The organism is Tepidibacter aestuarii (assembly GCF_934924865.1).
Taxonomy (GTDB): domain Bacteria; phylum Bacillota; class Clostridia; order Peptostreptococcales; family Peptostreptococcaceae; genus Tepidibacter_A; species Tepidibacter_A aestuarii.
In genome coordinates this window covers 2,652,886-2,710,556 of the sequence record NZ_OW235315.1, presented here as the reverse complement: position 1 = coordinate 2,710,556, position 57,671 = coordinate 2,652,886, and the positions used below count along the sequence as shown (strand labels likewise).

Here is a 57,671-nt window from a genome sequence, read left to right as displayed (position 1 = left end):
AAGCATTAGAGAAGCTTTGTTCGATGATTATCTAAAGATGGCTAATCTATTTCATATGGAAAAATCATTTAAAGTAAATGGTGGTATTATTGTTCAACCATCGGATATAGATCCAGAAATAAGTATACCAGCAATGATATATGCTGCAATAAAACGTTCTTCAAAAGTACTCTTTGGTATTCAAGGTGCTAAAAAGGGCCAGATAGATATATTTAATATGCTTGAAATTGTATTTGGAGGTAAAGAAGAATTAAGGAAAAAACCTAGATACATAGTATTATCAACACCTACTAGTCCTCTTAGAGTAGATTTAAGTGCAATAGATACATTACTACTTGGTTGCGAGTATAATCAACCTATTGCTGTTTGTTCAGCTTGTATGCCTGGTGCAACAGCTCCTGTTACACTCGCTGGTGCAATTGCAATGTGCAATGCTGAAATGTTAAGCTCGATAGTATTAACTCAACTTGTAAATCCAGGAAATCCTGTAATGTATGAGTTTGCATGTTACGGCTCAAATGTTCAATCAGGGAATGCATCTATAGGATCACCAGAGTTGATTAAAGCAGGTAGATATGGATCATTACTTGCTAAGAAGTATGGATTAGCTTGTAGAACTGGTGGTGGTTTATCGGATGCAAAAGGAGTTACTGCTCAAGCTGGAATTGAAACAGCTATGAGTCTATTCCATACAAATTTATATAAATCAAATCTTGCCATGCATTCAGCAGGAATATTAGATTCTTTTGCAACAATGAGCTATGAAAAATTAATGCTAGATTTTGAAGTAATAGATAGATGTGCTAATTATTTTGATGATATCGAAGTAAATGAAAATACTCTAGCTTTTGATACTATAAAAAAAGTGGCAGAAAAGGGTGGCATTTTCCTAGATCAAAAACATACAGTTAAAAACTGCAGAAAAACGTATATTCCACAAGTGAGTTTAAGATCTAAGTTGCCACAAGGAAAGGATCCAAATGAAGCACTTTACGAATCTATGAATAAAAGAATAGAGAAACAGTTAGCAGCATATGTTAAACCTGAATTAGATCCTACAATAGAAAAACAACTAGATGAATATATGTTAAGTATTGGGATGAAACCAGAAGATATTAAAAAAGTTTAATCTGCATTATAAAGCTGACTGTTGTAAAATTGAATTTGCTCAGTCAGCTTTTTATTACTATTTATTAATATAAAGGGGAGGAATAGTATGAAAGAAAATAAAGGCACAACTAATATTGTAAATAAACAAGTGTTTTGGCCACCTGCAATATTACTAGTTGCTGTTGTATTATTTGGAGTAATATCTCCAAAGTCTTTAGGTGCGGCTGCTAGTTATGCATTCAATTTTTGTATAACATATTTCAGTTGGTTTTATGCTTTAGGTATGAGTATATTATTTGTATTTGTAATATGGGCAGGGTTTAGTAAGTATGGAAATATTATATTAGGTGGGCCTGAAGCAAAGCCTGATATGTCGTTTTTTACATGGTTTGCAATTGCTCTTACATCCGGAATCGCTATTGGAATAGTATTTTATGGAGTTGCAGAACCGCTTGGAAACTATACTAATCCAGCACCTTTTATGGGGTTAATACCTAGATCAGCAGAAGCAGCTGAGGGTGCACTTAGAACCGTATATTTACATTGGGCCCTACATCCATATGCTACGTATACGTCATTTGGTTTGTGTATTGCATTTTTACATTATAATGGTAAAAAAAGCTTTAAGATTAGTACTGGTTTATATCCCCTTTTAGGCAATAAGGTAAATGGTCTTGCAGGTAATTTAATAGATGCTCTTTGCATTTTTAGTATAGTAGCGGGTATAGGAACTTCTTTAGGAGTAGGCGCTATGCAATTAGCTGGAGGACTAGGATATACTACTGGTATTGCATTTGAATCTATGGTATTGGTTTGGTTTGCGATAATTGCAGCTATGGCTGTATTTTATACAGTGGCAGCTTGTACTGGACTGCATAAAGGTATTACTGTAATTAGTAATTTAAATGTATATATCTATTTTGCTTTACTAATTTGGGTATTTATTTTTGGACCTACTTTATATATTTTAAACAATACAACTTCGGCATTGGGAGATTATTTAAGCACAATGCTTGCACAATCTCTATATTTAGAACCTGCACTCCAAACTGGATGGGTTGGAGGTTGGACAATTTTCTATTGGTCATGGTGGTTAGCATTTGCGCCAATGGTAGGATTGTTTTTAGTAAAATTAGCAAAGGGAAGAACAATTAAAGAATTTGTATTAGTAAATTTCTTCGCTCCAGCGGTATTTGCAGTTGTATGGTTTGGTGTATTTGGGAGTGCAAGTATTTTCATGGAACATTTTCAAGGAATATCTATATCCGGTGAAATTTCGAAATTAGGTGTGGAAGTTGCAATGTTTGCTTTTTTAAAGAACTTACCTTTGCCGGGATTGTTAACTGTCTTAGGATTTTTAGCTATTATATTCTCTTTTGTTACATTAGCTGAATCTATGACACTAACACTTGCTAATATGACTTCAGCTAGTTATGAAAGCAATAAAAATGAACAGGATGCTCCAAACATCTTGAAAATATTCTGGGGTGCATTAATGGGTGGTATCGCATTTATATTACTAATGAGTGGAGGACTTAAGGCGTTACAGACAGCTGTTGTAGTATGCGGATTGCCAATATTATTACTGGAGTTAATAATGTGCGTAGGATATATACAGTGTATGAAAAATGCTGAGAATTATGATGTAGTAGGAACTTTCGATATTAATGAAAGTGAAGATATAGAAAATTAGAAGATCAATAGAGAACCTAGTGAGCAAGAAACCGTGACACAAATACACTGTTTCATATATAAATATTTTATATATAATTATGGGGGGAGAAATAATGGATAAAGATTTAAGACAAATTCATGAAGCGTCAATGAAAATTTTAGAGGAAACAGGCATGAAAATACATCACCCGAAAGCTATAGAGATACTTAAAAAAAATGGTATTAAAGTTTGTGGAGATACAGCTTTTTTTACTGAAGATCAGCTGATGAAATGGGTTAATAAAGCGCCAAGTAGTTTTAATATATATGCTAGAAATCCTAAATACGATATGACTATTGGGGGAGATAATGTTGAATGTGCTCCTGGTTATGGAGCTCCTCTTATTTTAGAGGCTGATGGGAAAAAACGTCCGGCTCTTATAAAAGATTTTAAAACTTTTGTTAAACTTTTTCATCAAAGTGACTATTTTAAAATAAATGGTGGAATAGTAGTTCAACCAAAAGATCTTCCTTCAGAATCTACCCTTGCTATGATGCTATATTCGACTCTTAATTATACTGATAAATGTATTATGACTGGTTCTGGTAATGCTAAAGAAGTCGAAGAATTAATGGATATGTTAGGCATTGTTTTTGATGGTAAAGAAAAGCTTGCTGAAAAACCAAGAGCGATTACTATTGTAAATACAAATAGTCCACTTTATTTAGATAATAACGCAGCAGAAACGTTAATGGTTTATGCTAAATATGGTCAGCCAATGGTTGTTGCATCATGTACGATGGCAGGAACAACAGGACCGGTAACTTTAGCTGGTACTATTGCATTAACGAATGCAGAAGTATTATGTGGTATTGCACTTTCTCAGATGGTTAGAGAAGGTACTCCTGTACTATACGGTTCTCAAACAACTACCTCAGATATGAAAAGTGGAAGTATAGCAATTGGTTCTCCTGAAGGATCTCTATGCTATGAATATGCAGCAAGACTTGCTAAAGCATATGGAATTCCTTGTCGTGGTGGTGGAACAATCAGTGATGCTAAAACAGTATCTGCACAAAGTGGATATGAAAGTATGATGACTTGTTTAGTTTGTCACCAAAATAAAATGAACTATATTATTCATAGTGCAGGAATAATGGATTCTTTTGGTTGTATGTCATATGAAAAATTCATTGTAGATTTAGAAATTATAGGAATGGTTAAACGCTACCTTGATAAAGTAGTTATTAACGAAGATACGCTAGCGTTAGATCTTATTAATGATATAGGTCCAGCAGGTCAATTTATAACAGCACCACATACGTTAAAACATTGTAGAAAAGAACCGTTTTTACCAAATGTTAGTATAAGGGGCTCGGTAAGTGGAGATCCTGATGAGAAACTATTAAAGAATATCAATAAAAAGAAAAAATCTATGCTAGATAAATATCAAAAACCTGAACTTCCAGATGATATCCAAAAACAGCTTAAGCAATATTTAGTTGAAAAAGGAGTAGATATTCAATTAATTGAAAGTATATAAATAGATATGGTTCAGGTGCAAAAATATTATATCGAAGGAAAAAGAACAAAAATGACTTTATATGACCAAACTATTAAAAATCATGTACTTTTATACTACTTAAATACAATGATAAAATAGAACCTTGTAGTGTGGTTGAATAAAAGACTGATGGTCAATAATTCCAATTCAAATTTATAAAACTCCTTTCAAGTTTATTGAAAGGAGTTTTATTATACATATAAAAGAAATACAATACTATTCTTCAATAAGATTAAAAGACCAAGTTATATTTGATTTATATGTATTTGCTACACCACTTTCTACTAAAAAAGCAGTTTCAAGTGTTTCTTTAATCATATCTGGATTCATTTTTTTACCTTTAATATTGTAAATAAGATGCATTTTTTCAATTGGCTTTGGAGCAATAGAGCCTCTTTCTCCAGTAACACTTACTTCGTATTCGGAAATTTCAGCACCTTTACTCTTTAGCATTGCAATAGTATCTACACTTGTACATGCTGCAACAGCATGAAGAAGTACCTCAATTGGTTTAGGGCCTAATACCTTTCCGTCATTCATTTCTGATGGGCCAGCCATCACCAATTTTGATCCTTCTGGAGTAGTACCTTCAAATACAATTCCTTCTCCCATCCATTTTACTAAGGCGTTTAGTGTCATAATAAATTCCTCCTAATTTATAATTTTGTATGCGTTTAACTAAATAATAACTCATAGTATAAAAAAAGAAAAATTGATATAATAAATCATAATCATATAAAAAATCTATGGATGTAGAAAGGAGAAGTATATGGAATTTCGTCAATTAAAAACATTCATTACAGTAGCTGATCTCAATGGTTTTACTAGAGCAGCAGATGTATTAGGATATACTCAACCTACAATTACATCACAGATACAGTTGTTAGAGAGCCAACTTGGAGTTCGCTTGTTTGAGAGGATTAGAAAGAATATTTCTCTTACCCATGAGGGGGAGAAATTCCTTGTTTATGCAAGACAGATTATTAATCTTTGTGAAGAGGCAAAAGATATAGTTACAGATAAATCCATGACAAAAGGGGTTGTGACGATTGGTGCACTGGAGTCACTATGCACAACACGCCTACACAGCCTTCTAAAAGTGTTTCACTATAAGTTTCCTGATATTGAAATAGTATTGAGAACTGTAAAATCTAATGAACATAAACAACTTTTACTAGATAACCACATTGATGTAGCTTTTTGCCTAGATAATAGGGTTACAAGTTCTGAATTTATTGTTGAATTAGCTGTACCTGAGCCGTTAGTATTGCTAGCAGAGCCAAACCACTATCTTGTAAAATATTCTGATGTATATCCACAAAATATTGTTAATTATCCTCTTATTTTAGCAGAGGAAGATTGTAGTTATAGGAGAACTATGATTTCTATATTAGGTGATTATGGATTGACTCCCAAAATTATGGAAATAGGGAATATTCAAGCTATGAAACAGCTTGCAATGAGTGGATTGGGTATAATACTTTTACCGAAGATTACAGTTGAAGAAGAGTTATCAAAAGGGAAGCTTGTTGAACTAAACTGGTGTGGTCCTTCTTTTGAATTTTTGACACAGGTAATTTACCATGAGGATAAATGGATGTCACCTGCTTTACAGACTTTTCTGAATGTAACTAAGGAAATCTTTCCGATACAGTATTGTAAGAGTGGGAAAATATAAATTTACAAGAAGTTAAAGAGCAAAAGAAAGAGGTCAAATATGAAGAATAGAGAATTAGCTATCGTAACATTAAAAAATGAAGCTGCAAAAATTTATTCTAGACAAATAAAAGATTTTTTAGGTGATAATATAAAAATAAAAATATATGCGTTTGAAAATGGAGAAATTGAAGTTATTAAAGAAAAATTAGTTTTGTTATCAACATATTTAAAGTATGATGAAGTAAAAAAGCATACATATGATGATGCACAAATAATAATACCTAGAATTACTTTGACAAAATCAAGCATTGACAAGATTAGGAAAATAGAAAAAGGGAAAGATGTATTATTATTTAATTTAAGTTTAGATATGTCTTTAGAAACTATTTCACTAATATATCAATTAGGCATTGATCATATAAATCTAATTCCTTATTATCCTGAAATGAAAAAACTACCTGACGTTAATATTGCTATAACTCCAGGAGAGAAAGGGTTAATTAAAGATAAAGTTAAAGAAGTTATAGATATAGGACATAGAGTACTTGAGTTGAGTACTATAGTTGATGTTGCTGTAAAATTAAATTTAGATTATTTGATTGGTGATGAAAAAACACAAAGGTATTTTAAAAATACAATAACTAATAGCTGTGGACTAGAAAAATTATTAGGAGAAACAAATAAACTTGGAAATCAATTTGATATATTGATGAAAGTTTTAGATGATGGAATTATTTGTACTAATGTAAAAGGTATAGTGTATTTTTATAGTCATATAGCTAGAAAAATTATAAATATAGATGAGAATGAAATGGTTGGTAGACATATAGGAGAGTATATAAATGAAATAAATTTTGATGAGATAATTAATGGAAAACAGTCTTTGGGTGAAAAACTTATTAAAATAAATGGACGTGATGTTTCTTTTGAGATAAAGTATGTTAAATTTAATAGTTTCGATGGATTTATAATTAAATTGAAGACATTTAGTTATTTAGAAAAAAAACAGACAAAATTAAGAGCTCAACTTCTTAAGAAAGGGCATGTGAGTAAATATACTTTCGATGATATTATAGGTATTAGTGAAGAGATAAATAATACTAAGGAAATAGCTAAAAGAATGGCGAAATCTAATTCATCAATTTTAATAATAGGTGAAACTGGAACTGGAAAAGAATTATTCGCTCAAGCTGTACATAATGAATCTTATAGAAAAGAAGGTCCTTTTGTAGCTATAAATTGTGGAGCTTTTCAAGAGAGTTTGTTACAAAGTGAATTATTTGGATATGAAGAAGGGTCGTTTACGGGAGCTAAAAAAGGAGGAAAATTAGGCTTATTTGAAATTGCACATAATGGAACTTTGTTTTTAGATGAAATAGGAGAAATGGATTTGAATTTGCAAGCTAAGTTATTGAGAGTAATACAAGAAAAACAAGTTAGAAGACTAGGGTCTGATAGATTGATAGATATAGATGTTAGGATTATTGCTGCTACTAATAGAGAATTAAAGGAACTGGTAAAGGAAAAAAAGTTTAGAAAAGATTTATATTTTAGATTAAATGTATTACCATTAGACATTAAACCTTTAAGACAAAGGAAAGAAGATATTATTCTTATACTTGAAAATATAAAGAAAAGTTTAAAGTCAAAGTTTTCTTTAAGTAATGAAGTTGAAAAGATATTTTTAAATTATAATTGGGAGGGAAATGTAAGGGAACTTAAAAATATAATAGAATACTTAGCTAATTTAGATGAAAAGATAATACAATTTCATCATCTTCCTAAATATATGGTCGAAGATATTGATAGTCTTCAAAGGATGCATGTTAAAGAAAGTGAATTTAAGCGAAATGAAAGTGATTATATATTTGTTTTAAATGAACTTAAAAAAGCTTATGAAAGAAAAGAAAGAATTGGAAGGAAAAAAATATATAATATTGCTGTTAAAAAAGGTGTATTTTTATCTGAACAAGAAATAAGATCTATTTTATTAGAATTGAATGAACTGGAATTAATTCAAGTATTAAAAGGTAGAGGTGGAAGTGTAATAAATGAATGTGGTTTGAAATTTTTAGAAGATAATAAAATGGGTTAAATGGCGAATTAGGTTTTGCTGTTTAACCCATTTGTTATTTAAAATAATTTAAATTAGTGTAGGGTTAAGACAATTCAAAAAATTGATATTAACAAACATTGAAAAATAGATAAGTTTCATGAAATAAAAAAATATTTGTTTTTGGCATGATATTTGCTAATTATATTTATGTGATAAATATTTAATTTTTATTAGGAGGACTTTTTATTATGAAGTATGATTTTGATTGTATAATCGACAGAAGTGATAACTTTTCAGCGAAGTGGTCTGAAATGGAGAAAAAATATGGAAGTAATGATTTACTTCCTATGTGGGTAGCTGATATGGACTTTAAGGCAGCTCCTTGTATAGTAGATGCTATTAGAGACAGGCTTGATCAGGAGATTTACGGTTACACAACTAGACCGGATTCTTATAATGAGTCTATAGTGAACTGGGTTAAAAGAAGACATAATTGGGATATTAAAAGTGATTGGCTTATTTATAGCCCTGGGGTTATACCTTCAATAAGTCTTTTGATACAACAACTTACTAATGAAGGAGATAAAATAATAATTCAACAGCCTGTATATAGTCCGTTCGCTAATGTTGTTAAGGATAATAATAGAGAATTGATTGTAAATTCTTTGAAGAAGGATGAAAACGGAAGATATGTAATGGATTATGAAGATTTAGAAAGTAAAATAGATAAAAATGTTAAATTATTTATTCTTTGTAATCCTCATAATCCGGTTGGTAGAGTATGGGAAAGAGAAGAACTTATAAGATTAGGGGAAATTTGTTTAAAGAATAATATAAAGGTTATTTCTGATGAAATACATAGTGATATTATTTTTAAAGGTTATAAGCATACACCATTTGCGTCTATTAGTGAAGAATTTTCCCAAAATAGTATAACTTGTATTGCACCAACTAAAACATTTAATATAGCAGGACTTCAAACTTCGGTAGTAGTTTTACCAAATGAAGATGATTATAAGATGTTAGATAAAGCTTTTACTACAATAGATATAAAGAGAAATAATTGTTTTAGTCTTGTAGCCACTGAAGCCGCTTATAATAATGGAGAAGAGTGGTTAGAAGAATTATTGCAATATTTAGAAGGAAACGTAGATTTTTTAATTGATTATGTTAAAACAAATATTCCACAGATAAATGTAGTAAAACCAGAAGGAAGCTATTTAGTGTGGTTAGATTTTAGTGAGTTAGGATTAGATGATGATGATTTGTCGAATTTAATTAAGGAAAAAGCAAAGGTAGCACTTAATACAGGTTTATCTTTTGGCCCTGAAGGAAAAGGTTATCAAAGAATCAATTTAGCCTGTCCAAGATCTATGGTTAAAGAATCTTTAGAGAGACTTAAAAAAGCTGTTGATTCACTTGAAAACAGTGTTTCTTTATAAAGTATTATTCTGATATTTTGATTAAAGAACAAATAAAGTTTAAGGAGGATGTTGAAATGGCAGAAAATATAAAACAAAAACCAACCTTTGGGTATTCACTGACTCTTATAGTTTCAATTGTAGTTTTAGTGATGGTTGGTATGATTGGATTTGGAGCATCTATTATTACTATGTTTTTATTGTCTTGGTTGATTGTTATCCCAGCTTCTATGAGATTAGGTTACAAAAACTCAGAATTAGAGGAATTTGCATATGATGTAGGAAAGGATGCATTTCAATCAAATATTATAATATTATCTGTAGGGGTACTGATTGGTGCTTGGATTGCATGTGGAACTATTCCTTCTATAGTTTATGGTGGATTAAAAATTATTACTCCTAAATATTTTTTACTTACAACTTTACTTTTATGTTCTCTTACATCTCTTGCGACTGGGACTTCTTGGGGAACACTTGGAACAGCTGGTTTAGCTATGATTAGTATTGGCTCGAGTCTTGGAGTACCAGCAGGATTAACAGCAGGTGCAATTATTTCTGGAGCTTTCTTTGGAGATAAGATGTCTCCATTGTCTGATTCTACAAATCTTGCTCCAGCAGTTTGTGGAGGAGAGTTAATTAGCCATATCAAGCATATGATATATACAACCGGGCCAGCTTATATTATTTCAGCAGTTTTATATACAGTAATTGGATTTAAATATGCAGATAAAACTATTGATTATAATCAAATTAATCAGGTACTAGGTATTTTAGATTCAAATTTCAAAATAGGATTTGTTGAATTTATACCTATTATATTTTTATTTATTCTTTTACTTATGCAAAAGCCAGCAATTGTATCTATTCTTAGTTCAGCTGTTGTTGGTTGTGTTCTTGCAGTATTTAGACAAGGAGAAGCTGTGTCTGATATTTTAAACTATCTTTTATCAGGATATTCGATTGATACAGGTATGGTTTATGCAAATAAACTACTAAATCGTGGTGGAATTATGAGTATGGCTGAAACTGTATTGCTTGTATTTATAGTATTTTTAATAGCTGGAATATTACAAAAGGTTGGATTTTTAGAAGCTCTTTTAACTCCAATGATTGAAAGAATAGGGAACTCAAGAACAAAACTCGTTGGCTGTACTTTTATTGTAAGTTACTTTACAAATGCTTTTAGTTCTTCTATGATGTTTACATCTGTACTTGTGGGTACCTTGATGACACCACTGTATAAGGAATTTAGACTTAAACCAGAAAATTTATCCAGAATTATTGAAGATACAGCCACTCTTGGAGCACCTTTAATTCCTTGGAATTCAAATGCTATATTTGCAAGTCAAACACTTGGAGTAAGTCCATACGAGTTTATTCCATATTGTTTTTTAAACTGGATTACACCTATTATTTCACTTTTCTATGGAGCAACAGGAATTACAATGACTACATTTGATGAAGAATTGGAAGTCCAAAATACAAGTGCATGTTGCTTAGAAAATAATGAATAGATATGGAATTTCATTATTACTATATAATTCAGGATATTATTGGAGTGCTTCTTGCTTTTATAAATCTAAGATTAGCTTATTTATGTTTTAGGATGATTAAAGTAAAGGGGATTTTAAAAAACTTATTAGTGCATTTAATTTATTATATTACTTGTTTTATAGCTGGATTTAATCTGTTAATTTCACCCTTTGGCTTAAGAGCATGGACTATGAGTTTAGGGATATTCTTTTTAGGATTAATTTTAAAGATTATAACTAATTATAAAATTCAAAAGTATTGAAATAAGTAAAAAATTTTATAAGGAAGTTATATTTGATAATGCTTATTTATTCAAATATGACTTCCTTTTATTATTTAAAATGTCTTTTTCCTCTAAAGATAAATATTTCTACTTAACATTAAAATAACATCAAATCAATATACAATTAACAAAATTTATATATACTTGTCCATGGAATTAATAAAATTTACATAACGGAGGAATAATGAAATGCTTAGTAAAAAAAATTTAAAATCTAAGATTTTCGCAGGAGCATTGGCTTTTACGTTATTAGTAGGTAATTTTGGAAATAAACCTTTGGATAATGTATCAGCTAGTGGAAAAAGTGATATTAATGGTAAAGCTCCTAAATATGTATTTTATTTTATAGGAGATGGTTTAGGAGCTGCTCAAAGACAAGCAGCAGAATATTATGTGCAAGAAACGACAAAAAATAAAGATTTTAAACTAAACATAAACAATTTACCATCTGTTGGTATTAATACTACTCATTCTTTAAATTCTTTAGTAACTGATTCAGCAGCAGCAGGAACAGCTTTAGCGACAGGAAATAAAACTAATAATGGAGTAATTGCAAAAACGCCAGATGGAAAAGATGTAACAACTTTAATTGAAGAAGCTGAAAGAAATGGAAAAGCAACAGGTATAGTAACAACTACTAGACTAACTCATGCTACTCCTGCATCATTTGCATCTCATAATATTAGCAGAAATAATGAAAATGAAATAGCATTAGACTACTTAGATAGTGGAGTTGATTTCTTTGCAGGTGGTGGAGCAAGACACTTCCTTCCACAAGGCTGGGTTGATGCTATGCCGAGTATTGGCAAGTCAAAGAGAACAGATGATAGAAACTTATTATCTGAATTTGATGACCAAGGCTATAAAGTATTTTATGGAGCAGAGCAATCAGATAGTTTTAGAAATTATAAGCCATCTGAACAAGAAAAGGTGTTTGCTGCATTTACGGGATCACATATGCCATATGAAATTGATAGAATGCAAAACAATAATGTTCCAAGTTTAGCTGAAATAACTGATAAAGCTATAGAAACTTTATCAAAAGATGAAGATGGGTTTTTCTTAATGGTTGAAGGTGGAAGAATAGACCATGCAGGACATGCAAATGATTTAACAGGAGTTATTCATGATGTAGTAGCTTTTGATAAAGCTGTAAAAGAAGCTATAGATTTTTATCAGGAACATAAAGATGAAACTTTAATAGTTGTAGTAGGAGACCATGAAACAGGTGGAATGGGACTTGGATTTGGCAAAAATTATTTCCTAAAATTAGATCAACTAAAAGATGTAAAAGTTTCAGTTGAGGATACGTTACAAAATGTATATAACGGAAATAGAGAAGAGTACATAAAATATATACAAGATAATTTTGGATTGAAAGATTTAACGCAAGAAGAATTAAAAGAATTAAATAAGGCTATGGATATAGTTGATAAGGGACAAAAAGATGAAAAAACATATGGATCTTATAATCCTGTTGCTATAGCAACTACTCATATATTATCAAAAAGAGCAAATGCTTACTGGACAACTTTTGCTCACTCTGCAACTCAAATACCTATGTCAGCAATAGGGGTAAATGCACAAGCTTTTGAAGGATTTAAAGATAATACTGAAATAGCAAAAACTATGGCTGAGATAATGGATTTTAAATTAACTGAAATTAAGAAAGCTAAATAATTTAATTAGTTTAAGAGTCAAGTTTATACTTGGCTCTTATTATATAATTATTAAATGATAAGAGGTGCTGATATATGAAAAGGCAATACAAGATTTTTATATTTTTGTTTATTTTATTTTTAGTATTTTCTGTAGTCCATGGTTATAGTGATTACAAATCACAAGAGAGCAATGATTATATAGAAGCTAAAGCTAAAGTATTAAAAGCTGATAATAGTAATGTTAATCAAGCTGGTATATCTAGAATTGGAGACCAACAATTAGAAATTAAAATACTTAATTCTAAATTTAAAAATAAACAAATAAATTCAGTAAACCATTTAGTTGGGAGTTTAGAAATTGATGAATTTTGTAAAGAAGGTGATACAATATTAGTTTCGTTAATGGTTGAAAATGATATGATTACTGGAGCAAAAGTAGTTTCTTTATATAGACAAGGTTGGCAATTAATATTATTTGCTGTATTTGTTTTATGCTTATTGGTTTATGCAAAGTTAATAGGATTAAAAGCACTTTTTTCTTTTATTGCAAGTCTATTTGTTATATGGCAATTTTTAATCACTAATTTATTAGAAGGAAAAAATCCATTAATAACTACGACTTTGACATTAGCATTATTATCAGCAATAATCATATTTTCTGTTGCAGGCTTTAATAAAAAAGGAATATCAGCATTTGTAGGGACTATATTTGGACTTATTTCAACTATAATAATAACTGTATTTTTTGGAAATCAAATGGAGTTATATGGAATGACAGCTCCTTTTGCTCAAACACTAATATTTAGTGGATATATGAATCTGAATATGCAACATATTTTTTATTCATCTATAATAATAGGAGCTTCTGGAGCCTCTATGGATATAGCTATGGATATAGCTGCTTCTATGGAAGAAATAAGAATAAACAAGCCTGATATATCCCGAAAAGATTTAATTAAATCTGGGTTTAATGTAGGAAGATCGGTAATAGGAACGATGACTACAACTTTATTATTGGCTTATTCAGGAGGGTATTTAACATTACTTATGTTATTTACGACTAGGCAAACAAGTTTAACTCAAATATTAAATTTAAAAATGGTATCAGCAGAAATAATGAGAACTGTAGTTGGTAGTATAGGGCTTATTCTAGTAGCACCTATAACTGCAGTTTTTGCAGGATGGATTTATTCATATGATTTTAAGTTTCAAAATGATTCAAATAAAAACAAAAATTTATATACTAGTAAAAAAATATCTGTAAAATAAATTTTGTAGATTCTATTACATGATGCGTATTGCTTTAAATAATTATTTAATAAAAAAAGATATGGTTTTATGAAAATACTAGAAATAAATATGATTTTATGGGGAAGATATAGGAGATTAATACTTTAAGAAAGGATGTTAGTATGTTAGACATAATATTAAGAACTATAATTTCTTTTATGGTGTTATTACTTCTAACTCGTATATTAGGAAAGAAACAACTGAGCCAATTAACTTTTTTTAATTATATAACAGGAATTACCCTTGGTTCTATTGCAGCTAATTTTTCAGCTCAATCAAATATTTCTTTAATAAATGGAATAGTAAGTTTGATTTGCTGGACTTTTCTAACTATCTTTATTGATTATATTTCTTTAAAATTTCCTAAAGCAAGAGTTGTATTAGATGGAGAGCCTACTATTGTAATAAAAAAAGGGAAAATACTTAATGAAAGATTAGCAGAAATGAGAATAAATATGGATGATTTGAGTATGATGCTTAGAAATGATGGTATTTTTTCAATTAGTGAAGTAGAGTATGCTATTTTAGAACCAGATGGTAAATTAAGTGTGTTGAAAAAAGTGGATTATCAAGAAGTTACAAAAAAAGATATGACTATAAAAGTAACTAAGCCTATGTATATACCTAGTGAAATTATTGTAGACGGGAAATTAATTAATAAAAATTTAAAAGAATTAAATATAAATCATGAATGGTTATATCAACAATTAAAAGAAGCTGGAATAAATAGAATTGACGAAGTATTTTATGCCGAAATAAAAAGTGATGGAACTATATATATAGATAAAAAATAAATTCTACTATATAAGGTTTTATATGCATTCACACTCATTATTATAATATAGTTAATATAATTTATATTATTAAGATAATGGGAATTTTATATATATGTATATAGTCTAAAAAATTAGAATAAATATTGTTTTAGTTTTGTATTTTGCGAAAAAACAACTTTCATTTTTGTTAAATGAGGGTTGTTTTTTTATTATAAATAAGTATAAATACGTTGGATTATTGTTGTTAAATTTGTTTTTGTATTGTAATTTAACAAGAAATAAACAAAAAAAACAAAAAACCAACATGGATTTAATATTCAGTTAACATGTATTCTTTAAAATGTAGTTAACAGATAAGTTTTGAAAGGAGCAAAACAATGAGGTTTATTACTGATCATCATGTACATACAGAATTCTCAGGAGATTGTAACACACCAATGGAAGATGTTATAAATAGAGCAATAGAATTGGGGTTAAAAGAAGTAATGTTTACAGACCATGTGGATTTTGATTTTCCAAATAATAAAATTTCATTTGAAATAGACTATGAAGAGTATATGAGAAGTATTAATAAATTTAGAAAGAAATATAAAGAAATTGATATTTTGATGGGAGTTGAAATCGGGTATCAGCCTAATTTAAATAACAAAATAGATAAATTACTAAGTTCATATGATTTTGATTTTGTAATTGGATCAATACATGCTTGGGAAGGAATAGAGCTTGATACAGGAAATTTGTTTAAAGGAAAAAGTCAACAAGAAGGATATATAAAATATTTTGAAATGTTAAAGCATACTATTGAGAATTTTGATAATTGTGATGTTTATGGACATTTAGATTTTATAGTTAGATATGGGAATTTTAAGAATAAGGTATTAAAGTATGAAGATTATAAAGCTATTATAGATGAAATATTGTATATGATTATAAAAAATGGAAAAGGAATTGAAGTTAACACATCAGGATTAAGGTATAAATTGGATAATTTTCATCCTAGTAAAGATATATTGACAAGATATTTTGAAATGGGAGGTGAAATAATAACTTTAGGATCTGATGCACATAGATGCAAGGACTTGTGTGCAGACTTTGATATAGCAATAGATCAACTTAAAAAAATTGGATTTAAACAAATTACGCAATTTAAAAACAGAAAACCAAGTTTCATAAAAATTTAAAACCAAATCAGGGAGGAATTATAATGAAATTTAAAAAGCTTGTTACAGGAATAATTGCATCAACTATATTAGCTACTTCTTTAGTAGGTTGTGGTACTAAAGATGAAGAAATCAAAGGAAATACAATAGATCCTAATATTACAATTGAGCAAATTACAAAGTTAGCTAAAGAAGAAGGAGAAGTTGTAAGTATAGGTATGCCGGATAGCTGGGCAAACTGGAAAGATACTTGGAATGATTTAAATAAAAAGTACGGACTTAAGCATTCTGATACAGATTTATCTAGTGCTGAAGAAATAGCAAAACTAGAAGCTGAAAAGAAAAATCCTACAGCAGATATAGGGGATGTGGGTTGGTCTTATGGTCCTGTAGCAAAGGAAAGAGGATTAACATTACCATATAAGACTTCTCATTGGGATAGCGTGCCTGATTGGGCAAAGGATGAAGAAGGAAACTGGATGTTAGCATATACAGGAACAATGGCTATATTAGCAAATAAAGAATTAGTTGATAATCCACCAAAATCTTTCCAGGATATATTAGAAGGTGATTACAATGTATGTGTTGATGATGTTACTACTGGTACTCAATCACAAATGGCTGTTTTAGCAGCTGCTATGGCTTTTGGTGGAGATGAAAATAATATACAACCAGGTCTTGATTTCTTTGCAGAACTTGCTAAGCAAGGTAGACTTTTGACTGGTAAAAATGATTTAGCAAGTATAGAAAATGGTGAAGTAGATGTTACATTAATATGGGATTTTAATGCCCTAGCTTATAGAGACAAGATAGATAGAGATAGATTCTATGTAGCTATACCATCAGATGCAAGTGTTCGTACAGGATACACAACTATAATAAACAAATATGCACAACATCCTTATTCTGCAATGCTAGCTCGTGAATATATATTTAGTGATGAAGGTCAAATAAACTTAGCAAAAGGATATGCAAAACCTGTAAGAGAAGATGTTGAATTACCAGCAGACGTTCAAGCTATGTTATTACCTAATGAGCAATATAAAAATGTTAAAGAGATAAAAGATTTTGAAGGATGGAGCAAAACAGTTGAAAATATAGGAAGGTTATGGCAAGAACAAGTTTTAGTTTATATGAAATAATTTAATTCTAAGATAATAAGAGGTTAACCTCTTATTATCTTAGATAATTATAACTTAGAAAGAGGTAGTATAAATGAAAAATAAAAGAACATCATTTTTTATAATTCAATCAGTTTTACCTTTTGTTTTATTAACTGGATTATTCTTATTAATACCAAGCTTTACAATGATTGTAGATAGTTTCAAAAGTAATCTAGGTGGCATGTTTACTTTAGAAAATTACAAAACAGTACTTACAAATACATTTTATTTAGTAGCAATTAAAAATAGTATAAATATATCTTTGATTTCTAGTTTATTTGGACTAGCAGTTGCATTAGTATGTGCATATTCAATTTCTAATTTTGGAGAAAAAGGACAAAATCGCATTATAACGATATTAAATATGACTTCAAATTTTTCAGGGGTGCCTTTAGCTTTAGGTAACATTTTGTTACTTGGAAATTCTGGGATATTTATTTTATTACTAAAAAAAATGGGTATAAACACATTTACTAATTTTACCTTATACTCTTGGACCGGACTTATAATAACATATGTATATTTTCAAATACCATTAGCAGTAATGCTTTTGTATCCATCTTTTTTAGGAATAAAAAAAGAATGGAGAGAATCAGCTATGCTGTTAGGGGCTAACTCACTTCAATTTTGGGCTAAAATTGGAATTCCTGTTTTATTACCAGGTATAGTAGGAACATTGAGTATTTTATTTGCAAATGCTATGGGTGCTTATGCAACAGCTTACGCATTAGTAGGAAGTAACTATAATCTATTGACTATAAGAATAGGCTCACTTGTTACTGGAGATGTGATGCCAAAACCAGAGCTTGCTGCTACTTTAGCTGTAATACTAGGTATAACAACAATAACTACTATGATAATAAATGAAAAAATGAGCAAATACATTAGGAGAGGATAACATGATAAAAAAGAAGATGTGGCTGCATAAAACAACTATAGGACTACTTGTAACGTACCTATTACTTCCTTTAGTAGCAATTTTTATATACTCTATTTCAACCGATTGGTATAAAACAGTACTTCCTGAGGGATATACGTTTGAGTGGTATACAAGTTTATTTAGCGATATGAGATTTTGGCATGCAATGGGACGTTCTTTGTTTGTTGCTATAGTTCCAATAATAATAACTTTAATTGCAGTATTACTAGCATTATTTGTAGTAAGCGTGTATTTACCAAAGTATGAAAGAATATTACAAAGTATAGTATTAATGCCATATGTAATACCTGGAGTAGTACTTGCAATATCATTAATAAGATTATATTCATCTACTTTAGGCAGTTCAATATGGATACTTGTATTTGCTTATTCAGTATTTATACTTCCATATATGTATCAAGGTATTAGGAATAGTTTAAGAAATATAAATGTAAAACAGTTAGTAGAAGCAAGTGAACTTTTAGGAGCAACAAAGACAAAGGCATTTTCTAAGGTAGTTGTTCCAAATATTTTACCAGGTATAAAGGTTTCTGTTCTGTTATCATTTTCAATATTATTAGGTGAATTTGCATTAGTTAATCTTCTTATTGGTGGAAGGTATGAAACAATACAAATAATGTTATTTGAAATGTTAAAAGAATCAGGGCATATTTCAAGTGCATTAGTTACAACATACTTTGTAATTGTATTAGTAATTTCTTATGCTGCACTGAAATTAAGCAAGAGTGCACAAGTAGAAAAATAAAAATATTGAGGTGAAAATAGTGAGTTATTTAAATATAAAAGATGTTGAAAAAAGTTTTGGAGATTTAAAAGTATTAAAGAAAACTTCATTAAATATAGAAAAAGGAAAGTTAATAACATTATTAGGCCCAAGTGGAAGTGGTAAAAGTACACTCCTTAGAAGTATTGCTGGTCTTGAAAGTATAGATAGTGGTTCTATTATAGTAGATGGAGAAGATATAACAAGTAAGGAGCCAAAAGATAGAGATGTAGGAATGGTATTTCAGCAGTATGTTCTTTTTCCAAATATGACTGTGTACGATAACATAGCATTTGGCTTAAAGTTAAAAAAGATGGATAAAAAAACGATAGATAAAAAGGTTAAAGAAGTATTATCTTTGGTTGAGCTTTCAGATAAAGCTAATTCATATCCTCATCAATTATCAGGAGGACAACAGCAGCGTGTTGCTTTGGCTCGTTCTATAATATTAGAACCTAAAATACTATTATTTGATGAACCACTTAGTGCACTAGATAGAAAAATAAGAAAAAATCTTCAAGTTCAGATAAAAAAAATACAAAGAGAACTAGATATAACAAGTGTATTTGTAACACATGATCAAGAAGAAGCAATGATTATATCAGATGAAATTTACCTGATGAATAATGGAGAAATAGAGCAAAAAGGTTCTCCTCAAGAATTATACAATAACCCTAAAACTTCATTTGTAGCAAAGTTTATAGGAACTTATAATGTTTTTAGTAAAGATGTATTTGAACAGTATTTTAAGAAAAATATAAATGCAGAAGAAGTTGCAATAAGACCAGAGGTTATACAAATAAGCAAGGATGATATTTCAAATGAAGAATATAATTTAAAAGATTGTACAGTAGCTGACGTTTCAGTAATTGGTAATACAATAAGATATGAAGTTATAAAAAATGGATTTAGTATAAATGTAGATGTTATAAATGATGATTTACAAGACATAAAATTAGGAGAAAAAGTAAATATATTTGTACCTAAGAAAAAATGTATATTCTTTGAAAAATAAATAAAAAGGAGAAATATATATGAGAATAGGATTAGAAACTGAGAGCTATCATTTAGCGTTTCAAAATGGATTAATGGATATATTCGGATTTATAAGAAAGACTGCTGAATTAGGGCTTGATGGTGTAATGATAAATATTATAGCATTGCCTGGTGATAAATATATTCATCCTGAATGGGGTACTCTTGGAGGAGAAGACCCAGATCATTTAGAAAGAGTAAGAAAAGAGATAAAAAAATATGGATTATTCGCTGAAATTGATACAAGGGGCACTGATCCACAGCATTTAACGAAGGTTATAAATGTTGCAAATACAATTGGTGCAGATGTAATTAGAACTTATTGCTGTTTTAATGGATATGAGCGTGAAAGATTAGAAAGAGCACCAGAAGATATAAAGAAAATAGTTCCACTTCTTAAAAGGTATAGAATAAAACTTGCTGTTGAAAACCATGAAGAAGAAACCGCAGATGAAGTAATTAAAATAGTTAAAGAAGTTAACAGCCCATGGGTTGGAGTGCATTGTGATATCGGAAATTCAATGATGGCATGGGAAGAACCTGTTGATGCAGTTAGAAAGTTAGCTCCTTATGCATATACAACACATTTTAAGGATCATATCATTATAAAGGATGAAGACCAATATAGAGTATGTGGAGTTCCAGTAGGAAAAGGTAATATAGATTTAGAAAAATGTTTTGAAATATTAGTTAATGATTCAACTCTAACAAGAATAAATATTGAAATGTGTTATCCTTATGTTTCGATATTTAAAAGGGAAAAAGGTACAGGTGGTGTATCTGAATTAGGAAAAGGTGCATTTAAAGTTGAAGAGACACCTTTTGATCCGAGTGTAATAAAACCATCGCAGTATTATTATCCTCCAGAAGAACATTTAATAAGTTTGCTTAAAGCACAAATGAAGGGTGTTGAAGAATCTGTTAAATATGTACTAGGACTTAGAGACAAGTATTGTAGATAAAAATAGGAGGCCAAAATGCAGAAAGTTATATTGGTAATTTTAGATGGTCTAAATTATAACACAGGTATATCTAGAATGGGATTTATGCATCATCTTGTAGAAATGAAAAAAGCTCAATTATATAAAGTAATAGCTGCTCTTCCTAGTATGTCTAGACCTTTATATGAGACTATATTAACTGGAACAAATCCAATAGAGCATGGCATTACAAATAATAATATAAATAGAAGATCTAAAGAAGAAAGTATATTTAGTATAGCAAGAAAGTCAGGACTAAAGACAGGTGCAGCAGCATATCACTGGGTAAGTGAATTATATAATAAGTCACCATTTAATTATATAGAAGATAGAATCCAAAATGATTCAGCACAGAATATACAAAACGGTATGTTTTACTATGATGATAATTATCCAGACAGTCACCTTTTTTTAGACGCTGAATATATAAGAAAAGCGTATGATCCAGATTTTTTATTAATACATCCTATGGGCATTGATGAAATAGGACACCAATACTCATCTGAATCTAAGGAATATAGAAAAAAAGCAATAGAAGTTGATACTATATTGTCAAATCATATACCAACATGGATTGAAGAAGGATATAATATTATAGTTACTGCTGATCATGGAATGAATAAAGACCATGGCCATGGAGGAATAGAAGATGATGAAAGACTTGTTCCTATGTGGACAATAGGAGAATCATTTATTGATACTGATTGTAAGGAAGTAAATCAATTAATAATTGCTCCAACAATATGCAAAATATTAGGTATAGAGCCTAGTAAAAAAATGATGAAGGAAAAGTTTATAGGACTAAAATAAATTAGTAAGGGGGATAACTTTGAATAACTTTATAGATGAAAGAAAAAATCTTATATTAAATGAATTAAACAATTATGGAAAAGTATCTGTTGCTCAGCTTGCTAAAAAATTTGGAGTTACAACAGAAACAATTAGAAGAGATTTATATGCTTTAGAAGGCGAACATAAATTAAAGAGAATACATGGTGGGGCAATAAAAATTTCTTTTGATAAACAAGAACCTTCTCATATGCAAAGAAGAGACGTTTATAGAGAAGAAAAACAAAAAATAGGACGAAAAGCAGCAAGTCTAGTTAATGATAATGAAGTAATAGCTATAGATGCTGGAACTACTACTTGTGAAATACTATATCATTTAAAAGATAAAAAAAATATTACATTACTACTAAATTCTGTAGCTGCCCTTAATATAATGATAGACTTAAAAAATAAGGGAGTGTTTGATGGAAAGATAATTTTTCTAGGTGGAGAAATAAACACTGATCAATTATCATGCATTGGACCTATAAGTGAAAATCTTTTGAATAATTTCTATGTAGATAAAGCATTTATAGCTGTTGGTGGAATTAATATACAAAATGGGATAACTGGATTTGATATAAATGAAGCAAATTTATCAAAGAAGATAATGGAAACATCAAAAGAAGTTGTAGTGGTTGCAGATCATTCAAAAATAGGAGTAAGGAATTTTTATAAAATTTCAGAAATTCAAGATGTTAATATAATTGTTTGTGATGAAGAGACGCCAAATGAATGGAAAGACACATTAAATAAACATGAAATTATTTGGATAAAGGCATAAAAATAATTGTCTAGAAAGGGAATTTAAAATGTATTATTTTTCAATGATGCTAGTAATTATTGCAACGGTATTTTATAACATATGCCAAAAATCCATAAATGAAAATATAAACCCATTTGCTTCAATGATAGTGACTTATTCTGTTGCATTAGTTTGTTCTATTGCTTCAGCATTAATATTTCAAAATAAAAATATACTAGTTTCTTTTAAAGAACTAAATTGGGCAACGTATATACTAGGGGTGGCTATTTTTGTTTTAGAAATAGGATTTTTATTAGTATATAGAAGTGGTTGGAGCATAAATATAGCACCACTCTTTGCTAATATTATTACAACTTTAGTACTAGTATTTGTTGGATTATATATTTTTAAAGAGCAATTATCTATAACGAATATAGTTGGCATATGTTTAAGTGTTATGGGGTTAATTTTAATGAAGAAATAAGCTAATAAAAAATTTAATGATTTTGTACTATTTAGAAATAGAGTCTGGTTTAATAATTATAAAAGTCTCTATTTTTTTACTATAATTTTATTTGTAATTTTTAGATACTATGTTAAAATATTAGTGTGATGGTATCATAAGAACTATACACATTTAATTAAATTGAAAGTTACCTTTTGAAAAATTTAATATTTTATTTTATGCTTTGAGCCGTTAAGGACTGAGACTGTGGTATATGTTATTTATAAACCCTTTTTTTGATATGCTCAAAAAAAGGGTTTGTTTTTTTGCACCCTCTTTATGTCTATTTTTAAAAGGCAGAGAGGGTATTTTTTATTCTATAGGATGTGATATATTTGAAAATTTGTTTTATAGGTGCTGGAAAAGTAGGTACTGCCTTCGGACTTTATTTAAGCCGAAAGGGATTTGATGTAATTGGTTATTACAGTAAAAACTTTGAATCAGCAAAAAAAGCATCTTATTTAACAAAATCAACGCCATATGAAAGCTTATCAGATATGATTAAAATATCGGATATTATATTTATTACTACGAATGATGATTCGATAGAAAGTGCAGTCAATAAATTGTCTCAGGAAAATATTTTAAAAGAAGGCCAAATCATAGTACATATGAGCGGTTCACACTCATCAAGCATATTGAATAGTATTGAAAAATTTGGATGTTATATTTATTCAATGCATCCTCTACAATCATTTGCTAACGTGGAAAAATCAGTTGAAAAGCTTGAAAATACAGTTTTTACAATTGAAGGAAGCATTGAAAAAATAGATGTTTTAGAATCAATTTTAGAAAAGACAGAAAATAAGTATTTTAAAATTGATTCTAATTCAAAAAACATCTATCATGCTGGAGCCTGTGTGATCTCGAACTATTTAGTAACTTTAATGGATTTTGGACTTTCTTTTTTTGATTCAATAGGAATTGATGAAAAGGATGCTTTTGAAGCAGTGTATCCATTAATTGAAGGAACTATTGAAAATATTAAAAATTTAGGATGTAAAAATGCACTTACAGGCCCACTGGCTAGGGGAGATATTAATACAATAGAAAATCATTTAAACTCAATAAAGGTAAATATTCCTCAAAAACTTTCATTTTATGAAACCATGGCTCTTATGACGTTAGACCTTTCATCAAAGGTACCATCACGAAATAAAGAAAAAATTGAAATACTAAAAAATATTTTACAAGGGGGACTAAATGATGAATAAAAAATTTACAGTAACGTCGTTTTTAGAGTCTAAAAATAAAAGTGAGAAAATAACAATGCTTACAGCGTACGATTATTCAACAGCTAAACTTATTGATGAAGCAGGTATAGAAAGTATACTTGTAGGGGATTCTCTTGGAATGGTTGTACTTGGTTATGAATCAACTCTTGAAGTGACTGTGGATGATATAATTCATCACTGCAGAGCTGTTTCAAGAGGAGCAAAGAATGCTTTAATAGTTGGAGATATGCCATTTTTATCATATCACATAAACATAGAAGATACAGTTAGAAATGCTGGGAGAATAATACAAGAGGGTAAAGCGCATGCAGTAAAATTAGAAGGTGGAGTTGAAGTTGCAGATAAGGTAAAAGCAATAGTAAAAGCTCAAATACCTGTAATGGGACATTTAGGTTTAACTCCTCAATCAATAAATATGTTTGGAGGATTTAAGGTTCAAGGAAAAAGTGAAGATCAAGCTAAAAAAATAATAAATGATGCTATTGAGCTAGAAAAAGCAGGAGTATTTGCAATAGTACTTGAAGGAATCCCTGCAAAATTAGCACAAATAATAACCGAGAAACTTACTATACCTACAATAGGAATAGGTGCAGGAAACAATTGTGATGGACAAGTTCTAGTTACTAATGACATGCTTGGAATGTTTTCAGACTTTACTCCAAAGTTTGTAAAAAAATATGCAAATTTAAAAGATAATATTGTACATTCAACAAAACAATATATATCTGAAGTGAAATCAATGGATTTTCCATCTAAAGAGCATACTTTTTCAATTGATGAAGGTGTTCTAGAAAAGCTTTATTAAAAATATACAGCTTATAATAAGGAGAGAATTCAATATGTGTATTATAAAAACAATAAAGGAAGTAAGAAAAGAAATAAGAAAAGCAGATGATGGAAAAGAAATTTCTATAGGATTTGTTCCAACTATGGGATATCTACATGAAGGACATTTATCTCTTATAAAAAGAGCAAGGAAAGAAAATGACTTAGTAGTGGTTAGTGTGTTTGTAAACCCAACTCAATTTGCACCACATGAAGATTTTGATAGTTATCCAAGAGATGTTGAAAGAGATTATAATTTAGCAATAGAATCAGGTGCAGATATAGTATTTGCACCTGAAAAAGATGAAATATATGAAAAAAACAGCTTAACATTTGTAAATATAGAAGGAGAAATAACCAAAAAACTTTGTGGAAAATCAAGGCCTACTTTCTTTAAAGGTGTTACAACAGTAGTTGCAAAGCTTTTTAACATTATTCAGCCTACAAATGCATATTTTGGACAAAAAGATGCACAACAGGTTGCTATAATAAAAAAAATGGTAAAAGAACTTAATTATGATATAAATATAATACCTTGTTCCTTGGTTAGAGAACATGATGGACTTGCACTTAGCTCTAGAAATGTTTATTTAAATAATGAAGAGAGAAAACAGGCTTTAATACTTTCAAAATCACTTTTTACTGCAAAAGAAATGTTTTTAAATGGTGAAAAAAATGTACAAAAATTAAAACAGTTCATTATAAATAATATAAAAACTCAAAATCTTGCAGATATTGATTATGTTGAAATAGTAGATGCTAAGAATTTAGAAGATATAGAAACTATAGATAGAACAGCTCTTGTTGCACTTGCTGTAAAAATTGGAAAAACTAGACTTATTGATAATATCTATTTGGAGGTAGAGTAATGCTACTTAATATGTTTAAATCAAAAATTCATAGAGCTACAATTACTGAAGCAGATCTTAATTACGTGGGAAGTATAACGATAGACTCTTTTCTTTTGGAACAATCAGGAATACTTCCAGGAGAAAAAGTTCAAATTGTAAATAATAATAATGGAGCAAGACTTGAAACATATGTTATAGAAGGAGAAAAAGACAGTGGTATAATATGTCTTAACGGTGCAGCAGCTAGGTTAGTTCAGCCTGGTGATAAGGTAATAATAATTGCATACTGTCTTGTAGATGAAAAGGAAGTTAAAGATTTAAGACCTAAAATTTTGGTTTTAGATGAAAATAATAGAGTAGTAGAAGCTATTAATGAAGAAATTCATGGAGATATTAAATAAAATATATCTTAAACAAATAATTATCTATTATATAAAAAATAGAGGGTGGTTATATATATACATCCTCTATTTTCTATTCAGGATAAACCGAAAATCAGAAATGACGATGAATAATGTACCACTTATAGTTACAGTTTTGTACACTTTATTCCATGTTTTGCATATAAAAAGGATTTTTTCGTTTTATGTCAAATTTATTATCTAATAAAACAATTTAATATACAGGAAAATTCGTCAATAATATACTTTACATATTAAGGGAAGGTTAAGGGAAGGAATAAATACATGAAAAGTTTAAAGAAAAAAATAATGATACCTGTATTTTTATTATCTATAATAGGGATTCTAATATTATCTTTTGTCGTATATAATAAATCGAAACATATAATAATAGATTATGTCGAACTGTTGGCTCAAAATAAAGCTCAAAAGCTAGTAGTTGATGTTGAATATCACTTAGAAAAATGGAAGTCAGCAGTAAGTATGCTTGCTTCAATTGATACAACAAAAAATATGGACTATGAAGAACTTAAAAAATATATTTCTAATAATAAAGAATTAGATGATAAAGAATATGACTTTTTTTTGATTGCTGATACAAACGGTAATTATTTATCTACCATTGGAGCTAACGGTAATATTAAAGATAGAGATTACTTCCATGAAGTTATAAGTAGCGGAAATACAACTATTTCAAAACCTATAATATCAAAATCTACTGGAAATTATATTATTGTTGTTGCAGCACCTATTAAAGATGATAATGAAAATATTATAGGATTGGTTGGCGTAGGTGTAAATTTATCTACTATTACAGATATTATTAATGATGAAAAACTAGGAACTAGTGGTTATGCATATATGATTAGTAAAAATGGTTTAGTGATGGCTCATGCAAATAAGAATCTAATATATAAATGTAATATATTAAATGATGAAAATAAATCTGTTGTTGATTTTGGTAAAAAGATGATAAATGGAGAAGTCGGAATAAGATATTATGAACTTTATGGGACGAAAAAAATAGTTTCTTATATGCCTATAAAATCAACAGGATGGTCTATAGGAATGAGTGTTAATTACGATGAGGAAACTAAGAGTATATTAGTATTAAGAAATTATATCCTACTAATAGGAATTGGTATTACCGTTTTAATTCTAATATTATTAAATTATCTTACAGATACTTTAGTTAAACCTATTAATAAACTAAAAAAACATATGGAAATAGCTACCAAAGGCGATTTATCAGTTCAATGTGATATAGACAGCAAAGATGAAATAGGTGTACTTTCAAAAAGTTTTAATACATTGATAAAAGAAAATAAAAGGTTGTTAGAAGAAACACTTGAATATGATAGGCTGAAGACTGAATTTTTTTCTAATATATCTCATGAATTGAAGACTCCACTAAATATAATTTTTTCTACAACACAACTATTACCTTTATATGTTGAAAATGATAATGAAAACTTTGAAACTGCAAAAATTAATAAACACATAAATATAATGAAGCAAAATTGTTATAGACTATTGAGATTAGTTAATAACTTAATTGATATTACTAAAATAGATTCTGGATTTGTAGAACTAAATTTGCAAAATAAAAATATTGTAGAGGTTATTGAAAATATAACTTTATCTACTGTAGAATATGCAAAAAGCAAGTCAAGAACAATTATATTTGATACAAATGTAGAAGAAAGAATTATAGCTTTTGATCCAGAGCAAATGGAAAGAATTATTCTAAATCTTATTTCTAATGCTATTAAATTCACAAAACCTAATGATGAAATAGAAGTTAAAATTTATGATGGAGCAGAAAATATTATAATTTCAGTAAAAGATACAGGGATAGGAATTCCAAAAGAAAAACAAGAAATGATTTTTGAAAGATTTAGACAGGTTGATCATTTATTATGTAGAAAACATGAGGGAAGCGGAATAGGTTTATCTCTTATTAAATCTTTAATTGAATTGCATGGTGGTAAAATTTCTGTTAAAAGTGAATATGGAAAAGGAACAGAGTTTATTATTGAATTACCTATTAAAACTATTGATGAAGAAGAGAATATATATACATTAGATGACTTTGCACAACAAACTAATGTAGAAAAAATTCACATTGAATTCTCGGATATATATGAATAATAGTTTGTAAATCCTCATGAAATTAGATTGTCATTTGCGGAGTACTGCTTCTTATATGTCATATATAACCATTATTGTAGTTTTATTGTCTTTTTTACATAGTGACGCTAAATTAACTAAGCCGACCACCTGGGCATTACTATAACCAGGCGGTCTTTTTTATTTACCTCTGGGCAAATAATTAATGTCAAGATGGTATTTCATACATATTCACTGTTATTCCTAAAGTAATATACCCTTCATTCCTAGGTAAGAAGGGTCGATGGTTAATCGCCGTACCCTATCCTAATTAAAACTTTTTCTATAGATTTACTTGATATTATGTGTAACTTCCGAATTCTCTTGAAGCCTTAAGCATAGCATAAAGATTTAATGGTGGAGTTTCTGGTGGAAGGTCACAAGATGGCATTAGTATAAAACCACCTTTATGGTATTTCATCTTTTCAATTATATCTTTTGAAGCATTAAAAACTTTTCTTTGATTTCCTGATAAAAGGAGAGTGGAGGGAACATTTCCTCCAATGATATATTGATCTCCGAAGGTTTTTGCTACTAGTTCAATATCCATCTTTTCACTTACACTGATAAGACTTCTTTCTGGTAGTGAAATTTCTTTAAAATATTCTAAGTTCAATTTATGATCTCCACAAAGATGTATTCCAAAATTTTTAACTCCTTTTTGTTTGAGTTGTTCATGAATTTCTAATATATATGGAAAACTGAAAGTTTTGAATATCTTTGGAGAAACCATAGTATTTGACTCTAAGGGATAACAAGAAAAAGCCGAACAATTTTCTACTCCAAATTCTTTTATATAGTAATCAGCAATATTTAAAATATGGTCTGTTGCTAATCTAAGTAATCTATGAACGAGTTCAGGTTTTTTATAATACCATCTTATTAAAAGAGAAGGGTCTATTATATGACCCACTATTTCAAGTGGAGAACCAGCAGGTATGGATACAGAAAAATTGTTTTTTCTAGAAATTTTGTAAAACTCAAGTCTTTTTTTGAAACCATAGGATTTGTTTAAACATGGTAACTTAAGATTTTCAGCATCCTTAGTGTTTTCCACTGCTCTTTTTTTAAATTTAGGTATTGCAATTTTTCTAGTACTTGAAAAAGAAATTTCTCCTCCAAAATCCCATCCCATCCATCCAGGCAAATCAAATCCAGGAGACCCATCGCACCCATGAAGTTCAGCACAAAGAATTTGTGCATCAAAGGAGGCTTGGGGATTTAAAAAAAATTCTTCAGATGATAATCCTGCTAAATTACCAGCATACATTGTTGCTAATGATATAAAAGGAACTCTATCTAAATAGGTGCCATTTATAAGTCCATGCATCCTTTCAGACGATGTTAATTGATCTTTACTCATATGTACCTCCGTTTGATAAGTATAATAGAAATTATAACATCAATCTTAAGTATTTTAATCTTAATCATAGCATTATTAGAAAATATTATACACTTAGGGATAATTATAGAGTTTTTTTATTTAACAAAACAATATAACTTATGTACAATTATAAGGGATATGTTGAAGTTCGTCATAAAATGTATTTTTAGAAGAGGAGGAAGAAATATCGAAAATATTAGAATTAATGCTGAGATAGAGAAATTATATTTTTGTCTTAATATGGATAAAAAAATAGTGGGAATAAAGTTCCTATTTTCAGAGGAAGATTTTAATTCTTTTAATGTTGAGCCAGCAAAAAATAAACTTTCATATTGCATGATGGTAAAGATTGCATCAAGTGGAAAGTGTGTTAAGGCTAGAGCGGAACATTTTAAGTGCAATTCATCTGCTAGGGCACTAGGAATAAAAAAAACTGATTCTTACATTCAATCAGGCAGAGAATACTATTCATATGGATTATATAACAGCTTGGGAACAGCAAAGAATGTACATGATAAAGTTACATATATAAATGACCATATTTATGGAGTAATACTTCAGCCACTTGAAAAGTTTGAAGTTGAGCCTGATGTAGTCATAATGATTTCCAATCCTTATAATATTATGAGAGTTTCTCAAGGGTATAGTTATACCTATGGAATGGCTAAAAATATAAGATTTGCAGGTAATCAGGGAGTCTGTTCAGAACTTACTGCAAGGCCCTATGAAAACAATGATATCAATGTTTCACTCTTGTGTGCAAATACAAGATTTTCATGTAAATGGAGAGATAGTGAAATGGGAGTTGGAATGCCATATAAAATATTTTTAAATGTCTTAGAAGGTATTTTAAAAACCCTTAATCCAACTGAACCTGATAACAAAAAAGAAGAAATTATTAAAAGAACAAGAGAAAGAGGAGTAGAGATTAATATCATTAAGGGCCAGAATTATTACGATTCTTCTATTGGAGTAGCCAAATTAGATGAGTAAGTAAGCCATAAACATTAAATAATCAAGATAGAGGTGAATGGACTTGAAATTAATTGAATTTATTAATAAAAATTCACCAGTAATTACTGAATATATGAAAAATCATTTTACACTTGTTTTATGGGCAGTCGTAATTTCTTTATTGATATGGGTACCTGTTGGGATCTTCATAACAAGAAACGCAACATGGGCTAAAATAACGATGGAAATTGCTAATATCATCTTTTGCATACCTAGTTTAGCTTTATTTTCTGTGATTATTACAATTCCTTTCTTAGGACTAGGAAGAAAATCTGCATTAACTGCTTTAGTCTTATATTCAATGATGCCATTGGTTAGAAGTGTATATCAAGGTATCAAAGGAGTGGATAAGACAGTAATTGAAGCAGCTAGAGGAATGGGGATGAACCCCAGAAGAATTTTGTTTGAAATTCAATTACCATTAGCTGTTCCTGTTGTTTTTGCAGGTTTTAGAGTAACCGTTGTTATGACAACAGGCATTGCTGCCATTGCCACATATATTGGCGAAAGAAATTTGGGAAGATTTATTGCACACGGCTTAGCAAGATCAAATATGGAGATGATCATTGTAGGGGCTATGCTTATTTCTAGCATTGCAGTTATTCTTGATAGTATTTTGGGGGTTATTGAAAAGAAATTGATTTCTAAAGGACTGAGAGTTGGAAAAGTTAATAGATAGGTCAGAAATAAATTGGAGAAAGGAGACGAACCTTTGATTAAACTAGAAGAAGTGACAAAACAATATTTAGGACAAACAAAACCTGCAGTAGATAATTTGTCAATTCATATTAATAAGGGAGAAACCTGTATATTTCTTGGACCATCTGGTTGTGGAAAAAGTACTACCTTACGTATGATTAATAGGATGATTGAACCTACATGTGGAAGGATTAAAATAGAAGGTAAAGATATTAGAGAAAGTAATCCAGATCAACTTAGAATGGGAATTGGATATGTGATTCAACAAATTGGATTATTACCTCATAAGACAATTGAAGAAAATATCGCTATCGTTCCACGTTTATATGGCTGGCCAAAAGAGCGAATTAAAAGTAGAGTGATAGAATTATTAGAGGTGATTGGATTAGATCCTGAAGTGGAAAGATTCAAGTACCCTTCACAGCTGAGTGGGGGACAGATGCAAAGGGTGGGGGTAGCACGGGCAATGGCTGTAGATCCTCCTATTATGCTAATGGATGAGCCATTTGGAGCAGTTGATCCTATTGCTAGAAATCATTTGCAAGATGAATTCTTGCGTCTACAAAAGGAACTAAAAAAGACTATTTGCTTTGTGACGCATGACATAAATGAAGCAATTAAGATGGGAGACAAGATTGCAATATTTAATGAAGGAAAAATAGTACAGTATGATACACCTAGAAATATACTTACAAATCCGATTAATGATTTTGTTAAGGATTTTATAGGATCAAATAGAATAGTTAAAAATTTAAATTTAGTATGTGCAGGGGAAATTGTTAAATCTATCGACTGCACAATGAATGAAGAAAGAAATATAGTATTTAATAAGAAAAATGCTGTTGTTCAGATGAATACTTCTTTGCAAGATGCATTATCTGTAATGATTGAAAATGATACAGAGTATGTTAAGGTATTAAGGGGAAGTGAATTGTTTGGAGTCCTTTCATTCAAAGATATTAGAAAGTATATGAATAGAAAAGAGGGTGAGTAGATGAACTGGTTACGTGTTCAAAAAGCTATTTTTGAACAGGCTCCAACTCATTTAGCAATACACATTATGTTGGTTTTAATAACAATGAGTATAGCAATAACCATTGCTGTTCCTGCCGGGATCATGTTAACTCGATATAAATATAAAAAGTATGCCAATATTATTTTAAATATATTAAACGTTTTACAGACCATACCTTCTTTTGCATTTATAGCTGCAGCAATGCCAATTTTAGGAATAGGGTATAGACCTGCTATTACTGTTTTAATACTTCAAAGTCTTTTGCCAATCACTCGAAGTACAATTGTTGGTTTATTGGAGGTCAGTGGTGATGTGAAAGAAGCAGCTATGGGCATGGGTATGTCACAGAGACGAATCTTATTCGAGGTTGAGATACCATTGGCTTTGCCAGTCATGTTAAATGGAATAAAAACTTCAACTGTATATGTGGTTAGTGCAGCTACTTTAGCTGGTTTTATTGGTGCTGGTGGGTTAGGTGTTTTGATATCAAGTGGACTAAATATGTTTTGGCCTGAATATTTGATTGTAGGTGCTGGCCTTGGTGCAATCCTTGCCATTTTTTTAGATAGAATATTAGGGTACATTGAGCAGAGATATACTCCTATTGGGATGAGAATCGATTAGGCGTTGATTTGCTTAAATAAATAGAAAGGGAGAAAAAAATTATGAAAAAATTTTGTTTATATGGACTTATGTTAGTATTATTAATAACGTCATCACTTGGATTAGTAGGATGTTCAGGTGTAAAAGATGCAGATCCATCATCCGAAGGTAAAAAGACGACTCCTATAAAAATTAGTTCAAAAGAATTTACTGAAAATATTCTTTTAGGAAAAATGCTTGCAAAATATTTAGATTATAATGGTTATCCAGTGGTTGATGAAACTGGACTTGGTGCAACTGGAATTATAAGAACAGCACTTACATCAGGACAAATTGATGCTTACTGGGAATATACGGGAACAGTATTAATTCACTTTATGGAGCATGAACCTGTATTTGAGTCAGAGGAAAGTTATAATTTAGTTAAAGAGTGGGATGAAAAAAATAATAATATTGTATGGCTTGATTATGCTCCATTAAACAATACATATTGTATTGTAGCAAGAAAAGACATAATGGATAAGAATGAAATTAAAACAATTTCAGATATGGCTAAGTTTATTCGTGAAGGAGATCATTTGAAATTTGTTGCTAACCCAGAATATTTTGAAAGACCTGATGGAATGAAGCATGTACAAGGCGTATATGGTTTTGAATTACCAAAAGAAGATAAATTATTACTTGATTTAGGTTTATTTTATGATGCACTAAAAAACAATGAAGCTGATTTAACTGTGGGATTTACAACTGATGGAATTATTGATGCTTTAGGATTTGGAGTACTTAAAGATGATTTGAAGGCTTTTCCAGTTTACAATGCAACTCCAGTGTTTAGAAAAGAAATAATAGATGAGTATCCAGAACTTCCTGAACTAGTAAAAAAACTAAGCCAACTGCTTGATGATAAAACAGCTATGGAATTAAATGCATCTGTTGATGTAGAAGGAAAAAATATTGATGAAGTAGCAGAAAATTTCTTAAAAGAAAAGGGTTTAATTAAATAGACAATAATAATTTTAAAAAATATCAAAGCAGGAGTTTATTCTCCTGTTTTTCCTTTATAACGAATAGGAAATTATATTATTCTTGAAATTGTAGATAAATATAAATTCTGTTATGAGTTTCAAAAAAGTCTACATTTAGACTCTTGCTGGAAAGACTTATATATATAAGTCATAAAATTATGTTGTCATTATGGGGATATAGATTTAATAATCAAGTGATAGAAAAATTTTATATGGTAATAAAATGTGATAAAAATAAACAATTTGTAAAAAAAATGCATACAATGTAAAATCTTTACTTGGAGGTAGGTCTAAAGATTTTAATAAAAAGTATAAGTATAAGGAGGATTTTAAATGAGCTATATTATAAAACCTGATGAAATGACTCCTATAGAAAGGATGCAAGCGTTTTCTGAAGGGAAAGAAATTGATAGAATTCCTTGTTGTCCATTCTTAGGAGAAAGCTGTTCTCCTATTTTTGGACACTCTATAAGAGAGTACAATCATTCAATAGAAGCACTTGTGAATGTTGCTGTTGGAAGTTTTGAAAAGTTTAGACCTGATAGTATTGGATTCGGACCAGGACTTCAAGGGGTACCAGAAGCTATGGGGAGTGAAGTCGTTTTTCCAGAAAATAATACTCCGTACATAGGGAAGCCAGCTATAAATAGTTATGATGAAATCAATAAATTAAAGCCTATAGACCCTTATAAGGATGGAAGAATATCATATTTTTTAGAAGCACTTAAAATAACTAATGAAAAGATTAGTCATGAAGTAAGTGTAGGTAGTTCTGTTGGAGGGCCTTTTACTACTGCAGCTTTCTTAAGAGGAACAGAACTATTTTTAAAAGATTTGACTAAAAATCCAGAGATGGCACATAAACTTTTAGAAGTTTCAACTCAAAGTGTTATAAATTATATTGATGCAGTATGTGACTTAGGATTAAGTCCAAGTCTTGCGGAGCCAATCGCATCTTGTACTATGATTAGTTCTAAGAAATTTAGAGAATTTGCAAAGCCATACTTAAAAAAATGTATGGATAGAATTATAGAAAGAAGAGGAAGTGGAACTACTCTTCATATATGCGGTAAAACAAAAAAAGTATGGGGAGATATGGTAGACATAGGAATAAGCAACTTAAGTTTAGATAACATAGAAGATATAGGTGAACTTAAGGAAGCATATGGGGATAAAGTATGCTTAATAGGTAATGTAGATCCTATAGAGGCAATAATGAGAGGAACAAGAGAAGATATATATAATGCAGCTAAAGAATGTATACGTAAAGCTTATGATAGTCCTAAAGGATTTATTTTAAGTACTGGATGTGATGTTCCTATAGGAACAGATCCAGATAAAATAATAGCTCTTATGGATGCTGCTAGAATATTTGGTAGATATCCTATTAATATTAAGGAATTATAAAATAAAAAATATTATATCAGAAGGGGAAATTTTAATGACAAATAATAATTTTAAAAAAGGAAATCCTTTAGCATTACTACCTTTAGGAGTATTTTTACTTCTTTTTATAGGAACTGGAGTTATTACAAAAGATTTTTATAAAATGCCTGTTATAGTTGCTTTTACTATATCAGCAGCAGTTGCTTTATTTATGAATAGACAAGACAGTATGGAAAAGAAAGTCGAGATTTTCTGTAAAGGCGCAGGAGAAACAAATGTTATACTTATGAACATTATCCTGATCTTAGCGGGAGCTTTTGGACAAGTTGCAAAAGAAATAGGTGGGGTAGAGTCAACAGTTAACTTAGGGTTATCATTTTTACCTCAGAATTTATTAATTGTTGGAGTGTTTTTTATAGCATGCTTAATATCATTATCAATGGGTACTTCTATGGGAACTATAGTTGCATTGGCTCCGATTGCTGTAGGAATATCGGATAGCACAGGAATTCCTGTTGCACTAGCATTAGGAGCAGTAGTTGGTGGAGGAATGTTTGGTGATAATTTATCTATGATTTCAGATTCAACAATTGCTGCAGTTCGAACTCAAGGCTGTAAAATGGCAGATAAATTTAAAATGAACTTTTTTATTGTACTTTTACCAGCAATAATTACAATGACTTTATTATGGGTTTTAACGCCGAGTGAACAAACTCAAATAAGTGGGGCTCATCCATATGAAATCGTGAAGGTATTACCTTACATAGGAGTTCTTATAGCAGCTTTATCTGGAATGAATGTAATGTTGGTTTTAGCAGGGGGAGTTATTTTTTCGGGAGCTATTGGTATTGTTTATGGAGATTTTGGGATATATGGATTATTTCAAGCCATGGCTACAGGTATGAGAAATTTAGAAGATTTAGCAGTAACTATCATAATTATTGGTGGAACAGTTGAATTGATTAAGTATAACGGAGGAATTGACTACTTATTAAATTTAATAACTAGTAAAATGAAAACTAAAAAAGGTGCAGAATTAGGAATAGCAGCATTAGTTAGTTTAGTAAATGTAAGTACAGCTAATAATACTATTTCTATATTAATGGCAGGACCTTTAGCAAAAGATATATCAAAAAAATATGATATTGATCCAAGAAGAACAGCTAGTTTACTAGATATTTTTGCTTGCTGCTGCCAAGGGATTATACCATATGGGGCTCAATTATTAGTAGCAGCTGGAGTGGCATCTATTACACCAATTGAGATCATGAAATACTTATATTATCCACTATTAACAGGTGTATTTGGGATATTATCAATATATTTAGGGTTCCCTAAATTGAAAAAAAGCAAAAACAGTGCAGAAGAAAATATTGCTTAATTATTGATAGAGTATAGTAAAAGAAGGAGGGGCAAAAAATATGGAACTAAAAGAGAAGTTGTTAAAAGAATTATGCTCTTGTGTTGTAGATATGGAAGATGAAAGAGTAGAAGAAGTTGCTAAAGAATATGTAAAAAATAATTTTGATGGATATGAAGGAATAAGAGACGGATTAGCTGTTGGTATGGAAGAAGCTGGACAGCTGTATGAAGAGGAAGAATACTATATACCAGAGCTATTAATTTGTTCGGACGCTATGTATGCTGGGATAGACATTTTAAAATCAAATATAAAAGTGGATTCTACCAACGAAAAATATAAAGCAGTTGTAGGTGTTGTTGAAGGAGATACACACGATATCGGAAAGAACTTATTTAAGATTATGTTAGAGACTGCAGGGTTTGAAGTTTATGATTTGGGAAGAGATGTACCTTCTATAGAGTTTGTAAATAAAGCAAAAGAAGTAGGAGCAAGTTTAATTGGCCTTTCTACACTTATGACAACTACTATGGAAAATATGGAAGAAGTTATTGAGTTACTAAAACAAGAAAATATACGTGAAGATGTAATTGTTATGGTTGGTGGAGGTGCTATCTCACAAAGCTATGCTAAAAAAATTGGAGCAGATGGTTACGCTAGAGAGGCATCTAAAGCGGCTAAACTAGCAAAAGAATTAGTACAAAACCTAAAAAACTTAAAAAGTGCTTAATTAAGGAGGTAATAATATGCTTACCCCAAAAGAGAGATTATATAATACATTAAAAGGAAATGAAGTTGATCGTCCACCTTGTATTTGTCCAGGCGGGATGATGAATATGATTATAGAAGATGTAATGGATATTACAGGTGTTACATGGCCTAATGCACATACTGATGCTCAAATGATGGCTGATTTAACTGAAGGGATTTATGAAAATAAAGGATTTGAAAACTTTGGAGTACCATTTTGCATGACTGTTGAAGCAGAGGCTATGGGAGCTAAAGTATATATGGGAACTAAGGTTAATGAACCAAGAGTTATAGAGTATCCTATAGAGTCTGTTACTGATTGGGAAAAATTAAAAAGTATCAACTTGAATGAAGGAAGATCTAAGGTTGTTTTGGATGCTATAAAAATATTAAAACAAAAAGATAAAGATGTACCTATAATAGCAAATTTAACAGGGCCCATAAGTTTAGCATCTTCATTAATGGAGCCAACAATATTTTATAAACAACTTAGAAAAAAACCGAAAGAAGCACATGAATTTATGGAATTTGTTACACAAAATCTTATTGAATTTGGAAGAGCTCAATTAGAAGCTGGGGCAGATGTACTAACTATTTCAGACCCTAGTGGAACAGGTGAATTATTAGGACCTAAAATATTTAGAGAATTTGCAGTTCCATATTTAAATGAAATTATTAACTCTTTAAGGGAGATTAAAGATAAAGGAACTATTATTCATATATGTGGAAGATTAAAAAGTATTTATAATGAACTTAATATTTTAAATAGTGATGCAATAAGCTTTGATTCGATTACAAGTGTTACTAAAGTAGTAGAGAATGTAACGAATAAGGTTTTTATGGGTAATGTTAGCACATTTGCTTTAGAGAATAATACTCCAGAAAAGTTAAAAAGTATTTCAAATATATGCTTAGAGAATGGAGTAGATATACTATCTCCAGCTTGTGGTATAGGTCCAAGAACTAAGCTTGAAAATATTCAAGCAATTGTTGAAGCAGCTAAAATGTATAAAAAGTAAACTATATATTTATTTATAATGTTATTTTAGATTGTGGTGCTGTCTAGTAGAAATTTTTAATACTGGAGAGCACTAAAATTTTATCAAATTAATTTTTAAAGTGATGTAATACAAGCATGTATTATTTGGGTATTAATGGAATTAGCAAAAAATATAGATTCGAATTAGGAAACACACTTTTAAATATATTACACGAAAATAATATAGGAATTGAAACTCCATGTGGTGGAAAAGGAATATGAGGAAAATGCAAAATTAAAAATGGTCTTTCAAAGAATAAAGAAAGTAACGCAAAGAAGAACATGACACTAATGGCAACAATTGAAGACATATTACCTAACAATAATTTTCTGAAATTTATTCTACGATCAAATGACATAATATTAAAGACTAAATCTGATCTAATCAAAAAAACAAGTCCCAATACTATATATCTACTGAATAGATCCTGTATAAATCCATATAGACATATCAAACTACAAACCTGAACTCCTAAAGAATATTTTTGAATATTCTTCATAATATGCATTGCCTTTTCTATATCAGTATAAGGTCATTCGTAATTTTAATTCATCATAAATTCATGTGAAGGTTGTGGGGTAGTTGTGAGAAATGCTAAATAAGAATTGGATATTATGAAATTAGGTTATATTGCTTGAAAGAAAAATTTAGAAAATAGTAAATTTTTTAGACATATACTTATATGTTAAAGTGGTATATTGGAATGACTATTGATTAAAAAACGCGAGTAAGATAAGTAAAATCTTACTCGCGCTTTAAAATATAATGTATTTTTAGTGATTTGTTATAAACTCATCTTCATCACTATAGATAACCTCTTTTTTACCAATTAGAGGGAGTATTGAACCTGTGATTTTACCGCTAACAAAAGCAATTATAACTGTAGTTATAATCCCGCCTAATTGAATAACTGTATTTCCAGTAACAAAGATTGCAGTAATACCACCTAAAATACCTGGCATTCCATGCAAGTTATTGATTCCACAGCTGTCTGTACCTTTGATTAGTTTTTCTACTTTTGGAGCAAGTATGCTATATCCAATTGTACTAATGGCTCCTGCGGCAATTCCTATTAGCATTGAATAACCTGGTGTAGTAGTATCACATAATGATCCAATGGCTACACCACCAGCTAAAGCAGCATTTGCAATATCTTCAATTTCTATTTTACCACGAATGATTCTTGAAAAAATATAAGTTGCTAAAGTTGCACCGCAAAGTGCAAAGACTGTGTTAATTACAGTAAGAACGACTCTTTCAGGTGCAACAATTGCACTGGTAAACGATGGCCAAAATATCCAAAGAATCATACTTCCTAAAAGACAGAATTGATTGCTTACAGAATCACTTTCGCAAGTTGGCTCATCTTTAAATTTATAAATTGTGTTGCTAACTACACCTAGTCCAAAATATGCACCGAATGCATGGATTACTACTGAACCACCTGTATCAAGAAATCCGTGAAAATAACCACTTTCAAGAATTAACCACTCATTAAATATATATGCTGGTATAAATAATAAGCCCATTAATAGGTATTGATCCATTTTAAGGCGACCAAGCGGAGCACCAATAGCGATTAAAAGGCTAGCAGCAGCGAATTCAGCAAATAAAAAAGTTCTAATATCGATAGTTGACATTGCAAAATGTTCACCACCAAAACTTTTAATCAACATGTACAACGGGATTGAAATACTAACAGCCAAAAATGTAGCTGTAATAGAACTGAAACCGTGTTTTCTTATAAAAACCATTAAAAATCCAAAACCAACCAATAACATTGCAAGAATATGGATAGATCGTCCATATTGTAATATATTAAGGATTGTTCCATATTCTGTTGAAGAATTATATGTATGACTACTGTTAACATTAACATTAGCTATACCAGTTGCAACATTGTTATTTAATGCAGGAATAAAAGCAAGACCGATAGAAACTATAGCAATTAAAAAAAATATAAGTATACCTTTACTTGGAGCTGATTTTGATGAGACATCATGTTTTTGTATTTTTAGTTCTTGTGGCATACGTTTTCCTCCTCCTGGCGTTTAAGTAAATGTTTTTCTCTATATCGTCAATTTTCATTATATTTACCATTAGAAAACTATAAATTACACCTCCTGATGATTTTGTTTGACTATATGTTATAATATTAACGAAGAAGTACGATATAAATATACAGAAATGTTATTTTTCTCGTATGTTTTTATAATAACACTATTACTGTATAAATTAAACTAAAAAATTACAATGATAGACATGAAGGTAAAAAAATAGGGGGATATATACTCTTTATTGTAGTTTTATTTTTTTATATTGACGGTAAATCAACATAATGATAAGATTAAAATATATTAAATATAAAAAATTAAAAAGATCACATGACTGGCGGATTGCGTAGAATTAACTACGAGGGAATGTGGTTTTAGATTAAATAAGCCGACCGCCTGGGCACTACTATGTCCAGGCGGTCTTTTTTTGTACACCTCTGGACAAGTAACTAATGTCAAGGAGGTATTTTTTATGTTAATGGAAGAATGGAAAGGATTTAATGAAGGGGTTTGGATTAAAAAAATTAGTGTAAGAGATTTTATTCAAAAAAATTATAATCCTTACGAGGGGGATGAAACATTTTTAATTGAAGCTACAGATAGAACTAAAAAATTATGGGCCAAGGTTTCAAATTTAATTAAGCAAGAAATTCAAAATGGTGGAACTCTTGATGTTGATACTAAAATTGTTTCAACTGTAAATTCTCATAAAGCAGGGTATATAGATAAAGATTTAGAAACGATCGTTGGACTTCAAACGGATGCCCCGCTTAAAAGAGCTGTAATGCCTTTTGGTGGAATAAGAATGGTTGAAAATTCATGTAAAGCTTATGGATATGAACTGGATCCTTCTATAAAAGAAGCTTTCACTAAATATAGAAAAACTCATAATGATGGAGTATTTGATGCTTATACTCCAGAAATGAGAGCAGCTAGAAATGTCGGTATAATAACTGGTCTTCCAGATGCTTATGGTAGAGGTAGAATAATAGGAGACTACAGAAGAGTAGCTCTTTATGGTATAGATAGATTAATAAAAGATAAAGAAGCTCAAAAACAATCTTTAAATGTTATGTCAATGGATGAAGAAACTATAAGACTAAGAGAAGAAATATCTGAGCAAATAAAAGCTTTAAAAGAAATGATTAAAATGGCTTCAGAATACGGCTTTGATGTAAGCAGACCTGCTCAAAGTGCTAAAGAAGCTGTTCAATGGACATACTTTGGTTACCTTGCAGCAGTTAAAGACCAAAATGGAGCTGCAATGAGTTTAGGTAGAGTATCTACTTTTCTTGATATATATTTTGAAAGAGATATAAAAAATGGAGTTTTAACTGAAGAAGAATCTCAAGAAATAATGGATCACTTCGTTATGAAGCTTAGAATGGTTAGATTCTTAAGAACTCCTGAGTATAATGATTTATTCTCTGGGGACCCAACGTGGGTAACAGAAGTAATAGGTGGTATGGGTGTTGACGGAAGAACACTTGTTACTAAAAGCTCATTTAGAATATTAAATACTTTATATACTTTAGGCGCTGCTCCAGAGCCAAACTTAACTGTACTTTGGTCTAAAAATCTTCCAGAAAACTTCAAAAAATTCTGTGCTAAGGTCTCTATAGATACAAGCTCTATTCAATATGAAAATGATGATTTAATGAGATCATATTGGGGAGATGATTATGGAATAGCTTGTTGTGTTTCTGCAATGAAAATAGGTGAACAAATGCAGTTTTTCGGAGCTAGATGTAACATTGCTAAGGCACTTCTTTACTCTATAAATGGTGGTAAAGATGAGAAAAAAGGAATTCAAGTTGGTCCTAAATTCCAACCTATAATTTCTGAATATCTTGAGTACGATGAAGTTATGGAAAAATTCGATATGTTCTTAGATTGGCTTGCTAATTTATATGTAAATACATTAAATGTAATTCACTATATGCATGATAAGTATTCATATGAAAAGGCTCAAATGGCTTTGCATGATAGAGATGTATTAAGAACTATGGCTTGTGGTATAGCAGGACTTTCTGTATGTGCTGATTCTTTATCAGCTATAAAATATGCAAAAGTTAAAGTTATAAGAGATGAAAATGGTATGGCTGTTGATTTTGAAACTGAAGGGGACTTTCCTAAGTTTGGAAATAATAATGATGCAGTTGACTTAATAGCTAATGATTTAGTAGAAAGATTTATGAATAAAATAAGAAAAAATAAAACTTATAGAAATGCTTTGCCTACTCAATCAATATTAACTATAACTTCAAATGTAGTTTATGGTAAGAAAACGGGAAGCACTCCAGATGGAAGAAAAGCTGGAGAACCATTTGCACCAGGTGCAAACCCAATGCACGGAAGAGATACAAAAGGATGCTTAGCTTCTATATCTTCCGTTGCTAAACTTCCATATGAGCATTCTCAAGATGGTATTTCTTACACATTTACCGTTGTTCCTGGAGCTATAGGAAAAAGTCAAGAAGAAAGAATAAATAATTTAGCATTCTTACTTGATGGATATTTTATTCAATCAGGACATCATATAAATGTTAATGTATTTGACAAAGAAACTTTACTTGATGCTATGGATCATCCAGAAAACTATCCTCAGCTTACAATCCGTGTATCTGGATATGCAGTTAATTTTATAAAATTAACAAGAGAACAGCAATTAGATGTTATAAACAGAACATTCCACGGAAAAATGTAATTTAAATACATCTGGAAAAATATATATGTCAAAGGCGGGGATTTTTATGTCAGTTAAAGGTAGAATTCATTCTATAGAAACTTTTGGAACTGTTGATGGTCCAGGAATAAGATATATAGTATTTACTCAAGGCTGTCCTTTAAAATGTAAATACTGTCACAATAGAGATACTTGGAATACACAAGGTGGTACAGAATATAATATAAGTGAACTTATAGATGATATGAAAAAATATATCCCTTTCATGAAAACTTCTGGAGGAGGACTTACTGTGTCAGGAGGAGAGCCTACTCTTCAACCAGAATTTTTAAAAGGATTATTACTAGAAGCTAAAGCTAACAACATTCATACAGCTGTTGATACTTCTGGATTTGTAGATATAGATGTTATAGATCCTATTTTAGATTATACTGATCTAGTTCTTTTAGATATAAAGCATATAGATAGAGAATCTTTTAAAGATTTAACAGGAGTATATAATGATAAAACTTTAAATTTAGCTAAATATTTAGACAAAAGAAATATACCTGTTTGGATAAGATATGTGTTAGTTCCTGGGATTACAGATAATCAAGACGATATTAAAAAACTTGCAAAGTTTATTTCAACTCTTGGAAATGTTGAAAATATAGAAGTACTTCCTTATCATTCAATGGGAGAATTTAAGTGGGAAGAGCTTGGATATGATTATCCTTTAAAAGGAATTCCTGACGCAACTTTTGAAGAGGTTGAAAAAGCAAGTAAAATATTTAAACAATACGGAGTGACAATAAAAGAAAGAAAGGCTTCATAAAAATACGAAAAATTGAGATCAATAACTAAATTTAAAATAGATAACTAGGTTTAAAGATTTCTAATTTCTAATAATTTAATACAGATATGGTTGCAGTAGTTTAACAAATAAATTTTTAAGAAAAGAGTAATAATATTATTACTCTTTTTTTAGCATTAAATGAATTTTTTATTACATTTTATATACATTTATCCCCAAATCTTCATTAAATTCTCTTTCTATATTTCCAGTAAGACTGGTATCTCGTAGTCTCTTATAAAATCATTTGAATGATATTCCTTTGTTTTCACATCAAAAAATCCAATAGTTGCATTTGGTTTTGATACAAAAAGTTGTATTGTAATGGTATTTGAAATGGAATATGAACTTTTGAAATCAGCAAGATCATATAATAATTTATTGATTTTACTGAAAGAAAGAAGTATATTATATGAAGTGAAGTTTGATAATACAAAAAAGCACCAGCATGTAAAAAGCTTATCGTATAGAAAATTAAAGGATAAAGAAGGTGAAGATATGGAAAAAATTCTTGTGGTAGATGATGAAAGAAGTATTGTGAATGCCATTTCATATTCACTTAAGCGAGAAGGATATATGGTTGAGGTTGCTTATGATGGAGAAGATGCATTAAAGAAAATAGCTGATTTTCATCCTGATGTGCTTATTTTGGATGTAATGATGCCAAAGATAAATGGGTTTGAAGTATGCAGGAAATTAGAAAAAAAAGAAGAATTAGGAATCATTTTGCTGACAGCAAAGAATGACATTGTAGATAAGGTATTGGGATTGGAGCTAGGAGCGGATGATTATATTACGAAGCCCTTTGACATAAGAGAGCTAGGGGCAAGAGTAAAGTCTCTTTTAAGAAGACTTCAGAAAAAAAGGAATGAAGAAATAACACAAATAAAGATAAAAGATTTGATTGTAATTTCAAAGCAGAGAAGAGTACTGCTTAATGAAGATACTTTAGACTTAACACCTAAGGAATTTGATTTATTATTTCTTTTACTTTCAAATATGGAAAGGGTATATACAAGAAATGAATTATTGGATTTGATATGGGGAATGGAGTATATAGGAGGAACCCGTACTGTAGATATTCATATTCAAAGGTTAAGAAAAAAATTAGGTAAACCTTATCAAGATATAATTCAAACTGTTTATGGTATAGGATATAAATCGGTGGGTGAAGTGGATGAAACTTAGTATAAAGCTGAAATCTAGTGTTTTTTTAGGAGTTCATTTATTATTAACGGTAAGTGTGCTTAGTATTTTAGTACTTCATGGGATTGAAAAATACCAGAAAAAACAATATGAAGATTATTTGATGCAGCAGGCAAAAATTGCAAATGTTTATATTAGACAAGTCTATCTGACTGATGGAACAAAAGAAGATCCCAAAAAGTTTTTTCAAAAAAGTGGAAGAGATATTGCTATGCAGTTAGGGACCATGAGTGGAATGCATGTAATATTATATGATATAGCTGGAAAAAATGTAGGAGATTCTGCTCCTTTCATTAATGAAATAGATACTTTAGATGCATTATCTTTTACACTGAAGGATAAAATTGCTTATGAAGTTACTGGAGATAGCCTTTATTATTTAGCACCTATTCATATTAACGATTATTTGTATGATACAAATGAGCAAATAGGTGTTGTTCAATTCCATTATTCTTTAAAAAATAGTATTAATTTTTATAAAAATATAAAAAATCTTTTGTATCGTATAGGTATATGTATATTTATATTTAGTTTTACTATAGCTTATTTTTATAATAAAAGATTTGTAGAAGTCATTGTGAAGTTAAAAAAAACAATAGAAAAAATCAAAATGGGCAAATTTGATGAAGTAACATTACTAAAAAGAAAAGATGAACTAGGGGATTTAAGCCAAGGAATATATTATATGAGTTGTAAAATTGAAAAAAACATCATTGGGATGAAGGAAGAGCAGCAAAAATTAAGATTAGCAATAGAAAAATTAAAAATACTGGAACAGCAGCAACAACAGTTCATTGGAAATGTTACTCATGAATTTAAAACACCTCTTACGGTAATAAAGGCTTATGTGGATTTGATAGAGATGTATAAAGATGATGAACAACTTCTTGAAGATGGAATGTTAAACATTAAAAAGGAAACAGAGAGATTGTATGACATGGTAGAAAAGGTTCTTCGTTTGGCATCTCTTGAAAAGTATGACTTTGAAATGCAGTCAGAAAAAATTCAAGTGGAGGAAGTTTTACAAGATATTTGTGGGCGTATGAAAGGAAAGGCAGAAAAGTTTGGAATAAGTTTGTATGAAGAATTACACAGGGCAGTAATTATAGGAGACAAGGAATGCTTCATGCGTATTTTTATTAATCTTTTAGATAATGCCATAAAGTATAATGAACCTGGTGGAAAGATTATAATAAAAAACTATATTAGAGGTAAAAATGTTTGCATTGAAGTAAAGGATACGGGAATAGGTATTCCTATGGAAGTTAGAGAAAAAATATTTGAGCCTTTTTATACTGTAAATAAAGATCGATCTAGACAATCAGGAGGAACTGGATTAGGGTTGACCCTTGTAAAGGAATTGGTAGAAAAACAGAAGGGGAAGATTGAATTATTAAATACAGAAAAAGAAGGAAGTACTTTTTTAATATCTTTTCCTCTTTTCGGATAAAAGTTTACATTTTAGAAACAAGTTTATATATTTTAGAAACAATGATTTTGTATTATAAAAATGAAAAAAGATTGGAGGATTAAATTATGATTAGAAAAAAATTGATTGCAGTTATGATGAGTATGGTATGTATGGTTTCTGTTGTGGGATGTATTTCCAAAACTGAGGAGGAACCTAAAAAGAATATAACGGTACTTGAGAATAAAAATGAAACGGTTTATAATGAAGTAGCATTAAAAAAGATTGATCAGTATGAAGGGGTAAGAATTAGTGACTGGCTTAATGAAGATACAATAATTATGACAAAAGATAATAAAAATCTAAAAACTATTCAAACAGAGAGTGGTGATATGTATCCTCAAAACCTACATTTATATGAATTAAATAATAAAAATGAAAAGCTTCTTGTTGGAGAGGACTATCATCATTCTAATGGGATTTTTTCTCCAGATAAAAAGCATATTTTCTATGTTCAAGCTCTAGAAACCTTTGGAACAGGATTTATTGTAGACGCAGAAGGAAAGAATAAAGTAAAAGTTACACAAAATGAAGGTATATCTTTTGGAGAAGGCAGATGGGTTGATAATAACCAAGTAATATTTGCAACGAATAATAGAAAAGTTTGCTTAGCTGATGTGAATGGTAAAGTTACAGAACTTTTAACAAGCAGTGATGGACAATTTATTGACAAGCCAATAAAAATAGGAAGTAAAGTTTATTATTTAAGTGCATGGAATCTGATGGTATTTGATATGGATACAAAAGAAACAAAACAACTACAGGAAGGTATATGGGATATAGTACTTTCTCCAGATAAAACGCAATTTATGATGGTGAAAAACTTAGGAGAAAAAAGACAATTGATGTTAACGGATTTAGAAGGAAATGAAAAATATACATTAGCAGAAGGAACGCAGATTTTTGGCACAAGCTGGTCTCCCGACCAATCAAAGGTAGCTTATACGATTATGACTATGGAAAATGGTCAAAAGGGATTATTTATAGCCGATATTAAGACAAAGAAAATAACACAAATATCTGCAGACATAGATCAAATTGCAGACCAAATAAAGTGGAGTCCATCCAGTAAAAAATTAGCAGTGTCTAGTGTAAAACGAAAAGAAAATAAGAATACATGTGTAACTTATGTGACTACATTAAAATAATAAGAATATAAAAATAAGACAGTTTCAAAATATTTTTGAAACTGTCTTATTTTTATAACGAATAGGAAATTATATTCTTCTTTAAATTGTAGATAAATATAAATTCCGTTATGAGTTTCAAAAAAGTTTACATTTAAGCTTCTTAAGAGAAGAACTTTTTTATAAATTAAAAACTTGCTTTAAATATCACTATATTATAATATATAAATATAAAGAATAGAATAATAAAAAAGAGGTTATAGATTAATGGATAAATTATATAAAAAAGATATTATTGATAATTTGATAAAAGAAAATGATATAGTTTTAATATATTTTGGGAATGAAGGGTGTGGTGTATGTAATATACTCAAACCTAGAGTAAGAGAAATGTTAAATTCATATCCTAAGATAAAATTAGTAGAAATAGAAGTAGATAAAAATTTAGAAGCATCAGCTCAGTTTAATATTTTTACCATACCTGCCATCCTTGTATTTATTCAAGGAAAGGAATCAATAAGAGAAGCTAGATATATTAACTTAGAAGAAATTGATAATAATATAAAAAGATATTATGAATTATTTTACTAAGGTTAAATTTAAATCTTAAAAGAGGAGTTAGAACTATGAATTTTATACAAAGATTATTTGGTAAAAAGTCTAATTTTAAAAACATAAAGGGGGAAGAAGCAGAATCATTAATAAAAGAAAATAAAGATATGCTTATATTAGATGTTAGAACATTAAATGAATATAAATCAGGTCATATACCAAAGGCGAAAAATATACCTATTAATGATCTGCAATTAAAAATTAATTCTATAAAAAAATATCAAGATAAATCAATTTTAGTGTACTGTGCATCGGGAGCTAGGAGTAGAAGAGCATCAAATATACTTAGTAAGTCAGGGTTCAATAAGATATATAACTTAAGTAGAGGGATGCACAGTGTTAAAAAATAAGTTAAATAAAAATGATAAGTAAAGGCTTTTAATGTATAGAAACCATGGAGGATTCCATGGTTTTTAAATATATACAAAAGTTTGCCATTCAAGTAATATAGATTACTATATATTGTTACACCATAAAATTCTAGTTTTATAATCTGGTATTAGTATTTTTCCTTACAGCATATAGTAATTAATAGAAAGATTAAAGACCACTTAGTATGATATAAAGTATATAAGTATATTTCAAGGGAGTAATTAATATGAAAAAGTTAGTTTTATTTTTAATTTTGTTGTGTCTTTGTGTACTTATTACAAAAGCAGTACATTATGAAGTGCAAACTACTGAAATTAAATATAATAAATTTCAATATAAAGAAAGAGTAACTCTAAACTTTTTACTTGAAAATATGTCAAATAATGAAACAGCCATATATACAAATTATTTGGATTTTTTAAATTCAAATGAAGACATTGCAAAAGGTAAGGATATTCTATCTGAATCTCAAGGACTAATTCTTTTATATTTGTTGAATAGAGATAACAAGGATGGATTTGATAAAGTATTGAAATTTTCATTTGATAAGATGAAACTTAAAAATAATACTTTTGCTTGGAAAATAAGAGGAAATAACTATATATCTAATTCAAATGCACTTATAGATGATTTTAGAATACTTAGAGCTTTGATTGGAGCACATGATAAATGGAATGATAAGATATATATGAAATATATTAAAGATATTTCTGATGCTTTATTAATATATAATACAAAAGGATGCATACCTATTGATTTTTATGATATAGAATACGGATATAAGTCTGATGCAATTACGATTTCTTATTTAGATATTTATACTATAAATAGACTCAAAAGTATTGATAAAAGGTGGAATGGTATTTATCAAAATTCCATTAATATAATATTGAACTCTAAAATAGATAATACACCGTTTTATGCTTATGAATATAATTTATTAGATAAAAGATATTCAAATGAAGAACAGATAGATTTAATACAGAATATGTATACTCTTATTCATTTAGCTGAAGAAAATATTATTGAATATAAGGATATTGAGTGGATATATGACGAGTTTGAAAAATATAATAAATTATATACTTTATATTCTTGTAAAGACTTTAAACCATCCACAAGTACTGAATCTACAGCATTATATGCTTTAACTGCGAGATTGTTTTATATATGTAAAGATTTTGAAAAAGCACAGTTGTTTTTGGACCAATGTGAAAAATTCCGAATTATAGAGTCAGGTTCAGAATTGTATGGGTGTTTTGGAAATGAGAGAAATAAAGAGGTGTATTCATTTGATAATTTGCAATATTTGGTTTCTTCTTCGATTCTAAATTAGTTTAAAGAATTATTATTGAGTTTTTCTACAGTTATAGTAAAATATATAATAATATGAGAATATATGCTATAATCAGTAGAAGTTACTATAAAAGGGGAAAATGAACATGGAGAAAATTATAAGTTGTTGGGAACTCGTAAATAATCAAAAAAAAGTATGGGATAATATTGTTGCTGAAGATAATAAGTTTTACTATAAATTTGAAGAAGAAAAAATATTTTTAAGTAGCTTTGAAGATAAGTGTCTTCCTAAGCCTAAATATGAACTTACATATTTAGGTAGGTTACTTACTAAGCTTAGTACATGCTCCAATATAATGTGCAAAAGACCTGGAACGGAAGAGGTTACTTTTTATTGCCTATTAAATAAGCCTCATGGAAGTGGTTTGAGTAAAGTATTGGATAGAAAAATACTTCAAACAGTAGCTGCTCCTATCAATTGGAGAAGAGATGTTGTTGTCGATTTTGTAAATAATGCTTTGCATAATTATGTAGTTGATATTAAAGAAAATTTTGCATTTATAGATATAGGCTGTGGCGGTGGATTTGATAGCCTTGAGGTTGAAAGAATAATGAAAGGGATTGAAAGTAGCTTAGATTATAGAATAGTTAATGTTGATATAGATGAAAAATGGCTGAAAAACAATGAAAATTTAGCTTCAAAAATGTTTGGTAAAGATTCTAAGATAATTAGATACAATACATCTGTATTTGATTATTTTGATAAACAAATATATAAGAAGGATTTTGAGGGGTTTGATAACTTAATAGTTTCATGCAATGGATTTGCAGAATTTTTCGATGATGATAATTTAACAAATCTTTATAAAGGGATATATAAATTGACAAAAGAGTTCAAAGGAAAGATTAATATTGTACTACCTTTTTCAGTAAAAGATGAGAAACAAGAAAAAATAGGACACAGAGTTGGTTTTAGGTATAGAACTAAGTCAAAAGACTATATGTTAGAGTTAGTTGAAAATATATTTAAAGAATTTGAAGTTGATTTTGAAGAAAAATATAGTCAAATAGTTCTTAAGCTAACAAAATAAATTTAAGATGTGGTATAATTATTGGACATAATGACACAGGAGAGATGAAACTATGAAAAAATGTATAAATACGATTATGACGTTATTATTTGGTTTTATAGTATGTTCAATAGGAATTATACTGGAAGTGAATGCAAATATAGGGCTTGGACCTTGGGATGCTTTTCATATAGGAGTTATAAAGCATATACCAATGAGTCTTGGTAATATACAAATAGTTACAGGTATTGCAATAGTATTATTTACTACCTTTATGGGACAAATACCAGGATGGGCTACTATATCAAACATGATCCTTATAGGTGTATTTACAGATATAATAAATAATTCTAACATAATACCTATGAGTGATAATACCTTTAAAGGCATTATAATGATGGTTATAGGTATTATATTCATGGCGTTTGGAACTTATCTTTATATGAAAGTTCAGCTTGGAACAGGACCAAGAGATGGTCTTATGGTAGTTATGGTTAAAAAAACAGGAAAATCTGTTAGATTTGTAAGGAATTTTATAGAGGCTTGTGCTCTGATTATAGGTATTATGCTTGGAGCGCCTGTTGGTATAGGTACTGTAATTTATGTATTTGGAATAGGGTATGCTATACAGTGGATATTTGAATTATTTAAGTTTGATACAAATGATGTAGTTCATAGATCTATCTTAGAGGATTATAGGTTGGTATCAAAGAATTTGGCTTTAAAAAAATAAAATATACTTGTATAAAGCGGTATGGACTCTATAGTTCATATCGTTTTTATTATAAAATTTACTAGTTATTTAGTTTTTGAGTTTAAGTTATAAACTTGGAAAAAATGCTATAATAACATATATTAAAAATAAAAATTAGACTTAGAAAGGAAATTAAGTAATGTATTATTTTTCAATTATAGTAGTTATATCTACGAGCGTTCTATACCATATATGCTGTAAATATATAAATGAAAGTGTAAATCCAGCAGTGTCTATGATAGGAACTTATTCGGTTGCACTTATAGCATCTATATTATCTATCTTTATTTTTCAAAACAAAGATATTATGTTAGAATTTAAAAAATTAAACTGGGCTAGTTATACACTAGGGATTGCAATATTTGGGATAGAGGTAGGTTTTTTACTGGCTTATAGAAGTGGATGGAGTATAAATATAGTACCTTTATTTGTAAATATTATAACATCTATTATACTGATATTTATAGGTATATGTTTTTTTAAAACTAGATTGTCTATGATTAATGTATTGGGAATATGTATAAGTGTTTTAGGGCTTGTTCTTATGAATAAGAAGTGATTTTAAAACAATAGGGATTTATATGTCTAAGCGAAAAATGAAGCTTATTAAATTTAATAAGCTTCATTTTTTATAAGGAAATTATCGTAGCCAATCTGGATTTCCAGGAACGAATGGTCTTTTTCCATATTTTTTTCTAAATTCACCTAGTACTTCCCCTATTAATTTTTCGTTGTTATTAAATGTACCTATATTTTTTATGGATTCCATTTCTTGACTGAAAGGACAGCTTGCTATACACATACCGCAGTCTGTTCCTATATATCTCCACTTTATATAGCAGGTTTCTTGGTTTATAATCCAGTTTAATTTATCATCACTAATTTTTTCGGTCTCATTAGATAGAGATTGAGATGGACATGTAAAGGCGCAGTTTTTGCATAGTCGACAAAAATCTTCAAGTCCAAATGATATGGGTTCATCTATTTCAAGTTCCAAGTCAGTGCTTACAACTCCAAGTCTTACTCTAGAACCATATTCTTTTGTTGTTAGTATTGTATTTCTTCCTATTTCACCAAGGCCTGCATCTTTAGCAACTAAAGCTGGCATTAATAAATAGTTAGAATCCATATGATTACGAGCGTCATATCCTAAATTTCTTATGTAATAACTTAGCATCATACCTACTATAGCTGTATCAACATAGCATTTTGATGTTTCTATAACTTCTGATATCATAGGACCTCTATTTATCATATCCTTGTCCATTTCACATGCAAATACTATTGCGTGTTTATGGTTGCAATTTACTTTTTCTCCATAGTCCTCTTCGTGTCTTCCTCTATGAGTATAGAAATGATAATCTTGAAGTTTAGTTATGCCCACTAACTTTGCACCGTATTTTTTGGCAAGACCTTTTATTCTTTTAGTTATTACTTTTTTACTACATACAGTTTTTTCAGGGTTTACCTTACCTTCACATAAGTGAATTATATCTCCTAAAAATTGAAATGAAGCTTGTGGAATAGCACTATTCAGTTCATTGTAAGTCATACTTCCTTCTTCACACAGATTTGGCCTACTTCTTATACTGTCATCAATAGATTTTTTATCTGGGTTTTTCATATAATAATCTTCATAAGCGTTTGACCCCTTTTGGTAATTAGCTCTTGCAAACATAGTGTCTCTTTCATCAACTCTTCTCATAAAAGTTGTCCCCCTTTTTGAAAGAATAAAGTCATATAACTTAAGTATACTATACAGTTACATATTTTTACTAATAATATATGGTATAAAATTGTTATATGTAATATAATTAAGGTGCAGAAAATTCAAACTAAGGGGGCGTTATTGTGATCAAAAGAATAAAGGTTAAATTAGATGTTATAGAGAATATGCTTTATTTCTGGCAAGCGACAAGTGAAAAAGAGAAAGTTGGAGAAGCGTACATAAATGATATATCTCAGTATGATGATATGAAGCTTGTATACGATAGTGAATTTACTGATGAAGAAGTTAGAACAGTTCTAAGTGCGATATCAAATGTGGAGTTATTAAATACTACAAATAAAAAATCTAGAAAATTCTGGAATAACAATATGTGGATGATGGAGGATTTAGAGTATACTAATATGATGGTATCTCCTGTTAAGGTTTTAAACTTAGATTCTATAGTAGACGAGTTGAATGAAAATAATAATTCTGATTATGAAGAGCTTGAGGTTGTATTTGTACCATGGAATCATGAGGTATATAAGATAGAGGATGACAAGCTTATAGTAAATTTCTTTAGAGTAAAGCCTGACTTATTTGATGAATCTAAGGTTACGATAGAAGATATGGATATAAAAGATTTTATGAAGGAAAAGCTTATAGAAATGGTTAAATAGGGACTACATTTGTAGTCCCCTTTAGTTTTTGATGTAGTTTATCATCTGGTTATATGAGTTTGAAGCGTCTTGATATCCTAGGGAATATAAATTGTTTATATTTTTATGATTTTTATCTAGTGTATTCAACTTTATAGATTGGCTTGGAGTTATAACAAAGGCTTTGCCATCTTTTTGCTGTTCATTAACATACTTTAATGAGTCGTTGTATATATCGTAGCAATTATCTATAGTTTGTATTAGAGTATTGTTGTCTGGATAAAACTTTTTAGCAAGTCTTTTTATATATCTAGGTTTTTTACTTGATTCATGATCACTAGTAAGAACTACTATATTCTTACTGTTTCCATCATTTTGAGATTTTTTTATAGGTATTGGATCGGAAAGGCCTCCATCTAAAAGCTGCATATCGGAATACTCTACAATAGGGCTGACAAAAGGTAAGCTGCAAGAAGCTCTTATAGCTTTTAATAAATCATCACAATTGTGCCTATCTATATATACAGATTCACCATTTATACAATTAGTAGCAGTTATAATTAATTTTTCTGGCGCCTTATTAAAAGAATCAAAATCAAACAGTTCCAGTTTGTTCGGCATTTCATCAAATATAAAATCCATTCCAAGAACTGGTTTATCATGTCTAAATAAATTTCTCAAATTTAGATATCTCTTATCGTTTAAATACTTAGTATAGAATATTTTCCCAAAACCATGTTGACTAGATATATAAGCAGATCCATTACACGCTCCAGCAGACACTCCTATGGTATAAGGAAACCTTAGATTTTTTTCTATAAAAAAATCTATGACACCTGAAGTATAAACACCTCTCATGCCTCCACCCGGCAACACTAAACCGATATTTTCCATAAAATCACCTTCTTTTGTTACTATATAATATACATATTATTTGCTTTTTGATAAAAAATATAATATATTAAATATAAATATTTAGTTCTATGGAATAAAAAGGTATGTTTATTGATATTTAATATGAAAAACGGTTTATGTATTGTTGGGGAGGGATATTTATGAACTGGGTATTGAAAAAGTTTGAAGAATTAAACATAAAAGAGTTATACAAAATTTTACAAATGAGAAGTGAAGTTTTTGTCTTGGAGCAAGAATGCCCTTACCAAGATTGTGATGGAAAAGATGAAAAGTCATATCATTTGTTCTTAGAAGATAATGGAGATATATTATGCTATTTAAGAATAATACCTAAGGGAATATCTTATGATGAGGTATCTATAGGAAGGGTTTTAGTATCGAAGGATAGAAGAAAAAAAGGACTAGCTAGAGAAATGATGTTAATAGCTATTGATTTTATAGACAGAAAATTAAATGAGAAATCTATAAGGATATCTGCACAAAGATACTTAGTTGATTTTTATAAGTGCGTAGGATTTAAAGAAGTATCAGATGTTTATTTGGAAGATGGAATTGAGCATGTAGAGATGCTTTATAGTAAGTAATTATACACCCGCTGTTAGATAGCGGGTTTTTTTAATATAATAGAGTTAAAAGGGAGGAATTGTATGGGAGTTAAAGTAAGGGAAATAATCAAACTTGATAATTTCAAAGAATTTAGACTAATAGCTGGAGCTAGTGGACTTGATAATGATATAGATAAGGTTGGAATATTAGAATATGAGGTTATAGATAATTTTGAGTGGTTATTTAATAGAGGAGATTTTGTTATTACTAGCTTTTTCTTTGCTAAAGATGATATAAATCTTGTAAAAAAATCCATAGATTTATTGGTTGAAAACTTTGTTGGGGCTCTTGCTATAAAAAATGTATATTATGATGATTTACCTGATCAAATAATAGATTATGCTAATGAAAACTCATTGCCAATATTTATATTTGACAAGGATATTATGTGTGAAGATGTAATAACAGACATTATGGATATTATAAGAAATAAAGATAATCACATATTGATTGAAAGTAAAATCGATGTAATAATAAATTCAGATTTAAGCAAGGGAGTTATAAGACAACTAGCTCTTGAAATAAATAGCTCTTTCAATGAAAATGTAGCTGTATCATATTGTAGACCCAGAAAATATTTAAGTGAAGAAAATATTATAGATATAATAAGAAATATTAAAAAATTTAACCAGATAGGTATAGGCGTGTCTATTTTGAAATATAAGATGGGAATACTTGTTATATACAGTTATGAAAAAAATATTAAGGTTAGTTTGTATGATTATTTAAATTCTATTAATTTAAATAAAAAAGATTATTACATAGCAATTAGTGATCATCATTCTTTAAAAGATATAAACACTGCTATAAAAGAAAGTATATATTGTATGAAGTATAATGTGATTGAAAAAGATGAAAAAATTTATTATAAAGATACGGGAATATACAAGATGATAATGCCTTTTATAGATACTGTATGGGTAGAGAATTTTTATAAAGGTATAATAATGCCTTTGAAAATTTATGATGAAAGATTTAACTCTAGTATTTTGGAGACTGCAATAAAGTATATAGAGTGTGATTGTAATATAAAGAAAACAGCGGATTCTATGTTTCAGCATGGAAATACTATAAGGTATAGAATAAACAAGATGAAGGAAATATTGGGAATGGACAATTTAGAGGGAAGCTTTAATGAACAATTATCTATTTCTGTAAAGATATATAAAATACTAGAAAGTGATCTATAAAACAATGTGAAAATTACAAAAATAGGCTCATTTCTTGTGAAAAATTACAAAGGTAAAATGTATTTAAAAACTGAATAATTGAATATAGATATAAAGAGAGAAAAATAAACGAGTTTCTCTCTTTTTTAGTATAGAAAAACACAAGGAGGAGTTTAGATGTTTAAGGTTAGAGTTTTAAATGAAGAGGTTATTAAAGATGTTATTGATATGAAGCAGGTTATTGAGGCTATTGA

The 57,671-nt window shown here is 29.4% G+C and carries 54 protein-coding genes and 1 riboswitch (2 of these 55 only partly in view); of the genes, 49 read left to right on the top strand and 5 right to left on the bottom strand.

What is annotated here, in order from left to right:
• The 3 genes from M2214_RS13330 to M2214_RS13320 form a co-directional block, all read left to right on the top strand.
• A protein-coding gene (locus tag M2214_RS13330; protein ID WP_248479518.1) for a trimethylamine methyltransferase family protein crosses the window boundary here: on the top strand, positions 1-1,129 show its 3' portion. 302 nt of this gene lie to the left of the window's left edge; 1,129 of the gene's 1,431 nt are visible here — the last part of the coding sequence; its start codon lies off the left edge, out of view; the stop codon is at positions 1,127-1,129.
• 87 nt (positions 1,130-1,216) lie between these two features.
• Positions 1,217-2,803 carry a BCCT family transporter gene (locus M2214_RS13325; protein WP_248479516.1) on the top strand — a complete coding sequence of 529 codons (1,587 nt, stop codon included), beginning with the start codon at positions 1,217-1,219 and terminating at the stop codon, positions 2,801-2,803.
• Between the two features lie 94 nt (positions 2,804-2,897).
• Positions 2,898-4,307: a trimethylamine methyltransferase family protein gene (locus M2214_RS13320; RefSeq protein ID WP_248479514.1), complete on the top strand. Its 1,410-nt coding sequence runs from the start codon at positions 2,898-2,900 to the stop codon at positions 4,305-4,307.
• Between the two features lie 237 nt (positions 4,308-4,544).
• On the opposite strand, the gene M2214_RS13315 is transcribed toward M2214_RS13320, so the two are convergent.
• Positions 4,545-4,967 carry an OsmC family protein gene (locus M2214_RS13315; RefSeq protein ID WP_248479512.1) on the bottom strand — a complete coding sequence of 141 codons (423 nt, stop codon included), beginning with the start codon at positions 4,965-4,967 and terminating at the stop codon, positions 4,545-4,547.
• A gap of 130 nt (positions 4,968-5,097) precedes the next feature.
• Between M2214_RS13315 and M2214_RS13310 the strand changes: the two genes are divergently transcribed.
• From M2214_RS13310 to M2214_RS13210, 21 genes are all read left to right on the top strand, one after another.
• Complete coding sequence (locus tag M2214_RS13310; RefSeq protein WP_248479503.1) at positions 5,098-6,006, top strand: LysR family transcriptional regulator; 909 nt, start codon at positions 5,098-5,100, stop codon at positions 6,004-6,006.
• Between the two features lie 39 nt (positions 6,007-6,045).
• A complete protein-coding gene (locus M2214_RS13305; protein WP_248479501.1) occupies positions 6,046-8,082 on the top strand; it encodes a sigma-54 interaction domain-containing protein in 2,037 nt (678 codons plus the stop codon).
• A gap of 209 nt (positions 8,083-8,291) precedes the next feature.
• Positions 8,292-9,485 carry a MalY/PatB family protein gene (locus tag M2214_RS13300; protein ID WP_248479499.1) on the top strand — a complete coding sequence of 398 codons (1,194 nt, stop codon included), beginning with the start codon at positions 8,292-8,294 and terminating at the stop codon, positions 9,483-9,485.
• A 56-nt stretch (positions 9,486-9,541) separates the two neighbouring features.
• On the top strand, positions 9,542-10,978 hold the full coding sequence (nhaC, locus tag M2214_RS13295) for a Na+/H+ antiporter NhaC (protein ID WP_248479491.1): 1,437 nt from the start codon (positions 9,542-9,544) through the stop codon (positions 10,976-10,978).
• 491 nt (positions 10,979-11,469) lie between these two features.
• Positions 11,470-12,960: an alkaline phosphatase gene (locus M2214_RS13290; protein WP_248479489.1), complete on the top strand. Its 1,491-nt coding sequence runs from the start codon at positions 11,470-11,472 to the stop codon at positions 12,958-12,960.
• Positions 12,961-13,034: 74 nt separating this feature from the next.
• On the top strand, positions 13,035-14,210 hold the full coding sequence (locus tag M2214_RS13285) for a YibE/F family protein (RefSeq protein ID WP_248479487.1): 1,176 nt from the start codon (positions 13,035-13,037) through the stop codon (positions 14,208-14,210).
• A gap of 143 nt (positions 14,211-14,353) precedes the next feature.
• The gene (locus tag M2214_RS13280; protein ID WP_248479485.1) at positions 14,354-15,025 is read left to right on the top strand and encodes a YetF domain-containing protein; all 672 of its coding nucleotides are present in this window, start codon (positions 14,354-14,356) and stop codon (positions 15,023-15,025) included.
• A gap of 359 nt (positions 15,026-15,384) precedes the next feature.
• Positions 15,385-16,188 carry a histidinol-phosphatase HisJ family protein gene (locus M2214_RS13275; protein ID WP_248479484.1) on the top strand — a complete coding sequence of 268 codons (804 nt, stop codon included), beginning with the start codon at positions 15,385-15,387 and terminating at the stop codon, positions 16,186-16,188.
• A 23-nt stretch (positions 16,189-16,211) separates the two neighbouring features.
• Positions 16,212-17,309 (top strand): ABC transporter substrate-binding protein, encoded by a 1,098-nt coding sequence (locus M2214_RS13270; RefSeq protein WP_248479482.1) that lies wholly within the window; start codon positions 16,212-16,214, stop codon positions 17,307-17,309.
• A 73-nt stretch (positions 17,310-17,382) separates the two neighbouring features.
• Entirely contained in the window at positions 17,383-18,228 is an 846-nt protein-coding gene (locus M2214_RS13265) for an ABC transporter permease (RefSeq protein WP_248479473.1), read from the top strand.
• 1 nt (position 18,229) lies between these two features.
• Positions 18,230-19,015, top strand: a complete 786-nt coding sequence (locus M2214_RS13260) for an ABC transporter permease (RefSeq protein WP_248479471.1) — start codon at positions 18,230-18,232, stop codon at positions 19,013-19,015.
• A gap of 19 nt (positions 19,016-19,034) precedes the next feature.
• Positions 19,035-20,048 carry an ABC transporter ATP-binding protein gene (locus tag M2214_RS13255; RefSeq protein WP_248479469.1) on the top strand — a complete coding sequence of 338 codons (1,014 nt, stop codon included), beginning with the start codon at positions 19,035-19,037 and terminating at the stop codon, positions 20,046-20,048.
• 19 nt (positions 20,049-20,067) lie between these two features.
• The gene (locus M2214_RS13250) at positions 20,068-21,030 is read left to right on the top strand and encodes a sugar phosphate isomerase/epimerase family protein (RefSeq protein ID WP_248479467.1); all 963 of its coding nucleotides are present in this window, start codon (positions 20,068-20,070) and stop codon (positions 21,028-21,030) included.
• 15 nt (positions 21,031-21,045) lie between these two features.
• Positions 21,046-21,858 carry an alkaline phosphatase family protein gene (locus M2214_RS13245; RefSeq protein ID WP_248479458.1) on the top strand — a complete coding sequence of 271 codons (813 nt, stop codon included), beginning with the start codon at positions 21,046-21,048 and terminating at the stop codon, positions 21,856-21,858.
• 19 nt (positions 21,859-21,877) lie between these two features.
• Positions 21,878-22,660: a DeoR/GlpR family DNA-binding transcription regulator gene (locus M2214_RS13240; protein WP_248479456.1), complete on the top strand. Its 783-nt coding sequence runs from the start codon at positions 21,878-21,880 to the stop codon at positions 22,658-22,660.
• Between the two features lie 43 nt (positions 22,661-22,703).
• Positions 22,704-23,105: an EamA family transporter gene (locus M2214_RS13235; RefSeq protein ID WP_248479454.1), complete on the top strand. Its 402-nt coding sequence runs from the start codon at positions 22,704-22,706 to the stop codon at positions 23,103-23,105.
• 356 nt (positions 23,106-23,461) lie between these two features.
• Entirely contained in the window at positions 23,462-24,340 is an 879-nt protein-coding gene (locus M2214_RS13230) for a Rossmann-like and DUF2520 domain-containing protein (RefSeq protein WP_248479452.1), read from the top strand.
• A complete protein-coding gene (gene panB, locus M2214_RS13225) occupies positions 24,333-25,166 on the top strand; it encodes a 3-methyl-2-oxobutanoate hydroxymethyltransferase (protein WP_248479447.1) in 834 nt (277 codons plus the stop codon). Before M2214_RS13230 ends, panB begins: the two co-directional genes overlap by 8 nt.
• 34 nt (positions 25,167-25,200) lie before the next feature.
• Positions 25,201-26,055, top strand: coding sequence for a pantoate--beta-alanine ligase (panC, locus tag M2214_RS13220; protein ID WP_248479428.1), 855 nt, complete (start codon positions 25,201-25,203; stop codon positions 26,053-26,055).
• Positions 26,055-26,438, top strand: coding sequence for an aspartate 1-decarboxylase (panD, locus tag M2214_RS13215; RefSeq protein ID WP_248479427.1), 384 nt, complete (start codon positions 26,055-26,057; stop codon positions 26,436-26,438). Before panC ends, panD begins: the two co-directional genes overlap by 1 nt.
• Before the next feature lie 285 nt (positions 26,439-26,723).
• Positions 26,724-28,589 (top strand): sensor histidine kinase, encoded by a 1,866-nt coding sequence (locus M2214_RS13210; RefSeq protein WP_248479425.1) that lies wholly within the window; start codon positions 26,724-26,726, stop codon positions 28,587-28,589.
• Between the two features lie 319 nt (positions 28,590-28,908).
• Here M2214_RS13210 and M2214_RS13205 read toward each other — a convergent pair whose 3' ends face one another.
• Positions 28,909-29,970, bottom strand: coding sequence for a uroporphyrinogen decarboxylase family protein (locus M2214_RS13205; protein WP_248479423.1), 1,062 nt, complete (start codon positions 29,968-29,970; stop codon positions 28,909-28,911).
• A 12-nt stretch (positions 29,971-29,982) separates the two neighbouring features.
• Here M2214_RS13205 and M2214_RS13200 point away from each other — a divergent pair, with 12 nt between their 5' ends.
• From M2214_RS13200 to M2214_RS18195, 10 genes are all read left to right on the top strand, one after another.
• Positions 29,983-30,984 carry a DUF169 domain-containing protein gene (locus M2214_RS13200; protein WP_248479421.1) on the top strand — a complete coding sequence of 334 codons (1,002 nt, stop codon included), beginning with the start codon at positions 29,983-29,985 and terminating at the stop codon, positions 30,982-30,984.
• A gap of 43 nt (positions 30,985-31,027) precedes the next feature.
• Entirely contained in the window at positions 31,028-31,684 is a 657-nt protein-coding gene (locus tag M2214_RS13195) for an ABC transporter permease (protein WP_330651501.1), read from the top strand.
• A gap of 33 nt (positions 31,685-31,717) precedes the next feature.
• Positions 31,718-32,698 carry an ABC transporter ATP-binding protein gene (locus M2214_RS13190; protein ID WP_248479417.1) on the top strand — a complete coding sequence of 327 codons (981 nt, stop codon included), beginning with the start codon at positions 31,718-31,720 and terminating at the stop codon, positions 32,696-32,698.
• A complete protein-coding gene (locus M2214_RS13185; protein ID WP_248479408.1) occupies positions 32,699-33,343 on the top strand; it encodes an ABC transporter permease in 645 nt (214 codons plus the stop codon). It begins immediately after the preceding gene.
• A gap of 41 nt (positions 33,344-33,384) precedes the next feature.
• Positions 33,385-34,326: an ABC transporter substrate-binding protein gene (locus M2214_RS13180; RefSeq protein ID WP_248479406.1), complete on the top strand. Its 942-nt coding sequence runs from the start codon at positions 33,385-33,387 to the stop codon at positions 34,324-34,326.
• A 354-nt stretch (positions 34,327-34,680) separates the two neighbouring features.
• The gene (locus tag M2214_RS13175; RefSeq protein WP_248479404.1) at positions 34,681-35,754 is read left to right on the top strand and encodes a uroporphyrinogen decarboxylase family protein; all 1,074 of its coding nucleotides are present in this window, start codon (positions 34,681-34,683) and stop codon (positions 35,752-35,754) included.
• A 34-nt stretch (positions 35,755-35,788) separates the two neighbouring features.
• Positions 35,789-37,114 carry a Na+/H+ antiporter NhaC family protein gene (locus M2214_RS13170; protein ID WP_248479402.1) on the top strand — a complete coding sequence of 442 codons (1,326 nt, stop codon included), beginning with the start codon at positions 35,789-35,791 and terminating at the stop codon, positions 37,112-37,114.
• Positions 37,115-37,154: 40 nt separating this feature from the next.
• A complete protein-coding gene (locus M2214_RS13165; RefSeq protein WP_248479400.1) occupies positions 37,155-37,823 on the top strand; it encodes a corrinoid protein in 669 nt (222 codons plus the stop codon).
• A gap of 16 nt (positions 37,824-37,839) precedes the next feature.
• Positions 37,840-38,862 (top strand): methylcobamide:CoM methyltransferase MtbA, encoded by a 1,023-nt coding sequence (locus tag M2214_RS13160; protein ID WP_248479397.1) that lies wholly within the window; start codon positions 37,840-37,842, stop codon positions 38,860-38,862.
• A 116-nt stretch (positions 38,863-38,978) separates the two neighbouring features.
• A complete protein-coding gene (locus M2214_RS18195; protein ID WP_256466682.1) occupies positions 38,979-39,104 on the top strand; it encodes a hypothetical protein in 126 nt (41 codons plus the stop codon).
• Between the two features lie 552 nt (positions 39,105-39,656).
• Here the strand turns inward: M2214_RS18195 and M2214_RS13155 are convergent.
• The gene (locus M2214_RS13155) at positions 39,657-40,913 is read right to left on the bottom strand and encodes an ammonium transporter (RefSeq protein ID WP_248479389.1); all 1,257 of its coding nucleotides are present in this window, start codon (positions 40,911-40,913) and stop codon (positions 39,657-39,659) included.
• Between the two features lie 344 nt (positions 40,914-41,257).
• Positions 41,258-41,346: riboswitch (ZMP/ZTP riboswitch) on the top strand.
• Between the two features lie 69 nt (positions 41,347-41,415).
• On the opposite strand from M2214_RS13155, the gene pflB reads away from it, so the two are divergent.
• The 11 genes from pflB to M2214_RS13100 all read left to right on the top strand — a co-directional run bounded on the left by pflB (position 41,416) and on the right by M2214_RS13100 (position 52,919).
• Positions 41,416-43,644: a formate C-acetyltransferase gene (gene pflB, locus M2214_RS13150; RefSeq protein ID WP_248484871.1), complete on the top strand. Its 2,229-nt coding sequence runs from the start codon at positions 41,416-41,418 to the stop codon at positions 43,642-43,644.
• Between the two features lie 46 nt (positions 43,645-43,690).
• Positions 43,691-44,437 (top strand): pyruvate formate-lyase-activating protein, encoded by a 747-nt coding sequence (pflA, locus tag M2214_RS13145; RefSeq protein ID WP_248479387.1) that lies wholly within the window; start codon positions 43,691-43,693, stop codon positions 44,435-44,437.
• A gap of 342 nt (positions 44,438-44,779) precedes the next feature.
• Positions 44,780-45,643 carry a response regulator transcription factor gene (locus M2214_RS13140; protein WP_326521599.1) on the top strand — a complete coding sequence of 288 codons (864 nt, stop codon included), beginning with the start codon at positions 44,780-44,782 and terminating at the stop codon, positions 45,641-45,643.
• Positions 45,633-47,111 (top strand): sensor histidine kinase, encoded by a 1,479-nt coding sequence (locus M2214_RS13135; protein ID WP_248479385.1) that lies wholly within the window; start codon positions 45,633-45,635, stop codon positions 47,109-47,111. The genes M2214_RS13140 and M2214_RS13135 overlap by 11 nt, the downstream gene beginning before the upstream one ends.
• An 86-nt stretch (positions 47,112-47,197) precedes the next feature.
• A complete protein-coding gene (locus tag M2214_RS13130; protein ID WP_248479383.1) occupies positions 47,198-48,277 on the top strand; it encodes a TolB family protein in 1,080 nt (359 codons plus the stop codon).
• Between the two features lie 246 nt (positions 48,278-48,523).
• On the top strand, positions 48,524-48,847 hold the full coding sequence (locus M2214_RS13125) for a thioredoxin family protein (protein WP_248479381.1): 324 nt from the start codon (positions 48,524-48,526) through the stop codon (positions 48,845-48,847).
• A 35-nt stretch (positions 48,848-48,882) separates the two neighbouring features.
• Positions 48,883-49,218: a rhodanese-like domain-containing protein gene (locus tag M2214_RS13120; protein WP_248479379.1), complete on the top strand. Its 336-nt coding sequence runs from the start codon at positions 48,883-48,885 to the stop codon at positions 49,216-49,218.
• A 248-nt stretch (positions 49,219-49,466) separates the two neighbouring features.
• Positions 49,467-50,576 carry a glycosyl hydrolase family 8 gene (locus M2214_RS13115; protein ID WP_248479377.1) on the top strand — a complete coding sequence of 370 codons (1,110 nt, stop codon included), beginning with the start codon at positions 49,467-49,469 and terminating at the stop codon, positions 50,574-50,576.
• A 106-nt stretch (positions 50,577-50,682) separates the two neighbouring features.
• Positions 50,683-51,627, top strand: a complete 945-nt coding sequence (locus M2214_RS13110; protein ID WP_248479375.1) for a hypothetical protein — start codon at positions 50,683-50,685, stop codon at positions 51,625-51,627.
• Between the two features lie 52 nt (positions 51,628-51,679).
• Positions 51,680-52,339, top strand: a complete 660-nt coding sequence (locus tag M2214_RS13105; protein WP_248479374.1) for a YczE/YyaS/YitT family protein — start codon at positions 51,680-51,682, stop codon at positions 52,337-52,339.
• Between the two features lie 160 nt (positions 52,340-52,499).
• Positions 52,500-52,919 (top strand): EamA family transporter, encoded by a 420-nt coding sequence (locus M2214_RS13100; protein ID WP_248479372.1) that lies wholly within the window; start codon positions 52,500-52,502, stop codon positions 52,917-52,919.
• 81 nt (positions 52,920-53,000) lie between these two features.
• On the opposite strand, the gene M2214_RS13095 is transcribed toward M2214_RS13100, so the two are convergent.
• Positions 53,001-54,065 (bottom strand): 4Fe-4S dicluster domain-containing protein, encoded by a 1,065-nt coding sequence (locus M2214_RS13095; RefSeq protein ID WP_248479370.1) that lies wholly within the window; start codon positions 54,063-54,065, stop codon positions 53,001-53,003.
• Between the two features lie 146 nt (positions 54,066-54,211).
• On the opposite strand from M2214_RS13095, the gene M2214_RS13090 reads away from it, so the two are divergent.
• Positions 54,212-54,748, top strand: coding sequence for a TDE2712 family protein (locus tag M2214_RS13090; RefSeq protein ID WP_248479361.1), 537 nt, complete (start codon positions 54,212-54,214; stop codon positions 54,746-54,748).
• Between the two features lie 21 nt (positions 54,749-54,769).
• Here the strand turns inward: M2214_RS13090 and M2214_RS13085 are convergent, their stop codons facing one another.
• Complete coding sequence (locus M2214_RS13085) at positions 54,770-55,621, bottom strand: patatin-like phospholipase family protein (RefSeq protein WP_248479346.1); 852 nt, start codon at positions 55,619-55,621, stop codon at positions 54,770-54,772.
• A gap of 161 nt (positions 55,622-55,782) precedes the next feature.
• On the opposite strand from M2214_RS13085, the gene M2214_RS13080 reads away from it, so the two are divergent.
• The 3 genes from M2214_RS13080 to M2214_RS13070 all read left to right on the top strand — a co-directional run.
• A complete protein-coding gene (locus M2214_RS13080) occupies positions 55,783-56,226 on the top strand; it encodes a GNAT family N-acetyltransferase (protein WP_248479344.1) in 444 nt (147 codons plus the stop codon).
• Between the two features lie 63 nt (positions 56,227-56,289).
• Positions 56,290-57,438 carry a PucR family transcriptional regulator gene (locus tag M2214_RS13075; RefSeq protein ID WP_248479337.1) on the top strand — a complete coding sequence of 383 codons (1,149 nt, stop codon included), beginning with the start codon at positions 56,290-56,292 and terminating at the stop codon, positions 57,436-57,438.
• A gap of 156 nt (positions 57,439-57,594) precedes the next feature.
• A protein-coding gene (locus M2214_RS13070; protein WP_248479336.1) for an ornithine cyclodeaminase family protein crosses the window boundary here: on the top strand, positions 57,595-57,671 show its 5' end (the start). The gene runs 976 nt beyond the window's last position; only the first 77 of its 1,053 coding nucleotides appear in the window; its start codon is at positions 57,595-57,597; the stop codon falls past the right edge of the window.

What these genes read in the sequence shown, in the direction of transcription:
- M2214_RS13325 (WP_248479516.1), top strand. Translation starts at nt 1,217, where the DNA reads ATGAAAGAAAATAAAGGCACAACTAATATTGTAAATAAACAAGTGTTT.
- M2214_RS13320 (WP_248479514.1), top strand. Translation starts at nt 2,898, where the DNA reads ATGGATAAAGATTTAAGACAAATTCATGAAGCGTCAATGAAAATTTTA.
- M2214_RS13315 (WP_248479512.1), bottom strand. Translation starts at nt 4,967, where the DNA reads ATGACACTAAACGCCTTAGTAAAATGGATGGGAGAAGGAATTGTATTT.
- M2214_RS13310 (WP_248479503.1), top strand. Translation starts at nt 5,098, where the DNA reads ATGGAATTTCGTCAATTAAAAACATTCATTACAGTAGCTGATCTCAAT.
- M2214_RS13305 (WP_248479501.1), top strand. Translation starts at nt 6,046, where the DNA reads ATGAAGAATAGAGAATTAGCTATCGTAACATTAAAAAATGAAGCTGCA.
- M2214_RS13300 (WP_248479499.1), top strand. Translation starts at nt 8,292, where the DNA reads ATGAAGTATGATTTTGATTGTATAATCGACAGAAGTGATAACTTTTCA.
- nhaC (WP_248479491.1), top strand. Translation starts at nt 9,542, where the DNA reads ATGGCAGAAAATATAAAACAAAAACCAACCTTTGGGTATTCACTGACT.
- M2214_RS13290 (WP_248479489.1), top strand. Translation starts at nt 11,470, where the DNA reads ATGCTTAGTAAAAAAAATTTAAAATCTAAGATTTTCGCAGGAGCATTG.
- M2214_RS13285 (WP_248479487.1), top strand. Translation starts at nt 13,035, where the DNA reads ATGAAAAGGCAATACAAGATTTTTATATTTTTGTTTATTTTATTTTTA.
- M2214_RS13280 (WP_248479485.1), top strand. Translation starts at nt 14,354, where the DNA reads ATGTTAGACATAATATTAAGAACTATAATTTCTTTTATGGTGTTATTA.
- M2214_RS13275 (WP_248479484.1), top strand. Translation starts at nt 15,385, where the DNA reads ATGAGGTTTATTACTGATCATCATGTACATACAGAATTCTCAGGAGAT.
- M2214_RS13270 (WP_248479482.1), top strand. Translation starts at nt 16,212, where the DNA reads ATGAAATTTAAAAAGCTTGTTACAGGAATAATTGCATCAACTATATTA.
- M2214_RS13265 (WP_248479473.1), top strand. Translation starts at nt 17,383, where the DNA reads ATGAAAAATAAAAGAACATCATTTTTTATAATTCAATCAGTTTTACCT.
- M2214_RS13260 (WP_248479471.1), top strand. Translation starts at nt 18,230, where the DNA reads ATGATAAAAAAGAAGATGTGGCTGCATAAAACAACTATAGGACTACTT.
- M2214_RS13250 (WP_248479467.1), top strand. Translation starts at nt 20,068, where the DNA reads ATGAGAATAGGATTAGAAACTGAGAGCTATCATTTAGCGTTTCAAAAT.
- M2214_RS13245 (WP_248479458.1), top strand. Translation starts at nt 21,046, where the DNA reads ATGCAGAAAGTTATATTGGTAATTTTAGATGGTCTAAATTATAACACA.
- M2214_RS13235 (WP_248479454.1), top strand. Translation starts at nt 22,704, where the DNA reads ATGATGCTAGTAATTATTGCAACGGTATTTTATAACATATGCCAAAAA.
- panB (WP_248479447.1), top strand. Translation starts at nt 24,333, where the DNA reads ATGAATAAAAAATTTACAGTAACGTCGTTTTTAGAGTCTAAAAATAAA.
- panC (WP_248479428.1), top strand. Translation starts at nt 25,201, where the DNA reads ATGTGTATTATAAAAACAATAAAGGAAGTAAGAAAAGAAATAAGAAAA.
- panD (WP_248479427.1), top strand. Translation starts at nt 26,055, where the DNA reads ATGCTACTTAATATGTTTAAATCAAAAATTCATAGAGCTACAATTACT.
- M2214_RS13210 (WP_248479425.1), top strand. Translation starts at nt 26,724, where the DNA reads ATGAAAAGTTTAAAGAAAAAAATAATGATACCTGTATTTTTATTATCT.
- M2214_RS13205 (WP_248479423.1), bottom strand. Translation starts at nt 29,970, where the DNA reads ATGAGTAAAGATCAATTAACATCGTCTGAAAGGATGCATGGACTTATA.
- M2214_RS13185 (WP_248479408.1), top strand. Translation starts at nt 32,699, where the DNA reads ATGAACTGGTTACGTGTTCAAAAAGCTATTTTTGAACAGGCTCCAACT.
- M2214_RS13180 (WP_248479406.1), top strand. Translation starts at nt 33,385, where the DNA reads ATGAAAAAATTTTGTTTATATGGACTTATGTTAGTATTATTAATAACG.
- M2214_RS13175 (WP_248479404.1), top strand. Translation starts at nt 34,681, where the DNA reads ATGAGCTATATTATAAAACCTGATGAAATGACTCCTATAGAAAGGATG.
- M2214_RS13170 (WP_248479402.1), top strand. Translation starts at nt 35,789, where the DNA reads ATGACAAATAATAATTTTAAAAAAGGAAATCCTTTAGCATTACTACCT.
- M2214_RS13165 (WP_248479400.1), top strand. Translation starts at nt 37,155, where the DNA reads ATGGAACTAAAAGAGAAGTTGTTAAAAGAATTATGCTCTTGTGTTGTA.
- M2214_RS13160 (WP_248479397.1), top strand. Translation starts at nt 37,840, where the DNA reads ATGCTTACCCCAAAAGAGAGATTATATAATACATTAAAAGGAAATGAA.
- M2214_RS18195 (WP_256466682.1), top strand. Translation starts at nt 38,979, where the DNA reads ATGTATTATTTGGGTATTAATGGAATTAGCAAAAAATATAGATTCGAA.
- M2214_RS13155 (WP_248479389.1), bottom strand. Translation starts at nt 40,913, where the DNA reads ATGCCACAAGAACTAAAAATACAAAAACATGATGTCTCATCAAAATCA.
- pflB (WP_248484871.1), top strand. Translation starts at nt 41,416, where the DNA reads ATGGAAGAATGGAAAGGATTTAATGAAGGGGTTTGGATTAAAAAAATT.
- pflA (WP_248479387.1), top strand. Translation starts at nt 43,691, where the DNA reads ATGTCAGTTAAAGGTAGAATTCATTCTATAGAAACTTTTGGAACTGTT.
- M2214_RS13140 (WP_326521599.1), top strand. Translation starts at nt 44,780, where the DNA reads ATGGTATTTGAAATGGAATATGAACTTTTGAAATCAGCAAGATCATAT.
- M2214_RS13135 (WP_248479385.1), top strand. Translation starts at nt 45,633, where the DNA reads ATGAAACTTAGTATAAAGCTGAAATCTAGTGTTTTTTTAGGAGTTCAT.
- M2214_RS13130 (WP_248479383.1), top strand. Translation starts at nt 47,198, where the DNA reads ATGATTAGAAAAAAATTGATTGCAGTTATGATGAGTATGGTATGTATG.
- M2214_RS13125 (WP_248479381.1), top strand. Translation starts at nt 48,524, where the DNA reads ATGGATAAATTATATAAAAAAGATATTATTGATAATTTGATAAAAGAA.
- M2214_RS13120 (WP_248479379.1), top strand. Translation starts at nt 48,883, where the DNA reads ATGAATTTTATACAAAGATTATTTGGTAAAAAGTCTAATTTTAAAAAC.
- M2214_RS13115 (WP_248479377.1), top strand. Translation starts at nt 49,467, where the DNA reads ATGAAAAAGTTAGTTTTATTTTTAATTTTGTTGTGTCTTTGTGTACTT.
- M2214_RS13110 (WP_248479375.1), top strand. Translation starts at nt 50,683, where the DNA reads ATGGAGAAAATTATAAGTTGTTGGGAACTCGTAAATAATCAAAAAAAA.
- M2214_RS13105 (WP_248479374.1), top strand. Translation starts at nt 51,680, where the DNA reads ATGAAAAAATGTATAAATACGATTATGACGTTATTATTTGGTTTTATA.
- M2214_RS13100 (WP_248479372.1), top strand. Translation starts at nt 52,500, where the DNA reads ATGTATTATTTTTCAATTATAGTAGTTATATCTACGAGCGTTCTATAC.
- M2214_RS13095 (WP_248479370.1), bottom strand. Translation starts at nt 54,065, where the DNA reads ATGAGAAGAGTTGATGAAAGAGACACTATGTTTGCAAGAGCTAATTAC.
- M2214_RS13085 (WP_248479346.1), bottom strand. Translation starts at nt 55,621, where the DNA reads ATGGAAAATATCGGTTTAGTGTTGCCGGGTGGAGGCATGAGAGGTGTT.
- M2214_RS13080 (WP_248479344.1), top strand. Translation starts at nt 55,783, where the DNA reads ATGAACTGGGTATTGAAAAAGTTTGAAGAATTAAACATAAAAGAGTTA.
- M2214_RS13075 (WP_248479337.1), top strand. Translation starts at nt 56,290, where the DNA reads ATGGGAGTTAAAGTAAGGGAAATAATCAAACTTGATAATTTCAAAGAA.